This is a genomic window from Streptomyces sp. NPDC088766 (assembly GCF_044750845.1).
Lineage (GTDB): Bacteria > Actinomycetota > Actinomycetes > Streptomycetales > Streptomycetaceae > Streptomyces.
Map to the genome: position 1 here is coordinate 1 of NZ_JBIVKQ010000012.1, position 56,493 is coordinate 56,493.

Annotated in this window: 49 protein-coding genes and 3 pseudogenes (1 of these 52 only partly in view); 20 read left to right on the forward strand and 32 right to left on the reverse strand. The window is 71.7% G+C overall.

The window, feature by feature from the left end; all coding sequences use genetic code 11:
- Positions 1-533 precede the first annotated feature (533 nt).
- From ACIP5W_RS18230 to ACIP5W_RS18265, 8 genes and pseudogenes are all read right to left on the reverse strand, one after another.
- Positions 534-1,988: a hypothetical protein gene (locus tag ACIP5W_RS18230; protein ID WP_401473980.1), complete on the reverse strand. Its 1,455-nt coding sequence runs from the start codon at positions 1,986-1,988 to the stop codon at positions 534-536.
- Positions 1,985-3,499 (reverse strand): DUF4365 domain-containing protein, encoded by a 1,515-nt coding sequence (locus ACIP5W_RS18235; protein WP_401473983.1) that lies wholly within the window; start codon positions 3,497-3,499, stop codon positions 1,985-1,987. Before ACIP5W_RS18235 ends, ACIP5W_RS18230 begins: the two co-directional genes overlap by 4 nt.
- Before the next feature lie 616 nt (positions 3,500-4,115).
- Entirely contained in the window at positions 4,116-4,325 is a 210-nt protein-coding gene (locus ACIP5W_RS18240; RefSeq protein ID WP_093896585.1) for a DUF6243 family protein, read from the reverse strand.
- Positions 4,326-4,592: 267 nt separating this feature from the next.
- Positions 4,593-6,407, reverse strand: coding sequence for a UvrD-helicase domain-containing protein (locus ACIP5W_RS18245; RefSeq protein WP_351195687.1), 1,815 nt, complete (start codon positions 6,405-6,407; stop codon positions 4,593-4,595).
- Complete coding sequence (locus ACIP5W_RS18250) at positions 6,404-8,566, reverse strand: ATP-dependent nuclease (protein WP_401473987.1); 2,163 nt, start codon at positions 8,564-8,566, stop codon at positions 6,404-6,406. The genes ACIP5W_RS18245 and ACIP5W_RS18250 overlap by 4 nt, the downstream gene beginning before the upstream one ends.
- 329 nt (positions 8,567-8,895) lie before the next feature.
- Entirely contained in the window at positions 8,896-10,347 is a 1,452-nt protein-coding gene (locus ACIP5W_RS18255) for a hypothetical protein (RefSeq protein WP_401473989.1), read from the reverse strand.
- Complete coding sequence (locus tag ACIP5W_RS18260) at positions 10,344-10,661, reverse strand: hypothetical protein (RefSeq protein ID WP_401473992.1); 318 nt, start codon at positions 10,659-10,661, stop codon at positions 10,344-10,346. The genes ACIP5W_RS18255 and ACIP5W_RS18260 overlap by 4 nt, the downstream gene beginning before the upstream one ends.
- Before the next feature lie 87 nt (positions 10,662-10,748).
- Positions 10,749-10,869: pseudogene (locus ACIP5W_RS18265) on the reverse strand (IS5/IS1182 family transposase); the annotation flags it as partial.
- Between the two features lie 278 nt (positions 10,870-11,147).
- Between ACIP5W_RS18265 and ACIP5W_RS18270 the strand changes: the two are divergent.
- A complete protein-coding gene (locus ACIP5W_RS18270) occupies positions 11,148-12,299 on the forward strand; it encodes a hypothetical protein (RefSeq protein WP_401473995.1) in 1,152 nt (383 codons plus the stop codon).
- Positions 12,300-12,637: 338 nt separating this feature from the next.
- On the opposite strand, the pseudogene ACIP5W_RS18275 reads toward ACIP5W_RS18270, so the two are convergent.
- The 3 genes and pseudogenes from ACIP5W_RS18275 to ACIP5W_RS18285 all read right to left on the reverse strand — a co-directional run.
- Positions 12,638-13,078, reverse strand: a pseudogene (locus ACIP5W_RS18275) (transposase); the annotation flags it as partial.
- A 127-nt stretch (positions 13,079-13,205) separates the two neighbouring features.
- Positions 13,206-13,547: a hypothetical protein gene (locus tag ACIP5W_RS18280; protein ID WP_052845190.1), complete on the reverse strand. Its 342-nt coding sequence runs from the start codon at positions 13,545-13,547 to the stop codon at positions 13,206-13,208.
- Complete coding sequence (locus ACIP5W_RS18285) at positions 13,544-13,711, reverse strand: hypothetical protein (RefSeq protein WP_176740195.1); 168 nt, start codon at positions 13,709-13,711, stop codon at positions 13,544-13,546. Before ACIP5W_RS18285 ends, ACIP5W_RS18280 begins: the two co-directional genes overlap by 4 nt.
- 1,096 nt (positions 13,712-14,807) lie before the next feature.
- On the opposite strand from ACIP5W_RS18285, the gene ACIP5W_RS18290 reads away from it, so the two are divergent.
- A complete protein-coding gene (locus ACIP5W_RS18290; RefSeq protein ID WP_401474000.1) occupies positions 14,808-16,193 on the forward strand; it encodes an MFS transporter in 1,386 nt (461 codons plus the stop codon).
- A gap of 53 nt (positions 16,194-16,246) precedes the next feature.
- Here ACIP5W_RS18290 and ACIP5W_RS18295 read toward each other — a convergent pair whose 3' ends face one another.
- From ACIP5W_RS18295 to lnt, 4 genes are all read right to left on the reverse strand, one after another.
- On the reverse strand, positions 16,247-18,268 hold the full coding sequence (locus tag ACIP5W_RS18295; protein WP_401474003.1) for a helix-turn-helix domain-containing protein: 2,022 nt from the start codon (positions 18,266-18,268) through the stop codon (positions 16,247-16,249).
- A 76-nt stretch (positions 18,269-18,344) separates the two neighbouring features.
- Positions 18,345-19,145, reverse strand: a complete 801-nt coding sequence (locus ACIP5W_RS18300; protein WP_401474006.1) for a 3-hydroxybutyrate dehydrogenase — start codon at positions 19,143-19,145, stop codon at positions 18,345-18,347.
- A gap of 55 nt (positions 19,146-19,200) precedes the next feature.
- Positions 19,201-19,680: an NUDIX hydrolase gene (locus tag ACIP5W_RS18305; RefSeq protein ID WP_401474009.1), complete on the reverse strand. Its 480-nt coding sequence runs from the start codon at positions 19,678-19,680 to the stop codon at positions 19,201-19,203.
- Between the two features lie 67 nt (positions 19,681-19,747).
- A complete protein-coding gene (lnt, locus tag ACIP5W_RS18310; RefSeq protein WP_401474012.1) occupies positions 19,748-21,355 on the reverse strand; it encodes an apolipoprotein N-acyltransferase in 1,608 nt (535 codons plus the stop codon).
- A 188-nt stretch (positions 21,356-21,543) separates the two neighbouring features.
- On the opposite strand from lnt, the gene ACIP5W_RS18315 reads away from it, so the two are divergent.
- The gene (locus ACIP5W_RS18315; protein ID WP_401474015.1) at positions 21,544-22,629 is read left to right on the forward strand and encodes an O-antigen ligase family protein; all 1,086 of its coding nucleotides are present in this window, start codon (positions 21,544-21,546) and stop codon (positions 22,627-22,629) included.
- 1 nt (position 22,630) lies between these two features.
- Here the strand turns inward: ACIP5W_RS18315 and ACIP5W_RS18320 are convergent, their stop codons facing one another.
- Both ACIP5W_RS18320 and ACIP5W_RS18325 read right to left on the reverse strand, forming a co-directional pair.
- On the reverse strand, positions 22,631-23,179 hold the full coding sequence (locus ACIP5W_RS18320; protein WP_401474018.1) for a hypothetical protein: 549 nt from the start codon (positions 23,177-23,179) through the stop codon (positions 22,631-22,633).
- Between the two features lie 106 nt (positions 23,180-23,285).
- Complete coding sequence (locus ACIP5W_RS18325; protein WP_401474021.1) at positions 23,286-24,071, reverse strand: glutamate racemase; 786 nt, start codon at positions 24,069-24,071, stop codon at positions 23,286-23,288.
- Between the two features lie 39 nt (positions 24,072-24,110).
- Between ACIP5W_RS18325 and ACIP5W_RS18330 the strand changes: the two genes are divergently transcribed.
- Positions 24,111-25,313 carry a glycosyltransferase gene (locus ACIP5W_RS18330; RefSeq protein WP_401474024.1) on the forward strand — a complete coding sequence of 401 codons (1,203 nt, stop codon included), beginning with the start codon at positions 24,111-24,113 and terminating at the stop codon, positions 25,311-25,313.
- A gap of 21 nt (positions 25,314-25,334) precedes the next feature.
- Here the strand turns inward: ACIP5W_RS18330 and ACIP5W_RS18335 are convergent, their stop codons facing one another.
- Positions 25,335-26,654 (reverse strand): TerD family protein, encoded by a 1,320-nt coding sequence (locus ACIP5W_RS18335; protein ID WP_401474440.1) that lies wholly within the window; start codon positions 26,652-26,654, stop codon positions 25,335-25,337.
- Between the two features lie 294 nt (positions 26,655-26,948).
- On the opposite strand from ACIP5W_RS18335, the gene ACIP5W_RS18340 reads away from it, so the two are divergent.
- From ACIP5W_RS18340 to ACIP5W_RS18355, 4 genes are all read left to right on the forward strand, one after another.
- Positions 26,949-27,380 (forward strand): DUF6643 family protein, encoded by a 432-nt coding sequence (locus ACIP5W_RS18340; protein WP_401474027.1) that lies wholly within the window; start codon positions 26,949-26,951, stop codon positions 27,378-27,380.
- A gap of 42 nt (positions 27,381-27,422) precedes the next feature.
- Positions 27,423-28,247, forward strand: coding sequence for an MOSC domain-containing protein (locus tag ACIP5W_RS18345; protein WP_401474030.1), 825 nt, complete (start codon positions 27,423-27,425; stop codon positions 28,245-28,247).
- A 202-nt stretch (positions 28,248-28,449) separates the two neighbouring features.
- The gene (locus ACIP5W_RS18350) at positions 28,450-29,055 is read left to right on the forward strand and encodes a hypothetical protein (protein ID WP_401474442.1); all 606 of its coding nucleotides are present in this window, start codon (positions 28,450-28,452) and stop codon (positions 29,053-29,055) included.
- A 168-nt stretch (positions 29,056-29,223) separates the two neighbouring features.
- Positions 29,224-31,662, forward strand: a complete 2,439-nt coding sequence (locus ACIP5W_RS18355) for a right-handed parallel beta-helix repeat-containing protein (protein ID WP_401474032.1) — start codon at positions 29,224-29,226, stop codon at positions 31,660-31,662.
- 47 nt (positions 31,663-31,709) lie between these two features.
- Here ACIP5W_RS18355 and ACIP5W_RS18360 read toward each other — a convergent pair whose 3' ends face one another.
- Positions 31,710-34,037, reverse strand: a complete 2,328-nt coding sequence (locus ACIP5W_RS18360) for a hypothetical protein (RefSeq protein ID WP_401474035.1) — start codon at positions 34,035-34,037, stop codon at positions 31,710-31,712.
- Between the two features lie 302 nt (positions 34,038-34,339).
- Here ACIP5W_RS18360 and ACIP5W_RS18365 point away from each other — a divergent pair, with 302 nt between their 5' ends.
- Positions 34,340-35,170, forward strand: coding sequence for a DeoR/GlpR family DNA-binding transcription regulator (locus ACIP5W_RS18365; RefSeq protein ID WP_401474038.1), 831 nt, complete (start codon positions 34,340-34,342; stop codon positions 35,168-35,170).
- Between the two features lie 172 nt (positions 35,171-35,342).
- Here the strand turns inward: ACIP5W_RS18365 and ACIP5W_RS18370 are convergent, their stop codons facing one another.
- Complete coding sequence (locus ACIP5W_RS18370; RefSeq protein ID WP_401474041.1) at positions 35,343-36,467, reverse strand: PLP-dependent cysteine synthase family protein; 1,125 nt, start codon at positions 36,465-36,467, stop codon at positions 35,343-35,345.
- Between the two features lie 341 nt (positions 36,468-36,808).
- Between ACIP5W_RS18370 and ACIP5W_RS18375 the strand changes: the two genes are divergently transcribed.
- Positions 36,809-37,132: a hypothetical protein gene (locus ACIP5W_RS18375; RefSeq protein ID WP_401474044.1), complete on the forward strand. Its 324-nt coding sequence runs from the start codon at positions 36,809-36,811 to the stop codon at positions 37,130-37,132.
- 233 nt (positions 37,133-37,365) lie between these two features.
- A complete protein-coding gene (locus ACIP5W_RS18380; protein WP_401474047.1) occupies positions 37,366-37,896 on the forward strand; it encodes an ATP-binding protein in 531 nt (176 codons plus the stop codon).
- 260 nt (positions 37,897-38,156) lie between these two features.
- On the opposite strand, the gene ACIP5W_RS18385 is transcribed toward ACIP5W_RS18380, so the two are convergent.
- From ACIP5W_RS18385 to ACIP5W_RS18410, 6 genes are all read right to left on the reverse strand, one after another.
- Positions 38,157-38,438 carry an SHOCT domain-containing protein gene (locus ACIP5W_RS18385; RefSeq protein ID WP_401474050.1) on the reverse strand — a complete coding sequence of 94 codons (282 nt, stop codon included), beginning with the start codon at positions 38,436-38,438 and terminating at the stop codon, positions 38,157-38,159.
- Between the two features lie 32 nt (positions 38,439-38,470).
- The gene (locus tag ACIP5W_RS18390) at positions 38,471-38,893 is read right to left on the reverse strand and encodes a PPOX class F420-dependent oxidoreductase (RefSeq protein WP_401474053.1); all 423 of its coding nucleotides are present in this window, start codon (positions 38,891-38,893) and stop codon (positions 38,471-38,473) included.
- Positions 38,894-39,129: 236 nt separating this feature from the next.
- Positions 39,130-40,020 carry an NAD(P)-dependent oxidoreductase gene (locus ACIP5W_RS18395; protein WP_401474056.1) on the reverse strand — a complete coding sequence of 297 codons (891 nt, stop codon included), beginning with the start codon at positions 40,018-40,020 and terminating at the stop codon, positions 39,130-39,132.
- A 59-nt stretch (positions 40,021-40,079) separates the two neighbouring features.
- Positions 40,080-40,250, reverse strand: coding sequence for a hypothetical protein (locus tag ACIP5W_RS18400; RefSeq protein ID WP_401474058.1), 171 nt, complete (start codon positions 40,248-40,250; stop codon positions 40,080-40,082).
- Positions 40,251-40,734: 484 nt separating this feature from the next.
- Positions 40,735-41,979, reverse strand: a complete 1,245-nt coding sequence (locus tag ACIP5W_RS18405) for an ROK family protein (protein ID WP_401474061.1) — start codon at positions 41,977-41,979, stop codon at positions 40,735-40,737.
- A 68-nt stretch (positions 41,980-42,047) separates the two neighbouring features.
- Positions 42,048-42,710, reverse strand: a complete 663-nt coding sequence (locus ACIP5W_RS18410; protein WP_401474064.1) for an alpha-ketoglutarate-dependent dioxygenase AlkB family protein — start codon at positions 42,708-42,710, stop codon at positions 42,048-42,050.
- A gap of 67 nt (positions 42,711-42,777) precedes the next feature.
- On the opposite strand from ACIP5W_RS18410, the gene ACIP5W_RS18415 reads away from it, so the two are divergent.
- Positions 42,778-43,914 carry a methyltransferase gene (locus ACIP5W_RS18415; protein ID WP_401474445.1) on the forward strand — a complete coding sequence of 379 codons (1,137 nt, stop codon included), beginning with the start codon at positions 42,778-42,780 and terminating at the stop codon, positions 43,912-43,914.
- Here the strand turns inward: ACIP5W_RS18415 and ACIP5W_RS18420 are convergent.
- Both ACIP5W_RS18420 and ACIP5W_RS18425 read right to left on the reverse strand, forming a co-directional pair.
- A complete protein-coding gene (locus ACIP5W_RS18420; RefSeq protein ID WP_401474066.1) occupies positions 43,901-44,755 on the reverse strand; it encodes a ketose-bisphosphate aldolase in 855 nt (284 codons plus the stop codon). The two genes, ACIP5W_RS18415 and ACIP5W_RS18420, sit on opposite strands and share 14 nt — an antisense overlap.
- Before the next feature lie 49 nt (positions 44,756-44,804).
- Positions 44,805-45,689 carry an SIS domain-containing protein gene (locus ACIP5W_RS18425; RefSeq protein ID WP_401474068.1) on the reverse strand — a complete coding sequence of 295 codons (885 nt, stop codon included), beginning with the start codon at positions 45,687-45,689 and terminating at the stop codon, positions 44,805-44,807.
- Between the two features lie 81 nt (positions 45,690-45,770).
- Here ACIP5W_RS18425 and ACIP5W_RS18430 point away from each other — a divergent pair, with 81 nt between their 5' ends.
- The 4 genes from ACIP5W_RS18430 (at position 45,771) to ACIP5W_RS18445 (ending at position 50,006) form a co-directional block, all read left to right on the forward strand.
- Positions 45,771-46,550: a DeoR/GlpR family DNA-binding transcription regulator gene (locus ACIP5W_RS18430; protein WP_401474071.1), complete on the forward strand. Its 780-nt coding sequence runs from the start codon at positions 45,771-45,773 to the stop codon at positions 46,548-46,550.
- 145 nt (positions 46,551-46,695) lie between these two features.
- Complete coding sequence (locus ACIP5W_RS18435; protein ID WP_401474074.1) at positions 46,696-48,168, forward strand: FAD-binding protein; 1,473 nt, start codon at positions 46,696-46,698, stop codon at positions 48,166-48,168.
- A gap of 301 nt (positions 48,169-48,469) precedes the next feature.
- On the forward strand, positions 48,470-49,687 hold the full coding sequence (locus ACIP5W_RS18440) for an MFS transporter (protein ID WP_401474077.1): 1,218 nt from the start codon (positions 48,470-48,472) through the stop codon (positions 49,685-49,687).
- Positions 49,688-49,691: 4 nt separating this feature from the next.
- Positions 49,692-50,006, forward strand: a complete 315-nt coding sequence (locus tag ACIP5W_RS18445; protein ID WP_401474080.1) for a hypothetical protein — start codon at positions 49,692-49,694, stop codon at positions 50,004-50,006.
- Between the two features lie 44 nt (positions 50,007-50,050).
- Here ACIP5W_RS18445 and ACIP5W_RS18450 read toward each other — a convergent pair whose 3' ends face one another.
- The gene (locus ACIP5W_RS18450) at positions 50,051-50,440 is read right to left on the reverse strand and encodes a MarR family winged helix-turn-helix transcriptional regulator (RefSeq protein WP_401474083.1); all 390 of its coding nucleotides are present in this window, start codon (positions 50,438-50,440) and stop codon (positions 50,051-50,053) included.
- An 85-nt stretch (positions 50,441-50,525) separates the two neighbouring features.
- On the opposite strand from ACIP5W_RS18450, the gene ACIP5W_RS18455 reads away from it, so the two are divergent.
- Together ACIP5W_RS18455 and ACIP5W_RS18460 are read left to right on the forward strand one after the other, a co-directional pair.
- The gene (locus ACIP5W_RS18455; RefSeq protein ID WP_401474086.1) at positions 50,526-52,007 is read left to right on the forward strand and encodes an MFS transporter; all 1,482 of its coding nucleotides are present in this window, start codon (positions 50,526-50,528) and stop codon (positions 52,005-52,007) included.
- Positions 52,008-52,139: 132 nt separating this feature from the next.
- Positions 52,140-52,505, forward strand: a complete 366-nt coding sequence (locus tag ACIP5W_RS18460; protein WP_401474089.1) for a DUF6332 family protein — start codon at positions 52,140-52,142, stop codon at positions 52,503-52,505.
- Here the strand turns inward: ACIP5W_RS18460 and ACIP5W_RS18465 are convergent.
- A pseudogene (locus tag ACIP5W_RS18465) lies at positions 52,469-52,777 on the reverse strand (LuxR C-terminal-related transcriptional regulator); the annotation flags it as partial. The gene ACIP5W_RS18460 and the pseudogene ACIP5W_RS18465 overlap by 37 nt on opposite strands.
- A gap of 94 nt (positions 52,778-52,871) precedes the next feature.
- Positions 52,872-53,561, reverse strand: coding sequence for a TetR/AcrR family transcriptional regulator (locus ACIP5W_RS18470; protein WP_401474092.1), 690 nt, complete (start codon positions 53,559-53,561; stop codon positions 52,872-52,874).
- Between the two features lie 172 nt (positions 53,562-53,733).
- Here ACIP5W_RS18470 and ACIP5W_RS18475 point away from each other — a divergent pair, with 172 nt between their 5' ends.
- Entirely contained in the window at positions 53,734-54,192 is a 459-nt protein-coding gene (locus tag ACIP5W_RS18475) for a nitroreductase family deazaflavin-dependent oxidoreductase (RefSeq protein ID WP_401474095.1), read from the forward strand.
- A 133-nt stretch (positions 54,193-54,325) separates the two neighbouring features.
- On the opposite strand, the gene ACIP5W_RS18480 is transcribed toward ACIP5W_RS18475, so the two are convergent.
- On the reverse strand, positions 54,326-55,576 hold the full coding sequence (locus ACIP5W_RS18480) for a geranylgeranyl reductase family protein (RefSeq protein ID WP_401474098.1): 1,251 nt from the start codon (positions 55,574-55,576) through the stop codon (positions 54,326-54,328).
- A gap of 134 nt (positions 55,577-55,710) precedes the next feature.
- Between ACIP5W_RS18480 and ACIP5W_RS18485 the strand changes: the two genes are divergently transcribed.
- Positions 55,711-56,493, forward strand: the 5' portion of a protein-coding gene (locus ACIP5W_RS18485) for a dipeptidase (protein ID WP_401474101.1). Its footprint extends 573 nt past the window's final position; the window shows 783 of its 1,356 coding nt (coding positions 1-783); the start codon lies at positions 55,711-55,713; its stop codon lies beyond the right edge, outside the window.

Below are 56,493 nucleotides of genomic sequence, written 5' to 3' on the forward strand. Positions count from 1 at the left end.
CCGTCAGGAACAAGATCAGCACGCACCCCGGACACACTGCCGACCAAGATCGCCAAACGCAAGAACCGCAGCTCAACTCATTCTGAAACGATCAGAAAGGCGGTGTTGGCCAGCGAACCGCGGCTTACATCAGCCAGACACCCTCCACCGGCTTCAAGTCCGGTGCGCGGGAGGTTAATTGTGCGATAGCGAACCAGTCGAATTTGCTCGCGTACTCGCGCATCCCGGTAAACCGGTGGGTGTTGGGGTCGTCCCAGATTAGGACGATAGGGGCATTTAGCTGGATATGGGGCGCAGGACCAGGTCGCGGTAGTCGGTCCAAGCGAGGCTGTAGCGTACTGCACCCGGTGCTTGCGGTACTGGCGCGGCCGGCAGATCAACCGGGAAGCGTCGCCCGGCCGGTAGCAGCACATGGCGGCGATCGACCAGCGGCGCCAGGACCGGCCGCGCACCCGCGCCACGGGCGTGCGACGCGCCGGAACGGATCGGCGTGCGGGCCCGGCCAGCGGAAAGCGAATCGCCCGGTCGGCTGACTACATGTAGTGGGCGTAGCGGGTGGCGACAGCCTGGTCGGGCGGGCAGAAGCGCAGGACGGATTTGACCTGGTTGGCCGTGCGCAGGGTGACGGGGAGGCGCCCGTCGAGGCGGGTCTGGTTCCAGTTCATCTTGGTCAGGGCGAGGACTTCGGCTGCCAGTTCACGGGGGTTGCGGGTGGGGGTCACGGGCCTGATGCCGATCGGGCGCGGAATGTACATGCCGGGGTAGGTTCGGTAGAACTCAATGCTGCCGGTGGCGTACAGCGCGAGTTCGCGTTCGCCGAGGGTGACGAGGGTGCCGCGCAGGGGCGGTGCGGCTCCGGGACGGAAGGCTGCGGCTCCTTCGCTGCTGGTGATCCAGCTCATCTCCAGCGTGTCGATGAACCGTTCGTCCGCGGCGTCTTGGAAGCCGCCTGCCTCATCGTCGGTGAAGGCCGAGGTCTTGTGCAGCACGATGCGCGCTGGTGCGGTGTGGTGCTCGCGCCGGTAGGCGTCCAGGGCGTGGACCAGGAGGGCGTGCGCGTCGGCGCGGGCCAGGTGGGGCTGGCGGTCGGTGCGGCTGATCCTCGCCGGCCCTCCGCGCACGATCACGCCGTCCCCGCGTTCGTTGAATACCTGCGCGACGGAGGTGCTCAGAGAGCTCCCGTCGTCGCTGCGGTAGAAGGCGACACCGACGTAGCAGGTCGTGAGGTCAGCGGGACTGCGCAGGAGGCGCCACGGGACTCCACCGGCCTTGTAGTAGAGGGCGACGTGCAGGTTCCAGGCCCGGCTGGCCTCGTCCTGGCGACTGTGACCCTCGGGAGGCCGGGTGGCTTCGTCCCAGGTGCTACGTCGGATGATCTGGATGGGCTGGCGCAGGTGCAGCAGCCGGGCTTTGAGCAGGTCGTGGAAGTTGGCGAACTGGGCCGGGGGCGGCTCGTCGAGCGCGTCCCGGGCTGGAAGCTCGTCGGCCTCCTTCGGGTCGCGGGCTGATCGGCCGGCGGTGTCGATGAGCTGCTCGGGTCTGGCGACCAGAAGGACGTCGACACGGTTCTCGTCAGCCAGGGTCCTGATCTCTTCCGTATAAACGCTCACGGCCTTGGTCAGGGCCGCCGGTTGGCCGACGGTCTCGATGGCGCGCAGGTCGCGGCTGCTGATCGCCCGCGTGTTGCGGTCGCTGAAGACAAGGGTGGTGTGCAGACCGCGGTCGGTGTCGCAGCCGGGGAATTCCGGGAAGAGATGCGGGTACTTCTCGTCCTTGGCCGCGATGGGTTCCCGGCAGCGCTCCAGCCATCGGCGCAGCCCGTCGAGTTGGTCCGCAGGACCGACCAGGCCGACGCGGATCGCCCTGGGCGCGTCGGCCGCGCCGAGATCGGCGGGACCGTAGTTCGTGATCCCGAACCGTGGATCGATGTGCCGGGCCGCTCCGCCGAATTCCAGTTCTGGTTCGTCAAGGATCACTGAGCTGATCATCGGCCTCGCCTCGCACCACTCGCCCGTCCCTGACGGGGCGTCCGCAGCCCTGCAGACCTGGCTTTGCTTCCAGGGCTTCTTCGCCGAGGAGCGCCCTCGTCGCTCTCGCCGTCCTGGAGCAGGCTGAGGAGATCCTGGGTGTCCGCATCCGCGACAGCCAGTACAGCGTCCAGACTTTCCTGGCCTCCGGCGGACGGGTCCTGGTCGTCCTCGAGTGCGGCCCCGGACGGCGCCGGCCCCCACAACAGGTCGTCGATACCGCGCTCGACCGTCATGGTGGCCAGCTCGCCGAACTGGACGGGCCGTGCTTCCGTGAACAAGTCGGCTTCCTGGCGCAGGTAGTTGGCCCACATGCGGGTCCAGCCTCGGACCGCCGGATGCCGGTCGAGACGTTTGATCCCCGCCAGGAGCCGGTCGGCGAAAGGGTATTCGGTGTACCCGTCGGTGGTGAAGCAGTAGTCCGGTTCCAGCTGGCAGTACCAGACACCGTCCAGGCGCCGGAATCTCGTACGCAGTGCGGCGTGGTGGTAGTAGCCGACGCGCTGTGGGTCGGACTTCGAGGCGTGCGGACCGAACACGGTCCGGCCGCGTGATCCGGGTCCCTTGCCCGCCTTGCGGGGCCCCAGATGCGAGGTCGCGCGAAAGTGCATGTGCTTGCGGTTCTTGTGCCACCGCAGTTCCGGATAGGAGCCCTGAACGGTCCGGGAGAGCAGGTCAGCGAAGCGGTGCTGGGTGTCGAGGTCTTCGCTGTCCGCCCACTCTCTGGTCTCGTGCCGCTCGGGATCTCCGTCGCAGAGCACCCTCAGAGGCGAGTTCCGCAGGTCGTGGAACGACAGGACCAGGTTGTCCCGCAGGATCCAGCCGGACTCACGCCGGCCCTGCGTCTTTAGTGCGCCACCGGCCGCGCGGTAGTCAGTGAAGGCCGTCGGGGCCAGATGCACGGTCGGCGGCATCTCGATGACGGGCAGCAGGTTCGTGGTCAGCACTTCGGTGATCGGCGCGGGCCGCAGGTACAGGCCCGTCGTCCGCGGCATCGCCAAGCCCAGCAGTGCATGGGCGGCGTCCCGGTCGAAGCGCTGGGTGTGCTTGTCGATGTCCACGCGGCGGGCAGCACGGCTGACCGCGTCCGGGAACGCCGCCTTGACCTCCACCCACCACGCCTCATGACTCTCGGGGTGGGAAAAGACCAGGATGACCGGCGAGTTGCCGGACAGCCAGTGATCAAGATCGCGCTGGTCGCAGAGGTAGTGGAAGCCGTCGTCCGTCTCGCCAGAGAAGCGTCGGTCCTGCGCTTTGCTCTGGACCAGCAGGGTCAGGTTCAGCACGGCACGGCTGTCGGGGTCGACCAGATCGATGTGTCCGTCGATGCCGTGATCGACGCGCCGGGGATGGAAGAGGTGACCCATCTCTAGGCAGCGTCGTTCGATCAGGGCGATACCCTTCTCACCGATGAACGTCTGGCGCGTCACCGTCTTGCGATCAGCCATCGCCTCATCCTCCTTGCTGGACACGACCCGTCGGCAAGTAGCCGGCCGAGGTGCTCATTCAGGGTATGCGGCACCACTGACAGTCAGGCCCGACCGTATCCAGCGCTCCGCTGACGATCAGGCGTGGCGATGCCTGTGCCAAGACGATTTTCGAGACCGTCACCAACGACGAAAGCGAATCAGCGGCACCGGGCTGCACCAACTCGGCGTATCGGCTACTCGAACTTTGGGATGCGATTTCGCAGGTCAGCGACATGGTGAAATTCATACACTGGACCCGATTTCGACCATCCGCCCTCGGGCCTGCCGCCGGAGGAACTCGAACCTCTCTCCACGGCTTACTGCACCCGACTCAGACTCGAAGAGCCCCCTGGCGCGCGTCGACGCTGGCCAACTCAGCGAGGCGGTGTCGCCCGGGCTGGGCACGGGGAACGCGCTGGTGGTGACACTGCTGGTGCAGTTCGAGGTGGTGGCGGTGACGAGGCTGCTGAATCTGCGGCTGCCCCGGTTGGCCAGCTGAGACGCGTATGCTCGGCCGGGACCTGAGCGGGGCAGGCCGCGCCCGGTACGGCAGCAGGGCCCGGACCACGTGTCGAGGTCCGGGCCCTGCCCCGTGGTGCCGCCCTGCGGTGGCGGTGCGTCAGCTCTGTGCGGTGTTGTCGCCGGTCTGCCCGGCACCCTCGGCTGTGCCTGCCTTTTCGCGCATCTTGCGCACCAGCTCCGCCTTCTGGTCGGCGGCACCCTGGCGGTCGAGGTTGCGGTGCGGACCGTTGTTCTGCCGTTCGGCGCGGGACAGCTTCTTGCGCTGGCCGCCGCCCATGCCCACGGGGTTGTTGATGTTCTTGCTCACGGGTTCTCCCGGATGTTGTGAAGTGATCTACGGATTCATCGGTGGGGAACGGGCACAGCGACGTCGAAGGGCGTCAGCAGGGGCCCATCACGCACTCACTCGTAAATCGGCGTCTGGAAGAACATGAGCAAGACGTTACCTGGTCCCGTCGGCTCCGCATACCAAGTTTTTCGCCGTCCCGGCGAGGCGATCGCATCCGGGCGACCAGAAACCCAGGGCATCCCTTGTTGGGGTTGGCCCGGGGATCCGTCCGGCCTGCCTCGTCCCTCATTCGCCACCCACCACCGTATCCCCGTCGAACCGCAGCGACGTGATCCGCGACTCGCCGACCCACTCCCGGAGGGTATCCAGTGCAGCGGGCTCAAGTTTCGTGGTGAAGAGGATGGCCAGATGCTCTCTGGCCCGTGAGCATGCCACGTAGAAGAGGTTGCGTGCCCTGATAAACGCCTCCAGTTCCTTGTCCATCAGTTCGTCGCGCCGGGAGAAGTTAGCCAGCATCTCGGGGATCTGGAAGCGGGAGTGTCCCTTGCTGACCACGGCGAGGACCCGGTTGAACTCCAGTCCCTTGACTCCGTGTTGTGTCGCGAAGGGCGTGCCGCCGCCGAGGTGCTCGCTCAACGCCAGCAACTCCGCGTACGGCACCTGGCGCAGTTGTTGGTACTCCTTCGACCGCGCCGCCGCCCGGGCTTCGGCCTTGTCGTCACTCACAGCCTGCGGGTCGGCGCCGGATGGTGACACGGCCTTCCGGTGACGCTCGCGCACCTTCCCCAGGCCGTCGAAGAGCTGCTGCTCAAGACAGAGGTCGAGGACGTCGCCGACCGTGCCCGTCTTGCGGGCCTCTCCCAGTTTCGTCAGGAACGCCATCCATTCCTGCTTGTCGGCCGACGAGTTGATGGGTGGGCGGCCACGGGGGTCGAGTGCGTCGAACATCGCGCCGTAGCGCTTGTTCCGGTGGTGGAGCAGGGCCGGTTCCAGCGTGTCCATGAAGAAGGCCATGGCGTGGTCCTCCTTCCTCACGTAGGAATCGTTGCGCCGAAAGGCCCCGTGAAGCTTCTGATATCCCAGTTCGCCGGCGATCGTCTCGTGCGTGAGCATGAGGATCTTCGTGCTGGGCTCCTCCGCCCGCGCCTGGGCATCGTGACCGGATGCCCCGGTGCTCCATAACCGGTCGCGGACGTCGTCCAGTACCCATTTCCGAGCCGCGTGGGCCGCGTCCCAGCCGAGCTGACCCTTCCGGTGGTGGGTGAGCCTCGTCCCGGCCCATTCGTTGGTGTGATAGACGGCGACGGTGCCCTCGCCAACTCCTGACGCCATGGTCTGCGTCAATTCGGGACGCATCGTGTTCAGGAGGTTCACGACGGCGCGCTGCGAGCGCCGATTGCGCCGTCTGAAGACCGGTGTCGGGCGGGCGTCCTCGAGTGCCCCGCACGCGTTGTCGTAAATCTGCTGCCAATGGTCCCCGAAGAAGCCGCAGAGGGGGCCGCGCGCGGTGGCCTCATCGCCCGGCGTGCCCAGCATGGCCTCCGCCAGACCGGCGGGGGTGTCCTGGTACTCGTCCACGAAGACGATCGGGAACCGGTCGGCAGCCAGGGTCCGGAACTTGGGAAGGGCGAAAAACGCCCTCGCGAGGACGGGCAGATCGTTGTGACCCAGCTGCACCCGACGGCTGTCGTGGTCCACTTTCTGGAAGCCGGTGCTGTACTCGACGGTGTAGCCGTCCAGTGAGGTGTGGCCCTCCATCTTCGACAGCATGATGTCCAGCTCGACGATGTGGCGCAACAGGTGCTTGCCGAAAGGGGAGAGCAGCTGCCACAGGAAACCATGAATGGTTTCGGCGAACACGTACGGGCTGCGGTCGGTACGGCTGATGATCTCGTCGCGGGCCACATTGGTGTAGGTGACGCAGGCGATGCGCTGGTGGGGCCGCGGGAGGTAGCGGGGGCGATCAGCCAGGATGCTCTGGAGCGCCTCGATCAGTGAGCTGGTCTTGCCCGCACCGGCACCGGCCTCCACCTTGAAGTGACGGCCCGCCTGGAGAGCCGTCAGGATCGCGTGCGTGACATCTTCCGCCTCCGTCGTCACTGGACGTCCGCCTTCGTCGCCGTCCCGTCCTGTGCCATGAGCCACTCGAGGCCGCGCCTGATGTACTTCGGGACCTGCCAGTCGTGGTCTCCGAGGACATGGTCGAGGGCGAAGTCGACCTTGCTGCGCCTGGTCTCCACGCTGCTACGGGCCTGTTGTTCCAGTTCCTCGGCAGGAGCGGCACCCGTGGAAATACCGAACCGGGCCCGGTTGGCCAGCGCGAAGGCGTCCTCGAAAGTGCGGCCGCACGGACCGCCGGGCTCCTCCGGCACCTGGTAGGCGAGGCACATGCTGCCGCCGGCGATCGGCGGGTCCGTCTCGGCCCGCTGCAGCAGCTCGGCCACCGTGATGTCGGCCATCTCGGGGGACCACGCCCTGATGGACTGGTTGGACGTGCGTCCGGATTCGGACACCAGACATTTGCGGATCTTGGGCTCCCTGTCGTCGACGGGATCAAGATCCGTGATGATCAGGGCTGGAATCCCGAGGACCTTCAGCAGCGGATAGAACCTGTGAGCATGCGCCCCTCCGACCTCCATCAAGGTCACGTACTGGTGCTGGGGCGTCTCTCCGGGCCTCCTCGCCGCCAGCTTCTCCTCCGCAGCCGGGACGAAGATACGCTCGCTGGCGCCCTCGACGAGGATGGCCTTGTCCGCGAAGTAGAGGTCGGCCCGGGTGAGGGTCAGGTACTTGCGGAGAAACCTCTCGTCGCCGGTCACCTGGGACAGGTCCTTGATGACGGTGCGGGCCGGCCCCGGCTCGCTTCCGCTCTCCACGGTGTCCTCCTCCTTCCGGAAGTACCGGATGTCGGAGAAGTGTCCCCGGTTGGCCACGTGTGCCGAGTGGGTGGTCACCACGAACTGAGCGTTCCACCGGGGGCTGCTGTCGATTGCGGTGCTGCTCTCCTCGATCGCTCCCTTTTGCCCGGGCATCGTCGCTCTCATCTGCGCGTCGATCCGGGGGAACAGATTGACGGAGTACGTGAGTCGCTGGATGAACGCCTCCTGCATCTGCGGATGCAGATGGGCCTCCGGTTCCTCCAGGAAGACGAGATGGATCCCCGACTCCGGAGAGGTCGCCGTGTGGTCGCGGTAGCAGGTGAAGAGCCTGAGCAGAATCATCACCAAGTTCCGCGTACCGAGGCCGTTGTACGACTCCGGGAACCGCACACCGGCCACTCCCGGATAGTGAATGCGCGCGAAGTTCCTGAGCAGCCTCTTGGAGTCCAGCCGGGCGGCCGTGACGAACTCCTGGTTGGCCAGACCCGGATAGCCGAATGCCTTCAACGTCGGCGCCACCCGTTCGCGGACCTTCTGGAGGCTGCTGTCGAGACTGCCGGAGGTGTCCACGAGTGTTCTGTCGATGTTCGCGGCGAGCTCCTCCAGCCACGTCGCGTTCTGGCTCTTCTCCGCCGCGGTCAGAAGTTGCTCGAAGATCGCTCCGATTGGTGCGGCATGCCCGTCGCTCTCGTCGTCCAGCCCTCGCTGCGCCTCGACGAAGTCCACCCTCACCAGGGTGCGCACGTCCGCGAGGTCGACCGGTCGGACGTTTGCCTCATCGGTCGGGTCGACCGCCATCACCGACATCTCGAAGTGCTTCGGGATGCCTCTGCCCAGCTGCTCAAGCGTGGCCGTGGCATCCGGCCCCACCGGCACGCCGCCGAAGAACTCCTTCAGGGCACCGTTCCCCAACGCGAAGGCGAACCTGATCACCACCTCGGAGCAGTCGGGGTCGAGGTCCACCACGAAGGGGGCCAGGGGTCCGTACTGGCCGCAGTCCTTGTCGTAAGAGATGTGGAGGGTGAGGGTGATTGCCGGAACCGTGTCGCGCGCCTGCTCCGCCTCACCCGAGGCGAAGAGGCGATGGGCGGCGAGGAACTCCTCGTAGCAGTCGGCGGAGAAGTCCTCGATGCGCAGCGCGGCCTTCTTCCTCGCCACGAAGAATTCGAACAGTTTCGCCAGCGAGGTCTTTCCCGTGTTGTTGCGGCCGACGCACAGTGTCACCTTGTCCGTGAAGGAAAGCTCGGTTCTGCGGAGCAGCCGGAAGTTGCGGATGACCGCCTTGGTGAGCCGGGGCGGCACCGGGACTAAGGTCCCGTGTGGTTCGGCGGAGCCGTCTCGCGGGCCTGGGATGGCACGCGGATCGCTGGGCTGGGTCATCGCGGCTCCTTGCTGCGCTCGTACACACCCTGGGACGCCCGGCGGGAACACACAGCAAAGGGAGCCACAAGCCCCATGAGATGCCGTCGCCCCTCAGGATCTGGGGCCGCATCTTGTCACCATAATTCTCTAAATGCACAGCGGTCGCATTTGATTCAGTTTCGGTCGCCTATCGATCTGAATTCACTCCCGAATGTTCGAGATACGGCACCCGTGCGGCCACCACCTCATAGGCCGACGGACCGGGTGAGGGATGGCCATGTACGAGGTGCACAGCGTGACCGGTGCTCAGCGAAGGCGTTGCGCCAGGAGCGGTGAATGGGTCCGCATCAGGTCCGATGCCAGCCCATGTCCAGTCCCGTCGAGTCCTTGAGGACCTGGTTCAGCGCTCCGACTTGTCCGGCGTCGTCGAAGAGGCTGCGAGGAAGGTGGTCGTCAGCGAGAGGGCCGACGCCGTGCAGGATGTCGTCGTACGCCGATGCCACGGCGGCACCTATTAGTAGGTCCGTCGCCTCATCGAGGCCCACGTGCTCCGCCGGCCACCGGTACTCACCCTGACTCACCTGGAACACCGGGAACAGCCACTGCACGTCCCGGTCGGGCTTGATGAACCGGGTCGCTCTCTCGCCCAGGAAATTGACGCCGTAGTGCGAGATCGAACAGACGTCTCTTTCCCGCAGGGCAAGCAGACGTGAAGCACACATGAGGGACACGGCAGGCGTACGCGCGGACAGGTGCATGGGGGTCGTGGCGGCTTCCCGGAGGGTCGAGAGGTCGGACAGACGGGAAGCCACGCTTCCCATCCGGAGCCCACTGCGCTTGGCCAGCATGTGCTGGAAGTGGACCGTCGCCTCGTGGCTCGGATACTGGAACTCCAGGTCCGTCTCCCAGCCCCTCATCGCCTTGGCTGCCGTCACGAACCGGTAGGGAGGGTAGAGCTCTTTCCAGTCGACGGACGGGTCGTCGGAGTTCAAGCCCGGCACCACAGGGTTCAGTGCGAAGTCGATGAGGGCCAGGACGGTACTTCCGCCGAGGGTGCGCCCTGCGAGAGCACGTGCCAGGCGACACGGCATCCCATACTCGCCGTTCAGCACCTCGAGCAAGAACTCGCGCAGCGCCGGGTCAGCTTTCCGTATGAAGGCGCCCTCGAACTGGAAGAGTTCGTCGAGCACCGCCGCGCACTCGAAGAGGACGCGAGTGGTGAGCGGGCCCTCGGAGGTGTGCACGAGCTTCAGGGGCCCGTCGATGCCGACGCGTACGTCATCGGGACACTCGACCATCTCCATGCCCGCACCCTGGCGCCACATGTCTTCGAGGGAGTGCTCCATTGCCGCCCGCATGTCCCAGGTGGCGGTGTCGAACTCCGTCAGGCCCTCCGGGTCCAAGAGGAGGTAGTAGGCGAAGTAGAGGTTGAGCCAATCCAATTCGCTGTATTTCAGTTCCCCTTGGGCGTGCTTGGGGTAGCGCTCGAAGGAGAAGAAGGGGAGTCCGCTGCTCCGGTCCTCGTGGAGATGCTCCACGTCTTGCCGGGGCAGGTGAGAGATCGTGTACGCGGCCAACTGGTCCCTCGTGCGCCGCAGCAGGCTCAGAAGAATGCCGACAGTGGATCCGTGATATCGCGCCCAGTGGCTGCTCTCGTGGACGTAGGTCTTGTGCCAGGAGCCGACCGCCGTCACAAGATCGCTGGTGCGCGTGCGAGTCTGATCCTGGAAGAGGATCTGGCTGCGCAGATTCAACTCGGCGCCGCTCGAGTTCCGTAGACGTGGAGAGTGGACCGTCACCGGTTCACCCCTTCCGAGCCGTCCGCACCCTGGTCGTCGTCTTCCGGTCGAGGAAGCGCCTCCTCCACGGGCCCCCGGTCACGCGCCCGCTCGACCAATGCCTTCAAGGCGTCATACAGGGTGTTCGTGGCCAGTCCGGCAGCGACGGAGATGGAGATCTCCGCCCAGTGGGCGTGGCGTAAGGAGTCGCGCCTGTTCTGCTGCAGGGGCGTGAGGGCGAGAGAGCACTTTCCGGCGAGGTGCTGATCCGCCTCAATTTCCCGTGCCAGCACCTTCAAGTTCGCGGCTTCGCCCCGGTATTCAAAGATCGGCATGGCGGGAGCCTACAACTGGCCTCCGGTTCCCGGATCGGGACTCGGGCACCGCCGTCTGCGCTGGAGGACCGCGGTAGCGCAACGTCGGGTGAGTTCGCCCCCGGGTGGTCGTTTGAGGCCGGCGGCGACGTGGAGGGCCGGCGCCGGTATAGGCGCGGTCGGCGAGGACAGGGACGCCTTGTCGCTCACAGATCCGGATGATGTGGTGGCCCACGCCGACGCGCACTCTCCAGCAACATACGGCTGTCGTAGGTCGCTTCGGTGACTGACGGACGGCGCGGTCCGACCCGCCCGTCACCATCAGGACGGCACGCGGACACAGGCGCCTGGCGTGGCCGGAGCCATGCGGCGAGCCAGGGTTCCCGGGGGATCGCTTCCGTCTCCGCTGATGCCGGGGCGGACTGCGGACCGGGGTGATAGAGAGATGCCGGTACGACGATCCTCACGGTCTGTGTATGACGGCCCTGAACCCGGAAAGCGGCGACGATGTTCTTCAATGGCCCCGCGCACGTGCAAACCAACGCCACGCTCTTCCCGGCCAGTACCGGAGTCCCCGTCGAGCAGGATCTGCCAGTCCTGCCGCAAGACTTGGCGCGCGCGTTGTTCATCACGGGCAGGGCCCCGTACGACCAAACCAAGCACGGGAGGTCATCGGCGTACGAGTGGTGCCACAGGGTGGCGGTACTGCCCGCCTATCTCAGCTGGAGCGATGATCCGATCCGTCGCATCACACGTACCGACCTCGCCCGCGAACTCGACCCCTCCGAGAAGGGCATGCTGTCCTACACACTGGGGCAGGCCATGTGCCAGATCTTCGCCGAGAGGCAGCTATCCGTCCGGTTCTTCATGCACGTCGCCCGCTACGCCTCCGCCTACAACCTCACCTTCGCCCCCGGCCGGAGCCGGGCGGACTTCTTCGGAGAGCGGACCGTCGGCGGTTATGTCGTCGCGGAAGCCAAGGGCCGCTCAGGCCCGCTGACGAAGAAGCTGCGCGAAGCCATGGAGGAACAGAAGAGGACAGTCAAGACCATCAAGGGCGAAGTGCCGAAGATCGCATACGCGAGCGCGGTGCACTTCTCCTCCCCCCATAGCCCCATGCGTCTGACAGCGATCGACCCGGACACAGCCGACCCTCGCGCCGTAGACCTTCCCGTCGACCCGGACCTACATGTGCTGGCCTACTACACGCCGTTCCTGGACGCCTTCGCCCATCAGGAACCACTCATTCTGGGCGACTACGTCGTGGCTGGCTTCGCGGCGCTCGGCGTGACGCTCGGGGTCTTGGCGCCGGTGCTGCAGCGTGTGGAACGGGCGGCTCGACGCAACGAAATCGCGGGCCTTCGCGACGACATCCTGGGCCTGCTCGCCCGCCACCGGCCTCGCCAGGAGCCCACGCTCTACATCGACGGCACTCTTTTCGCGGCAGACTGGACGGTTCCTGAGGACCGGCGCCGCCTGGGCCGTCGGGACAGCGAGGTGCTCCCCGACTTCCTGCACGAGGCATTCCGTAGCATGAACGAGGAGGACGACTGGCGAGTGGCGTCTGTGGAGGAGGGGGACCTCGACTGGCGGGATCTGTCCCCTGCCAGGGGCTACATGCCGGGAATCCTCCCCCAGGGTGATCTCCTCGAGGGCTGAGGCATGGACGGCCGCCGGGCACCCTACGGCCTGCAGATTCACCGCCGCGGTGTGGACGCCGCCGAGGGCCTGTCAGGCGCTGTCCCGGTCCACGCGCTGTGTAGATCGGCTTGTCCCTGTCAGTCCGGCAACACGAGTTTCGCCAGGCAGCCCAACGTGGCAACTCCACCAGGTCGATGCGAATGTCGACGATGGTGGTGTGGCCTGTCCGGGGCAACGATAGAGCCTCCCCGGTTGCACCGAGGGCGCCGAGAGTGGTGCCGATTTCCCAGAGGATCCCCTACCGACGTCACCGCTCACCAGCGAGGTCGAGATTCCCCTTGCTCGTCTCGGCCGCACAAGGTGCGGGGCTTGCGCCGGGGCCGGCCCCGCTTGCCCCGCACCGGCGGCAGGCCGTCGACCAGCGGCAGGAGCTGCGTGATGTCGTTTCGGTGCCCGGCCGTCAACTACACCCGCAGCGGGGTGCCGTGCGCGTCGGTCAGCACGTGGTGCTCCGAGCCCAGCCGTCCACGGTCAACCAGGTCGGACCGACTCTTGGGGCTGCTTCGCCCCCGCTTGGCCTGCACGTGCAAGGCGTCAACGGGGACGCAGGAGAGGTCCAGGCGGTCCACCGCCCGCAGCTGGTCCAGCAGCACGCCTTGGATTTCTTTGCTGCAGCGTCTTGCGGTCATCGATCCGCTTGCGCCCCGGGTGCCGGAACGGTCGTTCATGCTTCGGCAGCAACGGCTCGATCACCGCCCACAGCTCGTCACTGACTCCCACGGCTTCCGCCGTGCCACTGTCACCCCCAAGCAGCACGGGATCACATACCTCTCCACCGTGCCACATGAAGATCATTCTGCAAGGACCCTAAGAGCCCGCCGCAGCAGGCCGCTCTCCAGCGCACGCAATCGACCTGCGGCCCACTCACTTCGGCGCCTCCGGCAGCGCCGGCACCGTCGAGATGGACTGGATGGTGGACTCCCACTCCCCGGTCCGCGTGTTCTTGAACCGAAGATGCAGCACCTCGAACTCGTCTGGCACCCAGTCGAACTCGCCGACCTCATCCTGATCGAAGACCTGGTGTTCCGCGAACAGCTTGGCCAGCTCGATGTCCGTGGACGCCTGCATGATGAACTTGCCGACCTTAACCACGTGCATCACCGGACGACCCTGCGCCTCCGCCTCCCGGACGCTCTCCCAGAACGGCTCGTACCTCCTGGCCGACTTGGTCATCCCAACCCACTCGTCGCGCCTGATCTCGCTCACTTCGGCCCCTCCAGCCTGCTCGTCGTCACCGGCGTCCGGCTCTGCACATACTTCACCTTCGGCGCCTTCGCGACCGCCAGGCGGTTGGCCTCCTGCACGGACTCCGCTTCCGCCTCGACGCGCAGCGCCGCGTGGCCGTGCAGAGCCACCGTATATCTCGCCATTACCTCAACCCCTCCGCCTCAGGACCATGACCACGCTGTAGAGAACGCACAGCCCCAGACTCATCCTGAACGCCGTTTCGGGGGCCATCCCCGCGGGCGCAAGGAGCAGCCGAGCCTGGCAGTCCGGCGGGCCTTCTGCGCGGGAGCATCCCCGCACCCGCGGGAATGCTCCCATCTCGGCCTGCATGCCAGGCAGGCGCAGCCATCTGCTCCCCACACCCGATGTACAGCAGCCTCGTCCTCGAAGGCGAAGAGCATCGTTCCCTGTACGTCGCCTTTACCCAGGCACGACGCCACACTGCCGTTCTCGGACTCACCCACACTCGCGCGGAACCCGCACGTATCACTGCCCGCGCCCAAGGACGGCGATTGCGATCCCCTCGCCCCCAGGCGACCGCCACGCCGCCAATCCGGGCTCGCCACAACCGCGAGCTGGCCTTCGCTCTCCCATGAGCGCCTGAAGTGCAGCACTTCTCCGCGAGTTAGGCCCGCCCAACCGATCAGACCAAGATCCGGACCATACACGGGCCAAGACCCCAGTCAGAGTGAGTACGATCTTCATTCCCCCTGGTCACAACGCCATGAATGCTGTACCACCAGCAGACGAAGAACCTGCTGGGAGGAACCGACGGGTGGGACCTCGCCATGTGCCGCTACCCGCAGGAGGACACACAGGCCGGTATGCACCCTCGCCGATGAGGCGCCCCAGTTCGGCGATACCTGTCGCCAAGCGGTGCCAGCCACCTACCGAGGCTCGCCCAATATGGCCCACACGCCGGGTTTTGACGCAGCGTAGTCAGCACCAAGTCAGCACGGGAGAGGTGAGAACGGGTGATGACGTGGGCTTTTAGTCAGCACCAAACCAGCACGGGAGTCAGCACTCCACTTCCAAATCATGCCCGAACAGCGCAACTCGGACAGCGGCCTCGCGGGCTCGATCGGGGCTCTCGTAGAGGCTCCGGCGACGCCCTCATGGTGGCCGCACGCATCTCCGCACCCAGAACTATGGTGCCCCACCACATGTGCCACTGACCTGCGGATTCCTACGGTATGGCGACACGAAAACGTCCCCGCCAACCGCTTGGAAGTGGTGCCGATGTCCGCCCCCGCGACCGCTCCCCCACCCCCCGCCAACCTCAAGCGCATCGTCGCCGCCAGCCTCATCGGCACCACCATCGAGTGGTACGACTTCTTCCTGTACGGCTCCGCCGCCGCGCTCGTCTTCAACAAGCTGTTCTTCCCGGGCTCCGATCCCCTCGTCGGCACGCTGTTGTCCTTCCTGACGTACGCCGTGGGATTCGCGGCGCGTCCGCTCGGGGCGCTGGTCTTCGGGCACTACGGGGACCGGCTCGGGCGCAAGAAGCTGCTGGTGCTCAGTCTGCTGATGATGGGCGGGGCGACCTTCGCGATCGGACTGCTGCCCACGCACGCGACCATCGGGACCGCCGCTCCGGTGCTGCTGACCGTGCTGCGTCTGGTGCAGGGCTTCGCGCTCGGCGGCGAGTGGGGCGGGGCCGTCCTGCTGGTGTCCGAGCACGGGGACGCGCGGCGGCGCGGGTTCTGGGCCTCGTGGCCGCAGACCGGGGCGCCGGCGGGGCAACTGCTCGCGACCGGGGTGCTCTCCTTCCTCACCGCCGTGCTGTCGGACGCCGCCTTCGGCAGCTGGGGCTGGCGGATACCGTTCCTGCTCTCCGGTCTGCTGGTGATCGTCGGTTTGTGGATCCGTCTCTCTGTCGATGAATCGCCGGTCTTCAAGGAGGCGTTGGCGCACGCCGAGGCCCGGAAGGCGACGGCGGCGGCCGCCGCCGAGAAGCTTCCGCTCGTCGCCGTGCTGCGGCATCACTGGCGTGACGTGCTCGTCGCGATGGGTGCGCGCATGGCGGAGAACATCTCCTACTACGTCATCACCGCGTTCATCCTCGTGTACGCGACGACCTCGGCCGGTGTCTCCCGGCAGACCGCCCTCAACGCCGTGCTCATCGCCTCCGCCGTGCACTTCGCGGTGATCCCGGCCTGGGGTGCGCTCTCCGACCGGGTGGGGCGGCGTCCCGTCTACCTGCTGGGCGCGGTCGGCATCGGGCTGTGGATGTTCCCCTTCTTCTCGCTCATCGACACGGGCGGCTTCGGCAACCTCATCCTCGCCGTGACCGTCGGACTGGTCCTGCACGGCGCGATGTACGCACCCCAGGCCGCCTTCTTCTCGGAGATGTTCGCGACCCGGATGCGCTACTCCGGTGCTTCCATCGGCGCCCAGTTCGCCTCGGTCGCGGCCGGTGCCCCGGCCCCGCTCATCGCCACCGCGCTGCTGGCCGACTACGACAGCTCCACGCCGATCGCCCTGTACGTGATCGCCGCGTCCCTGCTGACGGTCGTCGCCGTGGGCGTGGCCAAGGAGACCCGCCACCGCGACCTGGGCGCCCTGGACACCGCCCCCGAGGTGCGGGACACGACGGCCCGGCCCGAGGACGCCCGCGTCGTCTGATCCCGGGCCCGTGCCCGACCCGACCCCCGTGCCCCCCTGAGGGAGTACGGGGGTCAGTTCGGTATTCGGGCCGCCAACCGGTGCAGGCGCAGCGCGAGTTGGATCTCCAGGGCACGGGCGGGACTCTGCCAGTCCTCGCCCAGGAGGCGGGCGACGCGCTCCAGGCGCTGGGCCACGGTGTTGACGTGTACGTGAAGGTCGTCCTTGGTGCGGGCCGGGCTCATGCCGCACGCGAAGTACGCGTCGAGGGTGCGCACCAGATCGGTGCCGCGTCGCTCGTCGTAGGCGACGACCTCACCGATGGTCCGCTCCACGAAGCCCGCCACGTCCCGGTCGCCGGCGAGCAGCAGCCCCAGGAAACCGAAGTCGTCGGCGGCCGCCCCGTCACCGCAACGGCCGAGCAGCCGCAGTGCCTCGACACACCGGCGGCCCTCCTCGTAGGCGGCGACCACCGCTTCGGGGTGGGCGGCGGGGCCCTGGACGGGCGCGGAGGCGCCTACGGTGACCGCCTCGTGGACGGCGGTGCCCAGATGGCGGGCGGTGCGGTGGGCCAGCTCCGTGGCGGTGTCGCCCGGTGCCAGTGGGAGCAGCAGGACGGTGCCGCCGTCCCGGGCGGCGGCCAGGCCGTGCCGGGTCGCGGCGAGGTGGGAGGCGGCGGACCACAGCCGCCGCCGCGCGGCCGCCTCCTGGTCGGCGTCGGCCGCGTCCGCCTCCAGCCGCGCGGCGAGGACGACATGGGTGGCGTCGAGGTCGGCACGCAGCCGGGAGGCACGCTCACGCAGTACGCGCGGGTCGCGGTCACGGGCGTCGAGCAGGTCGTCCAGCAGCTCGCCGCGGACGCGTTGTTCGGCCTCGGCGGCGGAGCGCCTGGCGAGCAGCAGCAGGGAGGTGACCATCGCGGCCCGCTCCAGCGTGCGCTGGTCGACGGGGTCGAGGCCGGGGTGGCCGCGCAGGACGAGGGCGCCGAGCAGTTCGCCGCCCGCGGTCACGGCGGCGATCCAGTCGTCCTCGTGCCGCACGGCGTGGCCTTCCGCGCGGGACGTCTCCAGTGCTCCGGCCGGGGCCGCGCCGGCCTCGGTGAAGTCGACCGTGCCGGCCAGGACCTGGGAGACTGCCGCCGCCACGTCGTGGACCCCGCCGCCGCGCAGGACCAGTTCGGCGAGCCGGTCGTGGACGTCGGAGGCACGCTCGATGACGGCGCTGCGGTCCTGGATGATCTCGTGGGCGCGTTCCAGGCCCGCCAGGGCCGAGCGGGTCTCGGTGAGCAGGTTGGCGGTGTCGATGGCGGCCGCGGCCAGGGCGGCGAAGGAACCGAGCAGGGCGATCTGTTCCCGCTCGAAGACCCGGGCGCGCCGGTCGGCGGCGAACAGCACCCCGATGACGCCGGCCCCCAGCATCAGCGGGACGCCGAGGATGGCGACCAGGCCCTCGTCGCTCACTCCCGCGTCGATGGTCGTGGTGTGCCGGAAGCGGTCGTCGCGGAAGTAGTCGTCGGTGACGTACGGGCGGGCCGTCTGGGCGACCAGGCCGCCGAGACCCTCCCCCATGCCGAGGCGCAACTGCTGGAAGCGGGCGGCGACCGAGCCCTCGGTGACCCGCATGTAGGTGTCGCCCCTGACCGGGTCGTTCAGGCTGAGGTAGGCGACGTCGGTGCCGAGGAGGGAGCGGGCCCGCTGCACGATCGCCTGGAGGACGGCGTCCACGTCGCGCAGGCCCGCCAGGTCGTGGGCCGTCTCGAAGAGTGCCGACAGCTCGGCCTCCCGCCTACGGCGGCCCTCCAGCTCGGAGCGCACCCGCAGGGCCAGCAGCTTGGCGTGTTCGAGCGCGGCGATCCGCTCGGCCGGCAGCCCTTCGGCGCGGGCGAGCAGCACCGGCCGGTCGTAGGCCTCGGCGGACGCGCCGCGGGCGAGCAGCTCCAGGAACGGCGCCTCGGCACCGCCGGGACCGCCGGCACCGCCAAGCACACCCGCCGCACCGGGCACGCCGGGCACGCCGTGGTCCGCCTCGGCACCGTGCGCGGCGGCCTCGGCATCGCTGACGGAGCGCTCGACCGGCTCCATGTGATCGCGGGACATGCTCACAGGATTCCTCATGACCGGGCCGGCCCGTCAGGCCTGTGGAAAACTCCGGGCCCGGCGCTCACCGGGCAGGTCAGTGCGCCGTCCAGCCGCCGTCCATGATCAGGGAGGTTCCGGTCACGAAGGACGCCCCGGGGCCGCACAGATAGGCGACGGCATCGGCGACCTCCTCCGGTTCGATGAGCCGCTTGAGCGCGCTGTCCCGCAGGAGCACCTCGGCCAGGACGCGCTCCTGCGGCAGGTCGTGCGCCCGCGCCTGGTCGGCGAGCTGCTTCTCGACCAGCGGGGTGCGCACATAGGCGGGGTTCACGCAGTTGGAGGTGACACCGTGCGGCGCGCCTTCGAGGGCGGCCGTCTTGGACAGTCCCTCGAGCCCGTGCTTGGCGGCCACGTACGCCGACTTGTAGGGCGAGGCACGCAGTCCGTGCACGGAGGAGACGTTGACGATGCGGCCCCAGCCCTGCCCGTACATGTGGGGCAGGGCGCCGCGGATGAGCCGGAACGGTGCTTCCAGCATCACCGTGAGGACCGTGTGGAAGACGTCCGGCGGGAACTCCTCCAGGGGGCGTACCAGTTGCAGGCCGGCGTTGTTGACCAGGACGTCGGTGCCGGCGGCCGCGAGTTCGGCGGCGTCGAGGTCCGTGAGGTCCAGGACGTGCGGCTCGACGACGCCCGGCAGGCCCGCGGCGCTCTCGGTGAGTGTCTCCAGGCCCGTGGCGTCCCGGTCGACCGCGCGCACCTTGGCCCCGGCGGCGGCCAGCCGCAGCACGCATGCGCGGCCGATGCCGCCGGCGGCGCCGGTGACGAGGGCGGTGCGACCGTGGAGGTCGAGGGAGGGGGCGGTGGGACCAGGAGCGGCGTGGGGCGTGGTCATGCCTGTGACCTTAGGCAGCGTCGTCGGCTCACCCCATGTGGTCCACCCCCACACTTCAGCTGGAACTCATGGAGTCGAACCATGTGGGCTCGTCCGACAACGCCTGCTTGATCCGGAACAGTGCGAACTCGTTCAGGTCGGGCAGGGCGTCCACCGCGAACCAGCCCACCTCCAGCGACTCGTCGTCGTTGACACGGGCCTCGCCGCCCACGGCACGGCAGCGGAAGGTGATGTCCATGTACTGGCAGACGTCTCCGTTGTCGTACGTGACCGGCTCCAGCGCCTGGACGAGGACGACCCGTTCGACCACGCACCGCACCGCGGTCTCCTCGAAGACCTCCCGCACGGCGCAGACGGCGGGCTGCTCCCCGGGGTCGGGGATGCCGCCGATCACCGCCCACTTGCGCGTGTCCGAGCGACGGCCGAGCAGCACGCGGCCCGCGTCGTCGAAGACGAGGGCGGTGACTCCGGGCAGCCACAGCAACTGGTGGCCCGCGACGGCCCGGATCTCGTGGATGAAGTCGGGAGTAGGCATGGACCGACCCTAACGAGGTGCTCCGACGACGCCGCACGTGTGGGGGACGCGCTCGCCGGGCGTACGGTTACACGCCACCGGCGCGCCGCCCGCGCACCCCGGCCCCGATCGCCCACCCGAGCCCGCCGGCGGCGACGAGCAGGAGGGCGATCTCGGGCAGGATGCCAAGCTTCGTCGCGGGGGTCTGCGAGGAGCGCAGCGGGACCTTCTGGACCAGGGAGTCCGCGACGAACATGCCGGTCTTCTGGCTGATCCTGCCGTCGGGCATGATGATCGCGCTGACCCCGCTGGTCACCGGCACGGTGACGGTCCGGCTGTGCTCGACGGCACGCACACGTGACATGGCGAGCTGCTGGTAGGTCATCTCGCTGCGGTCGAAGGTGGCGTTGTTGCTGGGCACGGAGATGAGCTGCGCGCCGTGGGTGACGGTGTCGCGCACGGCCCAGTCGAAGGCCGCTTCGTAGCAGGTGGCGAGGCCGACCTCGGCGTCGCCGAAGTCGAACACGCCGGGCTCGGTGCCCCGGTCGAAGTCCTGGTGGACCATCGAGGTCCACTCGTCGTTGACGGCGCCGATGAGGGAGCGCAGCGGGAGGTACTCGCCGAAGGGCTGGACCTGCCGCTTGTCGTAGGTCTGGGTGGCGCCCTTGTCGGGGTCCCACAGGATCTGCTCGTTGTACAGCTTGCCGTCGCGTTCGACGACGCCGCCCACGGAGATGGGCGCGTCGATCGCCTCGGCCGCCCGCTCGATGACGGCGGCGGCGTCCGGGTTGGCGAAGGGGTCGATGTCGGAGGAGTTCTCGGGCCACAGCACGAAGTCGGGCTGGTCCGCCTTGCCGGCCCTGACCTCGGCGGCCAGCCGCTCCGTCTCGCGCGCGTGGTAGTCGAGGACGGCCCGGCGCTGGGAGTTGAAGTCCAGTCCGAGACGGGGCACGTTGCCCTGGATGACCGCCACCGTCGCGGTGCCGTCCTCCGCCCCGTCGCTGACCAGCGGGCGGGCGGCCACGGCGGCCAGGACCGGGACGGCCATGCTGATCAGTGCGACGGCGGCGGCCGACCGCCGCACCTCGCGCGTGCGGCGCCACTCGAGAGCCGTCCGTACGGCCTCACAGAGGCCGAAACCGCACAGGACGACCGCGAAACCGAGGACCGGAGTGCCGCCCAGCGCGGCCACCGGCAGGAAGACGCCGTCCGCCTGGCCGAACGCGATCTTGCCCCAGGGGAAGCCGCGGAAGGGCACGCGCGCGCGTGCCGCCTCTCCGGCGATCCAGATCGCCGCCGCCCACACCGGCCAGGCCGGCAGCTTCGAGACCGCGGCGATGCCCGCGCCCACCAGCGCGACGAAGATCGCCTCGATGAGCACCAGCGCGATCCAGGGGCCGGGGCCCACCTCGACACCCGTCCACACCAGCAGCGGCAGCAGGAAGCCGAGACCGAAGAGGTATCCGAGGCCGAACCCCGCCTTCCAGCCCCGGCCGCGCAGCAGCCGGCCGAGGAGGGCGAAGGCGGGCAGGGCCAGCCACCACAGGGTGCGCGGCGGGAAGCTGACGTACAGGAGCACTCCGGAGAGCGCCGCGGTGGCTGCCGGGACCAGACGCAGGAGCCGTGCGCCGCGCGACGGCGCGGTCGGGGGCTCCAGCTGGTCCGGCCGGTCCACGGAAGTAGCGGTGACGGTCACTCCGGGAGTGTACGGCGGGTCACCTTTCCGCAGACAGCACGGTCCGCCGGTGCCGCCCGCACGACTCGTGCCCAAACCGCCCGGCAGCCGTTACGGTGAGGCGGTGCTCCTGTCGCGCGGGGCGGCCGGGGAGGTTTTCACGGTCCTGGGGCGACCGGGTACGGGGGTGGGGCGTGAGGTCGAGGGGGATGACGGCCGCGGACGACGAGGACGCGGACGGGGAAAGACGCATCGTTTCCGACGCCGTGGGTGTGGTGGTCCTCGGGAGCTGCGCCACCTGGTCCCTGGTGACCGCTGCCGTGCAGGGCGGCCGTCCCGAGGGCGTCCTGCTCTCGGTGCTGGCCGTGGCCGCCGGTTACGCGGCGGGGCGGATCTCCGGCGTGCTGCTGCCCGTCGCGGCGCCCTGCGCCGCGGCCCTGGCCGGGCTCGCCCTGACGGTGGCCCTGCCACGGCTCGTCCCGGGACCCGAGACCGTCACACCGCTGGGTCACGCCGGTGCCACGGCGGCGGTGCTCACCCTGTCGGCGGGAGCCGCCTGCTGCGCGGCCTGGGCGACTCCCGTGCCGGCGCTGCGGCTCGTGCTGCTCCTGCTGGCCGGCGGGACGGCGCCGGCCGGGGCCGTGCTGGGTTCGCGCACCGCGACGGTGACCTGCGCCGCCGTCGTGCTGTGCTCCCTGGCCGCCGGGCGTATGCCCCACCGGGGGCGCGGCCTGGCCGGGCTGGCACTGGCCGCCGCCGCGGTCACGGGCCTGACCTGGGCGGCGGCCGGCGCCGCGCTGCCCGCCGGGCTCGCCGCGTCGTTGGAGGACCGGCTCACGCCCCGTCGGGTCGGCCTGTGGCGCGACGCCCTCGACCTGGCGCGGCACGACGCCGGCCTCGGCGTGGGGCCGGGACGCTTCGGCGAACTGAGCGCGACGGCGGCGCGGACCACTCTGTCGGACGGCAAACCGCACTCGGCGCCGTTCCAGATGGCGGCGGAACAGGGTGTCGTCGGGGTGCTGCTGCTGGCCGCGGCCTTCGGCTGGATGCTGTTCGCCCTGTGGCACGCGGCCCGTCCGACGCCGGTCGTGCTGAGTGCGGGTGCCGCGCTGACGGGTCTGGCGGCCGTGGCCTCGGTCGGCAACGCGCTGAGCTTCACCACGGTCTCGGTGGGCGCGGGTCTGCTGGCGGGTCTGGCCACGGCCCGCCCCCTCGCCGTCGAACCGGCGCCGGGCACGGCCCCGCCCCGTTCGGGACGGGACCTGCGTTCCCGCGACGGCCGTCCGGTCGTCTGAGTCAGTGCGTCGCGTCCGGCGTGCCCTGCCGCAGGCGCGTCCGGATGGCCCGTACGGCGGACTCCGCGTCGTCCACGGTGATCGTGAAGGTGTGCCCGTCCCAGAGCCGCAGGACCACGCCCTCCCCGCGCCGTACGACGACGGCGGTGCCCTTCTCGGGGCGCCAGCGGTAGCCCCAGCCGCCCCAGTGGCGCGGAGTGACATGCGGCTCGAAGTCGACCCCGGCGACGTGGGACAGCGGGATGCGGCGGCGCGGCACGCCGATGTGCCCGCAGCGCACCTCGAGGGAATCCTTGTCGAGCTTCAGGTCGACGTGGACGAAGGCGAGGGTGCCGAAGAGGACCAGCATTCCCGCGGCGATGCAGCCGACCACGGCCATGGCGAGCGGCGCGATGGAGGACGTCCAAGCGGACTCGACGGCAAGTTCGATACCGAGTGCCATGCAGGCCGCGCCGCCGAGCGCGAGCAGCCACTGGAACCGGTTGGTGGCCCGCCCGTGCCACACATCGGGGTGCGGGGCGGTCTCGTCGTGGGGGTGGTGGTCCCTCATATTGACGAGGTTACTCAGGTTCCGCTCCGCCGGTACCGTGTCGCGCAGGGTGACTGGGCCGGCCGGACCACCGGCGGACCGTGCTCGTCCGCCCCGTGAAACGCGGTCACCTGGCGGGGCTGGCCTCCTGGAGGAGTCGGCCTTCCGCGTAGGCGAGTGCGGGCGCCGGCAGCGTGCCCTCGCGGCCGCTGAGGAGAACCGTCACCGCGCCGAGGGCCTGGGCCGCGGGCTCGGGGCGGGAGCCGATGCGGCGCAGTGCCTGGGCGGCCACGGCACCGGCCGATCCGTGCAGGACGAGCGGCGGGCGGCCGGCGCCCTGGACGGCGGCGCGGATGCGCTCGGCGACCAGTTCGTAATGGGTGCAGCCCAAAACGACGGTGGTCACCTCGTCCGGGGTGAGCGCGGCGGCCGCGGCGACCGCCGCGTCGATCGCCGTCTCGTCGGCGTGCTCCACGGCCTCGGCCAGCCCCCAGCAGGGCACCTCGGTCACCGTGACGCCGTCGGCGAAGTCGTCGATGAGGCCGCGCTGGTAGGGGCTGCCGGTGGTGGCGGGGGTGGCCCAGATGGCGACGGGGCCGCCACCGGCCGCGGCGGGCTTGATCGCGGGCACGGTCCCGATCACCGGGATGCCCGGTTCGAGGCGGGCCCGCAGGGTGGGCAGCGCGTGCACGGTCGCCGTGTTGCAGCCGATGATCAGGGCGTCGGGCCGGTGGGCGGCGGCGGCGTGCGCGACCGCGAGGGCGCGCGCGGTGAGGTCCCCGGGCGTGCGCGGTCCCCAGGGCATGCCGTCGGGGTCCAGGGAGAGCACCAGATCCGCGTCGGGTCGCAGGCGCCGTACCGCGGCGGTGGCCGCCAGCAGCCCGATTCCGGAGTCCATGAGCGCGATCTTCACCCGGCCACGATAGACGATGTGCTCCTGGGGCCCGCTCCCGTGGGGCAGACTGCGCGCGTGAGCGCCGTCGTGTGGATCTCCGCCGTTTCTCTCGCCGCCTGGCTGTGGCTGCTGCTCTGCCAGGGCTTCTTCTGGCGCACGGACGTCCGGCTGCCCCCGCGCGCGGAGCACGTGGGGCCCGGGGAGTGGCCGTCGGTCTGCGTGGTCGTCCCCGCACGTGACGAGGCGGCGGTGCTCCCCGCCAGTCTTCCGTCGCTGCTCGCACAGGAGTATCCGGGGCGGGCGGAGGTCTTCCTCGTCGACGACGGCAGCTCCGACGGCACGGGGGAGCTGGCGCGCGAGCTGGCCCGGCGGCACGGCGGGCTGAGGCTGACCGTGGACTCGCCGGGCGAGCCACCGCCCGGCTGGACGGGGAAGCTGTGGGCGGTGCGGTACGGCATCGCACTGGCACGCGCGCGTGGACCCGAGTACCTGCTCCTGACGGACGCCGACATCGCGCACGCGCCCGACAGCCTGCGGGAGTTGGTCGCCGCGGCGCGCACCGGCGGCTTCGACCTCGTCTCCCAGATGGCACGGCTGCGGGTGGAGAGCGTGTGGGAGCGGCTGGTCGTGCCGGCGTTCGTCTACTTCTTCGCGCAGCTCTACCCGTTCCGCCGGATCGGCCGGCCCGGGACGCGGACGGCGGCCGCGGCGGGCGGCTGCGTCCTGCTGCGCGCGGAGGCGGCCGGGCGGGCCCGGATCCCGGAGGCCATCCGGCACGCCGTCATCGACGACGTGGCGCTCGCGCGTGCGGTGAAGGGGTCGGGGGGCCGCGTCTGGCTGGGGCTGGCCGACCGGGTCGACAGTGTGCGCCCGTACCCGAGGCTGCACGACCTGTGGCGGATGGTCTCGCGCAGCGCCTACGCGCAACTGCGGCACAACCCGCTGCTGCTGCTCGGCACGGTGCTGGGCCTCGCCCTGGTCTACCTGGTGCCGCCGCTCGCGCTGCTCGGCGGGCTCGCCCTCGCCGTCCCGGCCGCCGCGGTGCCGGGCGGCCTCGCGTGGCTGGTGATGACGGGGACGTACCTCCCGATGCTCCGCTACTACCGTCAGCCGCTGTGGCTCGCGCCGCTGCTGCCGTTCACCGCTCTCCTGTATCTCCTGATGACGGTGGATTCCGCGGTTCAGCACTACCGGGGGCGGGGAGCGGCCTGGAAGGGCCGTACCTACGCCCGTCCGGACACGGTGGCCGACGAGGGCTGAGGTCGCACCCGCCGCCGCGGCCTATTTGCGGCCGGGTGTCCAGTTCATGCCCCAGCCGTAGGCGTGGTCCACGGTCCGCTGCGGGCTCACCCCGCGCTCGGGCACCAGGTAGCGGGCCTCGCGCCGGACGACGAGGTCGTCGCCGGTGCGGGTGATCAGCGCGAGCGCGCACACGGTCGAGGGGACGGTGCACTCGTCCAGGGAGAAGTCGATCGCGGCACCGAACTGCGGCTGCAACGTCACCGTGGCGTGCAGGTCGGCGAAGGAGCGGGCGCCCTCGTAGACGGTCACGAAGACGAGGACGCGGCGGAAGGCGTTCTTGTGGTCGAGGTTGATCGTGAGGTTCTCCCCGGTGGCCACGGCGCCCGTGCGGTCGTCGCCGTCGAGGAGGATGTAGGGCGGCTGGTGCAGGGCGCCGAAGGCGTTGCCGAGGGCCTGTACCACCCCCTTGCGTCCGTCGGCCAGCTCGAACAGCGCGCACAGGTCGAGGTCGAGGTCGTTGTGGAGCGCGACCGCGCGGCCGCGTTTGCTGCCCCACTTGGCGAACTGCTTGCGCACCTCCCAGTTGAGGTTCACCCGCATGACGCCCGAGGTGCCGCCCTGTTTGGTCAGCGACACCGACGGAGCGGCCTTGGTGAGCGTCACCTTGGTGAGGCGGACCGGGGCCGCGGGCGGAGCGGGGGGCGGGGGCGGGGTGGCGTGGACGGGCGGGGGCACGGTGACCGGGAAGGCCGGCACGGTCGGGGGCGCGGGCGGAGCGGGGGGCGGGGGCGTCGGGACGGTGGCCGGTCGCGGTGCGGTGGGCTGCGGTGCGGTGTGCTGCGGTTCGTCGACGGTGATCCCGTAGTCCGTGGCCAGACCTTCCAGGCCGCTGTCGTAGCCCTGGCCGACGGCGCGGAACTTCCAGGCGCCCTGGCGGCGGTAGAACTCGCCGAGCACGAACGCCGTCTCGACGGTCGCGCCGGTGGCGTCGTACCGGGCCACCACCGTGTTCCGTCCCGCGTCCCGTACCTCGACGGCGAGGTCGGGCACCTGCCCGAAGGTGCCGCCGTCCGCCGAGGCGGCCAGGACGACGGTCTCGATCGCGGGCTCCACGCGCGCGAGGTCGACGAGCAGCGTGTCGGTCACCCTGCCGCCCAGGTCCCGTTTGCCCTCGTGCCGGACCGCGCCGGAGAAGTGGGCCGGCTGGTTGTAGAAGACGAAGTCGGCGTCCGAACGGGCCTTCCCGGCGACCAGCAGCAGGGCCGAGGCGTCCGCGTCGGGGACGCCCGGTCCCGACCTGCGGCCCACCTCGACCCGCAGTGCCGTCGTCGGCACCGGAACATTCGACCCTTTCGGCATGGACATGTCCGTCCCCTCGCCTTCACCGGCCGGACCGCACGTTCCGGCACCCTCGGGTTGTCTACCCGTCAACCTATTCGCCCGGACCGGGAACGCCCATCCGCAGGGCGGCAAGATCCCTGGCCAACCGCCGGTAACCCGCCGGGAACTCGGCCTTTACACGATCCGAACCATGATTGCCGCCCCTTTTTGCCAAGTTCGCTCGCATTGGGTATCCGAAGTCATCGCCGACACGGAAAACAACCCTCTTATCGGTCTCCCCAACCAGCACATCGTGGGCTTAACTTATGTGCCATGACCTCCCCCCGCTCCACCTATGGCGGCGGCTACTACTCCGCCTCCTTCCCGGACACTCCGATCTACGACTCGCTCGTGGCCGAGCGGGGCACCCCGCAGATCGCCCCGATCCGGGTCCCCGCCGCCTACGACACGGGCAGCAGTCTGCCCGCGTTGCCGTCGGCACTGCCCGCCCTCCCGGCGGCCCCGTCCCCGTACGGCTACGGCTACCCGCAGGCGCAGCAGCCCGCTCCGCTGCAGCAGGCGCCGGCCGCCTACATCCCGCCGCAGGCCACCGCGCCGCGTGGCTATCCCGGCCCGCAGATGCAGCAGCCGCCGCGCCCCGCCGGGCCCGGCACGGGGTACGACGCGATGCGCCCCGCGGCTCCCCGGCCCGCCGCGCCCCAGTACCAGGACCCGTACAACAACCAGCAGTACCGCGGTTACTGAGCCGCCCCGGGGACAGTCGCCGCCACCTGGCAGGATGAGGCCATGGGGAATGCCGAGCTGCTGTCGATCCACGTCCATCCGGTCAAGGCGTTCCGGGGCCAGGCGCCCCGGAAGGCAGAAGTGGAGCCCTGGGGGCTGGCCGGAGACCGACGCTGGGCGCTGATCGACCACGGGGGAAAGGTCGTCACCCAGCGTCAGCAGCCGCGCCTCGCACAAGCCGCCGCCGAGCTCCTGCCCGGCGGCGGTGTCCGTCTGTCCGCGCCCGGTCTGGCGCCGCTGTCCGTCTCCGTGCCGCGGCCGATCGGAACGGTCTCGCTGGAGATCTTCCGCGACAAGGTGGAGGGGGTCCTCGCCGACGAGGCCGCGCACGCCTGGTGCAGCGCCCTTCTCGGCGCCGACGTGCGTCTGGTGCACATGGACGACCCCGCGAGGCGCCGGGCCGTCGACCCCGAGTACGGGCTGCCCGGCGAGACGGTCGCGTTCGCCGACGGGTATCCGCTGCTGGTCACCGCCGTCGCCTCGCTCGACGCCCTCAACTCGCTGATCGCGCGGGGTGAGCACGCCGCGGAAGGGCCGCTGCCGATGAACCGCTTCCGGCCGAACGTGGTCGTGACGGGCACGGAACCGTGGGCCGAGGACGGCTGGTCGCGTCTGACCATCGGCGAGGTCGGTTTCCGGGTCGCCAAGCCGTGCGGCCGGTGCGTGGTGACCACGACCGACCAGGCCACCGCGGAGCGCGGCAAGGAACCCCTCCACACGCTGGGACGGCATCGGCGGCTGGGCGGCAAGCTGGTCTTCGGACAGAATCTGGTGCCCCTCTCCCGCGGCACCATCCGGGTGGGCGACCCGGTCACCGTCGTGGGCTGACGAGCGCGGCGCGGGTCGGGGCCTGCCGGTTGGGGCCGGAGCACGGCACCCCTGGGAACCTCCGCCCGCCCTTTGGCCGTTGTGCTTTTCGTGAGACGTTCATGAAAGGTCCCGGCCGCGGGTGATCTGGCTCTCTCTTCGCCCGGACCCGCACGTGAACGGCTACAAGGGGGGTGTCACGGAGCGGGAAGGGGTGCCGGTGGTGCGGGCGATCGGTGGACTCTGGCGCTGGCGGCACAATCCGTTGCGCCGTACGACGGATCTGGTCGAGGCCTGGGTGGCGCTGACGGCCCTGCTCCTGATCCTGCTGGTGGCACCCGTCGTCGGCTCCCTCGTCGGCGCCGTCGCTCAGGACACCTTGCAGCACACCGTCCGCGACCAGCTCCTCTCCCGCCACCGGGTCCCGGCAACCGTGGTGCGCGAGCTGGAGGGTTCACCACCGGAGGCGGATCCCGAGAGCGTCTCCGGGCGGGACAGCCGCACCCGGGTGGTCGCCGACTGGACCGCTCCCGACGGCACCCCGCACCACGGCACGGTCCTCGTCGGCCTCAAGTCCCCCCACCGGGGCGACCACTTCCTCCTGTGGACCGACACGCACGGCCGCCTGGTGGGCCGCCCTCTGGACCCCGCCATCGCGACCGCCCACGCCGTCCTCGCCGGATTCGGCGCGGCCCTGCTCACCGCGGGCGTCGTCGAAGGGCTCCGAAGACTCGCCGTCCGGCACATGGTCCGCCGCCGGTACGCGCGTTGGGACCAGGCATGGGACCGGGCGGGCCCGGACTGGGGCCGCACGGGCGCCGGCAGCTGACAGCCTTCCGTCTCTGGTCAACCCACCGCCCGCGCGCACGCTACGGTGGACCGGCCGAGCATTCGGCATCGACCCGCGCGCGAGGGAACCGCAGGGGTGCGGCACGGCCGGAGCACCCCGTGGACGAACGAGCGATCAGCAAGACCGAGGTGGGGGCACAGCAACGCCATGGCACAGGGCACGGTCCAGGTGACGCACACCGGCACATCGAGGTGGCGGCGCCGCACGGGTGAGTACACGTCGCTCGCCGCCGCTCTGGAGGCTGCGGCCGAGGGCGACGTGCTCACCATCGCTCCCGGCACTTACCGGGAGAACCTCGTCGTGCAGCGTGCGGTGACCCTGCGCGGCCCCGAGGGCTCCCCCGGCTCCGTCCGCATCGCGCCCGTGGACGGCGTGCCGTTGACGGTGCGGGCCTCGGCCGTGGTGCAGGACCTGCACGTGGAGGGCCAGGACGCGGCGGCGCCCGCGGTGCTCGTCGAGGAGGGCACTCCCGAACTGCTGGACCTGCGGATCGTCACGCGGTCCGCGGCCGGCATCGAGGTGCGCGGCGGCGCGCGTCCGACGGTCCGGCGGTGCACCGTCGACAACCCGGCCGGCATCGGCATCGCCGTGGTCGACGGCGGCGGCGGTGTCTTCGAGGAGTGCGAGGTCGTCGCCGCCGGACAGGCCGGCGTCGCCGTGCGCGGGGGCGGCCATCCCCGGCTGGAACGCTGCCGGGTGCACCACACCTCCGGGGCCGGCCTGAGCGCGACCGGCGACAACTCCGCTCTGGAAGCGGTGGGTTGCGAGGTCTACGAGGTCCGGGGCAGTGGTGTGCAGATCACCGCCCGCGCCACCGCGCACCTCACCGACTGCGATGTGCACCGCACCACCGCCGACGGGATCACGCTCGACACGGACGCCGTGCTCACCCTGGCCGACTGCCGGATCCACGACATCCCGGAGAACGCGGTCGACCTGCGCTCGCGCTCCGTACTGACGCTGACGCGGACGACGGTGCGTCAGTTCGGCCGCAACGGCCTGTCGGTGTGGGACCCGGGCACCCGGGTCGACGCCAACCAGTGCGAGATCTTCGACAGCACCGGCGACTACCCGGCCGTCTGGGTCAGTGACGGCGCCACCGTGGTCCTCGACTCCTGCCGGGTGCACGATGTACCGGACGCCCTGTTCGTCCTCGACCGCGGTTCGCGCGCGGACGTCGTCGACAGCGACCTCTTCCAGGTGCGCAACACGGCCGTGTCGGTCAGCGACGGCGCGACCGCCCAGCTCGACGACTGCCGGATCCGGGACGCGGCGACCGGCGCCTGGTTCCGCGACCACGGCAGCGGCGGCACGCTCAACAACTGCACCGTGGACGCCACCCAGACCGGCGTGATCGTCACCAAGGGCGCCGACCCCACGGTGGAGCGCTGCACCGTCGACTCCCCCGCCGAGGCCGGCTTCTACGTGTCGGCAGGCGGCCGCGGCAGCTTCCTGAACTGCCGGGTCACCAACAGCGGCGGCTACGGCTTCCACGTGATAGACGGCTGCCGTACGACGCTGCGCAAGTGCCGGACCGAGCGCTGCGCGCGGCGGGGGTACGAGTTCGCGGACGCCGGCCCGGACGCCGCGGCCGGCTCCGGTCCCGTGGTCGAGGACTGCACGAGCGACGAGAGCGCCGGCGTCCCCACGCCGGGCGCGCGGGAGACCGCCGTGGAAGCGGTGCCCTCCTCGCCGGGGCTGCTCGGCGCGCTCCCCGAGCAGCGTGCCACCGTGCCCGAGGCGCGACCGGTCGCGGCCGAGCCGGAGCGGCAGGTGCGGGCCTCCACGGACGTGATGGGTGAACTCGACGCCCTGGTGGGTCTGGAGAGCGTCAAGCGCGAGGTGCGGGCGCTGACCGACATGATCGAGGTGGGCCGGCGCCGGCAGCAGGCCGGTCTGAAAGCGGCCTCGGTCAAGCGGCATCTGGTCTTCACCGGCTCCCCCGGCACCGGCAAGACGACGGTGGCGCGTCTCTACGGCGAGATCCTCGCCGCGCTGCACGTCCTGGAGAAGGGCCACCTGGTCGAGGTGTCACGCGTCGACCTGGTCGGCGAGCACATCGGCTCGACCGCGATCCGCACCCAGGAGGCCTTCGAGCGGGCGCGCGGCGGTGTGCTGTTCATCGACGAGGCGTACGCGCTCTCCCCGGAGGACGCCGGGCGTGACTTCGGCAAGGAGGCCATCGACACGCTCGTGAAGCTGATGGAGGACCACCGGGACGCCGTGGTGGTGATCGTCGCCGGGTACACGGCCGAGATGGAGCGGTTCCTGTCGGTCAACCCCGGTGTGGCGTCGCGTTTCTCGCGGACCATCACCTTCGGCGACTACGGTCCCGACGAACTGCTGCGGATCGTCGAGCAGCAGGCCGAGGAGCACGAGTACCGGCTGGCGCCGGGCGCCCCGGAGGCACTCCTGAAGTACTTCACGGAGATCCCCAAGGGCGCCGCCTTCGGCAACGGCCGCACCGCCCGCCAGACCTTCGAGGCGATGGTGGAGCGCCACGCGAGCCGCGTCGCCCACGTCCCGGACCCGAGCACGGACGACCTGACCCTGCTGTACGCGGAGGACCTGCCGGAACTGTCCTAGGTGTATTGACCCGAGAGGTTGGGGACGCGGCCGGCGGGTCAATGCACCTAGCCGTCCGCCGACGCCTGTGTGCGCTGGGGCGGGAGGTCCGGCCGCAGGCGGGACAGCAGGCGTTCGCGTTCCTCGGCGAAGGCCGGGTCCGCCTGGTAGTCGGAGTGGCCCAGGATCGGTGAGGGCAGGGGGTGGGCGTCGGTGCGGCCGTAGGCCAGGGGGTCGGCGAGGGCGGCGCGGTCGACCTCGGGGCCGCAGTCGTCGCCGGACAACCGGACCGGGCCGCCGATGGGGTCGGTGGGGCGGTGGAGGTTGCGCCAGCAGTCGATGTCCTCGTGCAGGGCGTTCAGCGCGGCGGGGCCGAAGTGGGCCGGGAACCAGCGGCCGTAGAGGCGCTCGATCGGGGAGCCGTAGGTCAGCAGGGCGACGCGGCCGCGGTCGGCGGGGCTCAGTTGCCAGGCCGCCGCGGCGGCGAGGACGCTGCCCTGGGAGTGGCCGGAGATCACCAGGCGTCCGCCGGTGGCGCGGGTCCAGGTGGCCATGCGCCAGGTCAGGTCGGGAACCGCCCGCTCGGCGTAGCAGGGCGGGGAGAAGGGGTGCGCGGCGCGCGGCCAGAAGGTGCCGACGTCCCAGAGGATGCCGATGGTGCGGCGCGCGGAGGCGTCCTTGTAGGCGCGCCGGCCCCAGGTGACGAAGAGTATGAAGCCGAGCCCTATCAACCAGGAACCGAGCGCCTGACCGGTCTGGGCCGCGCCGTGGACGAGGGGGTGCGCGTGCTCGGCGGCCCGGTCGGGGGTCCGGCCGGTGGCGAGGGCGCCGACGAGCGCGCCGGCGCCGAGCAGCAGGGTCGCGGTGGAGGTGACGGCGACGAGGAGCGGGGCCCGGTCGGTGAGGGTGGCCATGGCGCGGGCGCGGGCGATGCGCTGGGTGCGGGCCGGGTCGCCGGGGTGGACGCCGTACTCGCGGGCCACCGCGACCCGCTCGGCGCGGGCCAGCCGCACGGCCCCCCGGGCGAGCAGGCCGCACAGGGCCAGCAGCACGATCAGCAGTGCCGGGATCACGGACGCCTGCCAGGTCAGCAGCACCGGCGGCCCGGCGAGGAAGGTGCCGGTGCCGTCCAGCCAGTCCGAGACGCGCTGGGACACTCCGCCGGACATCACGCTGCCGAGGGCGCAGGCGAGCGTCGCGACGGCGGGGCCGCCCAGGCCTTTCAGGGCGGCCCGGCCTTGCGGGTCGCTCCCGGCCCCGCGGTACAGGACCGAGGCGACGACCGCGAGGGCGATCACCAGCGCGCCCTGGACGAGGGCGATGCCGCCGAAGGTCACGTCCCCCGGCAGCCGGCCGGCCGACCGCCACGCGGGGCGGTCCCACCCGGCGTACACGCAGGTGAGGGCGAGCAGGACGAGGGCGGCCAGCGGCAGGCGCCGTACGAGGTGGGCGTCGAGGCGGCGGTCCAGGCGGTGCTCGCTGCGGCCCCGGCGGCACACCACCCAGACCGTGGCGAGCGCGCCGGCGGCCAGGGCGGCCTCCAGGAGCCGGCCGAGGGCGTCGAGCAGGGCGGGACCGCCGGGCGCGCGGTCCTGGCGTGCGGCGGCGGTGCCGACGGCGGCGGCCACCGTGAGCAGGCCGGCCGCGGTGTGGGCCGCGCGCAGCCGGGCGACCAGACGGCGCCCGTACCAGAAGCCGGGGCGGCCGAGGGCGGTGTCGCCGAGCGCGTCCTCGGGTTCGGTCCGGGGGTTCGGCGGCTCCTGGGACTCGTACGCCCGCCAGGTGCGGTGGGAGAGGTACCAGAGCAGGGCGGTGAGGACGGTCGGGACGAGGGCCGCGAGGGCCAGGCGGCGGCCGGGCAGGCTCCACCAGCCGCCGTCGGACACGGTCGGGGACAGGAAGCCCAGCCAGGTGTGCCGTTCGGCGCACGCGCGGGTGCCCGCGCACTGCCAGGCCGTCAGGTCGAGTGCGACCTCGCAGGCGGCGGCGACGAGCAGGACCGTCAGGGTGAGACCGGTGAGCCGTACCAGCAGTCCGTACAGGCGCACCGCGCGGGTGCGTCGCCGGGCGGCGGGACGCATCCAGTGGGCGAGGTTGACGACCATGAACGGCAGCAGCAGGAGCCACAGGGCGCGGGTGCCGTTGCCGGAGGTGAGGTTGGACCAGACGTAGGCCTCGGGGACCGGCCGGTCCCCCGGTCCGCCGGTCGCCGCGCTCTCGGCGTCCACGTCGCCCTCGCGCCGGTACACGGCGGCCGTGTCGTCGCCGGTGATCCGCACGGTGCGCGGATCGTTCAGCATCTTCTCGGGCGTGGCTCCGCCCACGCCGTGTACGAGGAGTTCCAGCGCGGCCGAGGCCGCCGGGCCGGTCGAGGCTCGTTCCTGCGCACGTTCCACTGTTCTCGCACTTCCCCCGTGACGCGCTGCCGTTCCGTGTGCGTGCGGCACAAGGATCGCCGCTGCGCGACGAGTGCGCACGCGTTGTCACCGAATATCCCCTTTCCGTGTGGGGATCGGAACCGCCGGGTGTCATGGTTGTGACATGCCCGCGACGGGCGGGGGGTGATACGGCCGGTGGTGGCCCGTGCGAGGATGGGACGCCCGCACGACCGCCGACCGGCAGAATGTCCTTGTCGCGGCAGGTACGCGGGCGTGTCGGACGGAGTGGGTCGGCTTGAGTCGAGAGGACCGGAGCGTACGTGAGTGAGAATCAGAACCTCCTCGCGGAGCAGCGGCGCGCACTGATCCTCGACGAGGTCCGGCGCCGGGGCGGTGTCCGGGTCAACGAGCTGACCCGCAAGCTCGGCGTGTCGGACATGACGGTGCGCCGCGATCTCGACGCGCTGTCCCGTCAGGGTGTCCTGGAGAAGGTGCACGGCGGTGCGGTGCCGATCGTGGAGGCGAGCACCCACGAGCCTGGGTTCGAGGCCAAGTCGGGCCTGGAGCTGAGCGCCAAGGAGGACATCGCGCGGGCCGCGGCCGAACTGGTCGCGCCGGGCAGCGCGATCGCGCTGTCGGGGGGGACGACGACGTACGCGCTGGCCCACCGGCTGGTGGACGTGCCGGACCTGACGGTGGTGACCAACTCGGTGCGCGTGGCGGACGTCTTCCACATGGCGCAGCGCACCTCGGGCCCCCGGCAGGGGGCGGCGACGGTCGTGCTGACCGGCGGCGTGCGCACGCCGTCCGACTCGCTGGTGGGGCCGGTCGCCGATCAGGCCATCGCGGCGCTCCACTTCGACGTGCTGTTCCTGGGCGTGCACGGGATATCGGCCGAGGCCGGTCTGTCCACGCCGAACCTGGCGGAGGCCGAGACCAACCGGCGTCTGGTGCAGTCGGCGCGCCGGGTCGTGGTGGTCGCCGACCACACCAAGTGGGGTGTGGTCGGACTGAGTTCCTTCGCGGCGCTGGAGCAGGTCGACACGCTGGTGACGGACGCCGGGCTGCCGGGCGCGGTGCGCGCGGAGATCTCCGAGCATCTGCGGCGGCTCGTGGTCGCCGGTGAGGCCGCCGAGGGTGCGGACACCTGATCTTCCGGTCCGACGGGACGCCGGTCAGGGCGACGGACCCGTTTCCGCCGTGCCGGGGAGTTGCCCGGCCGGCCCACCGTCTGCGTCCCGAGGACCCGGGCTTCGTCACCACCGCGCCGGTACGGCGCGTCCTCGCCGAGGAGATCTCGGCGGCGCACGGGCCCCGTGCCCCTCAGTCCGGCCACACCCCCGTCGCCAGCAGGGAGTCGATCGCCGCGCTGTACGGGCCGATGTCCAGGCCCTGTCCGGCGAGCCAGGCGTCGGAGTAGTACTTGTCGAGATAGCGGTCGCCCGGGTCGCACAGCAGGGTGACCACACTGCCCTGCCGGCCCTCGGCCACCATCTCGGCGACGATCTTCAGCGCGCTCCACAGGCCCGTGCCCGTCGAGCCGCCCGCCTTGCGGCCGATGGCGCGTTCCAGGGCGCGGACGGCGGCGACGCTGGCGGCGTCCGGGACCTTCATCATCCGGTCGACGGCTCCGGGCAGGAAGCTCGGCTCCATGCGGGGCCGCCCGATGCCCTCGATGCGGGAGCCGCAGTCGCAGGTGACGTCCGGATCGCCGGTGGTCCAGCCCTCGAAGAAGCAGGAGTTCTCGGGGTCGGCGACGCAGATGCGGGTGTCGCGCTGGGTGTAGTGGACGTAGCGGGCGAGGGTCGCGGAGGTGCCGCCGGTACCGGCCGTGGCGACGATCCAGGCGGGCTCCGGGAACCGCTCCAACTCCAGCTGGCGGAAGATGGATTCGGCGATGTTGTTGTTGCCGCGCCAGTCCGTGGCCCGCTCGGCGTAGGTGAACTGGTCCATGTAGTGGCCGCCGGTGTCGGCCGCGAGGCGGGCCGACTCCTCGTACATCTTCCGTGAGTCGTCCACGAAGTGGCACTGTCCGCCGTGGAACTGGATCAGGCGGATCTTCTCGGCGCTCGTCGTGCGGGGCATGACGGCGATGAAGGGCACCCCGATCAGCTTGGCGAAGTAGGCCTCGGAGACGGCGGTCGAACCACTGGACGCCTCGATCACCGGGCGGTCCGGCCTGATCCAGCCATTGCACAGGGCGTAGAGGAAGAGGGAGCGGGCGAGCCGGTGCTTGAGGCTGCCGGTGGGGTGGGTCGACTCGTCCTTCAGGTAGAGGTCGATGCCCCACCGTTCCGGCAGCGGGAAGCGCAGCAGGTGGGTGTCGGCGGAGCGGTTGGCGTCGGCCTGGACCTTGCGGACGGCTTCTTTCAGCCAGCCTCGGAAGGCGGTGTCGCTGCGGTCGACGTCGAGGGTCGCGCCGGTCCGCAGATGCTCGGGGGTGGTCACGGCGGGCTCCTTCGTGCGGGGCGCCGGCAGCGCCGCACGCGGCCGACGCCTCGATCATAGACACCTTCCACACGCTTCTCACCTGCATAAACGCATCTTTGAGCGCCCCAAAGGAGGCCCTGGGGACGGCGGGTCGGCCGGCGGGGGGGCGCATTCCGCGAGTGCTCCGGGTGGCTGCGGACCGTGTGTCGCGCGCACTGGTGCTCGACGGCCCGCGCGGGCAGACTGCACCCGGCGGGGCGGAGGTTCCGCACGGGGGACGCACACTGGATCACGACACGAGCTGGTTTCCGGCCCGCCCAGGAGCACGGGCCGGCACACCCACGCGCAAGGGGGCGGGGATGGCTGAGCCGGAGTTCACGGCGACGGGCGTGCGGATCGGGAAGCGACTGCGCTCGCTCACCCGGGCCGGACAGGTCCGGATCAACGACGGCAGGCTGGAGTTGCTCACCAGCTACGGCAGCGAGATCGACAGCGCGCCGGTGCAGGCGGTACGCGCCTCCCGGCCCTGGTTCGCCCCGGAGGACCGGGCACTGGCCGACCTGAACGGCAACCGGTACCTGCTGACCCTGGGCGACCACGACCCGGCACCCGGTGAGCCGGGTCCGCCCGCGGCGCGCCGGTTCATCGAGGCCGTGCGCAGGGCGGCGGGACGCGGGAACTGAAGAGCCGGGTGCAAAGCGGTGCGGCCGACCCGCAGTGGCCGGACGGGCACCGCGAGTTGCGCTCTCCCGCCTCTTGCGCCACGCTGGTCCCACGTCACTCTGGGTTTACCGGCGATAACGCTGCGAACCAGCCCGCCGGCCACGAAAGCAGGCGGCCGCCCTAGCGCAGACGCACTGCTCCGATCGATCCGAACTCCGTGTTCTTCCGGACCTCACGTCGGGGAGTCGCAGCCGTGATCAGCAACCCAAGCAGGCACTGCACGGTAGAGCTCCAAGCCCTGCCGTCGCGGATAGGCCAGGTCCGCAGAATCGTATCGGCGCAACTGCGCTACTGGCGTCTCGATCCCCTCATAGACCGGGCGGCGCTCGGTGTGACCGAGCTGTTGACCAACGTCCACCTGCACGCCCGGCCCGACAAGACGTGCACCGTGGAGATGGAGCTGCTGCTCGACCGGCTCACGGTCTCCGTGCGCGACCGCGACCCCAGGCTTCCGGTGGTCGACGACCTCGAGGTGGCCGACTCGTTCGCCACGTGCGGGCGCGGTCTCGCCATGGTGGCAGCGGTCAGCGAGGAGTGGGGCGCCCGGCCGGACGGCGATTCCGGCAAGGTCGTCTGGTTCACCCTTCCTGCGCCGGTCCCGGCACCCGAGCGGTCTGCGCGGCCTCCGCGCCGGCTGGTCACCGACCGGCTGTTCCCGGAGGTCGTGACGGTCGACGACCTCAGCCCCGCACACGCTCCCGCCCGGCCGGCCGTCGTCGGCTGACCGGGAGGTGATCCCTTCGCCGTACGCGCGGACCCACCTCCACCCGGTGGTCGATCCGCGCGTACGGCGGGGTCGTGCGCCGGCGATCCGCGGTGTACGGCGGGTTCGCGTGGTGCGGGTCCGCGTACGACGGTGTCGCGCGAGGGCGGTCGTCGTACGTCGGGTACGCGCCGGGCGTACCGCCGCCGGGGTCACCGGATCGCGCCGGCACGGCGTCGGTGACCCCGGCGCGGCGGTGCGCGTGGTGGTGGCCGCGGCCGTCACCGGCCGCCATGGCCGCCGAACTGCTCGTCCAGGACGGACAGCCGGCGCCAGTACTCGTCCTCGTCGATCTCGCCGGAGGCGAAGCGGCGGCCGAGGACCGCGAGCGGTGAGTCGCCGGCGGGGCGGGGGCCGGCGGCCCGGGGACCGCGGCGGCCGGCCCGCACGGTGCGGCCGCCCGGATCGTTCCCACGAGTGCACCTTCCGCGTGCCGTGCACGGAAGCCGAGTGCGGCGTGTGCCCCGAGCGCGGGGCGATTCGGTGGCCCGGCCGCGCCGCACCGTACCGGCGTGAGGGTGCGGCCGGGCCCGCGTCACGCGGACGGCCGGCCGCTGTCCTTCATCGCGCCCCAGCCGTGCCAGCGCTCGACCTCGATCCAGGCGCTGACGCGGGGCCGGACCCGGTCCGGGTAGGGGTTGCCCGTGTAGTGCGAGGAGATGCGGTCGATGTCGGCCAGGCCCTCGTCGTCGTGGAACTCGGCGACCCGGCCGATGAGGGTGACGTGGGTGTACCAGTTCTCGCCGTCCAGGACGGTCAGGGTGACGCGGGGGTCGCGGTGCAGGTGCTTCAGCCGGACCCGGCTCTCGTCGAGGCTGATGAGGACCCGGCCGTCGTCCCACACGTACCAGGTGGGGGTGGACACGGGGGTGCCGTCGGAACGCAGGGTCGCCATCACGCAGGGGTTGGGGCGGCTCAGCAGTTCGACGGCCTCGGGCGGCAGCGGCGGCTTGGACATCGGCTTCTCCTCGGTGGGCTGGGCGGGTGGTGTCGCGCGTGTACCCGGCGTGCCCGGCGCAACCGGGGCGCCGGTGTGGCCACGGGTGCCTGCGGCGTGCTTCGGGAGCAGGCGGGCTCACGTCGTGCGGCGTACCCCGGAGGCGGGTGTCGTCACGCGCGGGTGCGTACGGCGGCGCGCCCCGGGGCGGGCGCGTGGTTCCGCCCGTGCCCGGGGTCGGTGTGCCGGTGTGCCGGTCAGGCGGGCGGCTGGTCCTCGAAGCTGGCGAAGTAGGCGGCGGCCATGTCCTCGTCGGCGTGGCCCTGGGTGACGGCGCGCTCCAGGCGGTCGGCGCTCGCGGAGGCCACGTCCAGACGGACGCCGCGCTTGGCTCCGGCCTCGACGATCAGACGGGCGTCCTTGGCGGCGGTCGCCACGCCGAACTGCGGCGGCGTGAGCCGGTCCTCGACGACCAGCGCGGACTTGGCGCGGAGGTAGCCCATGTCCAGCGGGCCGCCGGCGATCAGCTCGAAGAAGTCGTCCGGGTCGACGTCGAGGGCCTTGGACAGGGCCAGGACCTCGCCGGCCGCGGCGGTGGCCGCGATCACCCAGCTGTTGGCGACGAGCTTCAGGCGGGTGGCACTGCCGGCCGCACCGTCCTCGCCGGTCCACACCGTGCGGACGCCCACGGCGTCCAGAACGGGACGGACGGCGGCGCGGTGGGCCTCCGGTCCGGCCGCCAGCACGGTCAGCTGACCGGCCTCGGCGGGCTGGCGGGTGCCCAGCACGGGCGCGTCGAAGAACACGAGGCCGTGCCCGCGGGCGAAGGCCGCCAGGTCCTCGACGGCGTCGACACCGACGGTGGTCGACTGCACCCAGGCGGCACCGGCGCGCAGTCCGGGGGCCGCCGCGCGCACGGCCTCCAGGGCGGCGGGGCCGTCGTGGACCATGGTCAGGACGACGTCGGCGCCGCGGACGGCGTCGGCGGGGGTGTCGGCGAGGGCGACGCCGTCGGCGGCCAGCGGCTCGGCCTTGGCGCGGGTGCGGTTCCAGGCGCGGACGGTGTGTCCGGCGCGGGCGAGGTTGCGGGCCATCGCGGCACCCATGATGCCGGTGCCCAGCACACCCACGGTCAGCTTGTCGGTCATGACGTCAACTTCCTGATCCTCGAGCGGGGTCACTGCGGACGGTACGGGACCGGACGCGGTCACTTCGACGCGGCGCGCACCAGCCCGTCCAGCCACGTCAGGTGGCCGTTCGGCATCGGATCGGGCCGCTGTCGCGCCAGGGCGGCGGCAGGCGCGCCGATCCGGGTCTCCTGGGTCAGGACGCGGACGCGGCCACCGGGCAGGTCATCCGTCAGCCAGGCGTGCAGCACGTCCAGCCGCTCCTCGGGACCGCCGTCCCGCTTCGCCGTCCAGGACAGGCGGCCGGGGACGCCCTCGGCGGGCGCCTGGAAGCGGACGACGAGGGCGTCCAGGGGCGGGAAGAGGCCGAAGGCGGCGAAGCGGGCGGCCAGGCAGTCCGACGCGGCTGCACACGCCCGGGACGCCGCCGCTCAGCACCCCGTTCCCGGTCCGGCGGCCGAGGGCCGGGGGCCGGCGCCGACCCGGACGCGGCGAGGGTGCGCGACCGGCTGTGGGGGGCGGTGGGGTCCTGGTGATCGAGACCGGTCGTCCCTCCCGCGGCCGCCGCGACGACGCGTTCAGCCGCCGCGGCGACGCGTTCGAAGGACCCGCCGACTCCGTCGGGCGGCAGCCGTCGCGGTCGACCGCGCGAGACCGGAAGGGGCCGCGACCACGTCCGTCGACGCGCGGCTTGCCGGCGCTGGCCGCCCGTGGCGGCTGCCGCCTCCTGCCCGGTCACCTGACGCCCAACGCCGCCAGCGGGTCGTCCAGCACGGGCTGCCAGGCCAGCTCCGCCGCTCCGACCAGACTGTTGTGGTCGAGGGAGCAGGCGAGGATGGGGACGCCACCGCTGCGGCCCCACAGGCTGCGGTCGGCGACGACCGCGCGGAGCCGGTCGGGGTCGGTGTCCAGGAGGGTGCGGTGCAGGCCTCCGAGGATGATGCGATCGGGGTTGAGGATGTTCACCAGGCCGGCCAGGCCCAGGCCGAGGCGGTCGATCAGGGCCTCGGCGGCCGTACGGACGACCGGGTCGGCGTACTCCTCGCGGATCAGTTCGTTGGCCTGCTGGAGCAGGGAGCCCTCGGGGCCGGGCGCGCGGCCGGCGGTGGTGAGCAGGGCCAGTGGGTCGGCCTCGACGTCGAGACAGCCGCGGCTGCCGCAGTGGCAGGGACGGCCCTCGGGATTGACGGTGAGGTGCCCGACCTCGAGGGCGAGGCCCGAACTGCCCGTGTGCAGGCGCCCGTCGAGGACCAGCGCACCACCGACGCCGCGGTGCCCGGTGGCCACGCACAGCAGATCGCGGGCACCGCGTCCGGCGCCGTGCCGGTGTTCGGCGAGGGCGGCGGCGTTGACGTCGTTGACGGCGAACGCCGGGCCGTCGACGCCGGCCGCGCGGACCCGGTCGGCGAAGATCTCCCGCACCGGCGCCCCCACCGGCCAGGCGAGGTGCAGCGGGTTGAGCGCCAGCCCCTCGGGGGCGGTCACCGCGGACGGCACGGCGAGGCCGGCGCCCACACAGCGCCGGCCGGTACGGTCCAGCAGGTCGGCTCCGGCGTCCACGGCGGCGCCGAGCACCTTGGCCGGGTCGGCGTCGACGGCCTCGCAGCTGGGGGTGGTGGCGACGATCCGCCCGCCGAGGCCGACCAGGGCGGCCCGGAAGCCGTCGGCGTGCACCTGGGCGGCCAGGACGACGGGGCCGTCCTCGTCGACTTCGAGCCGGTGGGAGGGCCGGCCCTGGGAACCGGCGGCGGCGCCGGGCCGCGCGTCGACCCGGATCAGCCCGAGCGCCTCCAGTTCCGCGGCGACCGCGCCGGCCGTGGCGCGGGTGACGCCGAGTTCGGCGGTGAGCACCGCACGGGTCGGCGCCCGCCCGGTGTGCACGAGCTCCAACGCGGGCCCGAGCGCACCGCGCCCCCGGTCCAACCGCGCTCTCGAGGTGGTTCCTTCCCCCGCCGGCCGGGGGTCCGCCTTGCCGCTCATGAGGGCGAGTCTCCCATGATCCGCGAGGGCGTTTCCCTCGGCTCGGCCCGGCCCGGAGCCGGGGGGCGTCAGGTGCCGTCCGGGAAGCCGCCGACCCGCAGGGTCAGGTTCAGCCGGCCGGTCAGCCCCAGCCGGGCCGGGGCGGTCCCGGGACGCACCCGGGGCACGCCGTGGTAGGCGAGCCGGGAGGGTCCGCCGAACACGAACAGGTCGCCGCTGACCAGCTCGACGTCGGTGTAGGGGCGGGTACGGGTCTCGGTGTTGCCGAACCGGAACACGCAGGTGTCGCCGAGACTGAGGGACACCACGGGAGCGTCCGACCTCTCGTCGGCGTCGCGGTGCATGCCCATGCGGGCGTCGCCGTCGTAATGGTTGATCAGCGCGATGTCGTACGCCGCCCGCCGGGCCGCCTCCGGACCGAGTGCGTCGGTCACCGCCCGGCGGCCCAGCTCGCCCAGCCAGGCCGGGAAGGGCTTGACCGGGGTGCCGTCGCCGTCGACGACCGTGCGGGCGTAGCCGTACGGATACCAGTGCCGGCCGAGGCAGACCTGGCGGGCGGTCATGGTGCCGCCGCCCGGCGTGCGGACGGTGCGCAGCCCCGCGGGCGGACGGGCCCACTCCCGGCAGGCCTCCAGCAGCTCCCGCTGAGCGGCCGGGTCCAGCCAGTCCGGCAGGTGCACGGCGCCCGGCGCGACCTCCGCGCGTTCCCGGGGAAACAGCTCGGTGTCCATGGCACCATCCTGCCCCACCGGTTCTGAGCTGCGGCTGGGCTAGCCTTGACCCACGATGAACGACCGTATGACGACGCCGTGGGGCGAGGTCGCGCTGGCCCGCCACCCCGAGGACCCGCGTGACAGGCTGCGCGCCTGGGACGCCTCCGACGCGTATCTGCTCCGCCACCTCGCCGAGCGGGGGGTCCCGTTGTCCGGCACGGTGGTGGTGCTCGGTGACCGCTGGGGCGCGCTGGTGACGGCACTGGCCGCGCACCGGCCGACGCAGATCACCGACTCCTGGCTGGGCCAGGAGGCGACCCGGCAGAACCTGGCCCGCAACGGCGTCGAGCCCGGCTCCGTCCGGCTGCTGACCACCCAGGACCCGCCGCCCGAGCGCGTCGACGTGCTGCTGGTGCGGGTACCGAAGAGCCTCGCGCTGCTGGAGGACCAGTTGCTGCGGCTGGCTCCCTCGGTGCACGCGGGGACCGTCGTGGTCGGCACCGGCATGGTCAAGGAGATCCACACCTCGACCCTGCGGCTGTTCGAGCGGATCCTCGGTCCCACCCGCACCTCCCTCGCCGAGCAGAAGGCCCGGCTGATCCTGTGCACCCCCGACCCGGCGCCGGCACGTCCCGCCAACCCGTGGCCGTACCGCTACGACCTCCCCGCAGGCCTCGGGCCGCTGTCCGGGCGTCCGGTCGTCAACCACGCGGGCGTGTTCTGCGCCGACCGGCTCGACATCGGCACCCGGTTCCTCCTCCGGCACCTGCCGCCGACGCGGGGGGCCCGCCGAGTGGTCGACCTGGGGTGCGGCAACGGTGTCGTGGGGACGGCGGTGGCACTGGCCGACCCGCAGGCCGAGGTGCTGTTCACGGACGAGTCGTTCCAGGCGGTGGCCTCGGCGGAGGCGACGTACCGGGCCAACGGGGTTCCGGGCCAGGGGGAGTTCCGGGTCGGGGACGGGCTCGCGGGGGTACCGGACGACAGCGTGGACCTCGTGCTGAACAACCCGCCCTTCCACTCCCACCAGGCCACGACGGACGCCACGGCCTGGCGGATGTTCACCGGAGCGCGGCGGGTGCTGCGGCCGGGCGGCGAACTGTGGGTGGTGGGCAACCGGCACCTCGGTTACCACGTGAAGCTGCGGCGGCTGTTCGGCAACAGCCGACTGGTGGCCGGTGACCCGAAGTTCGTGGTGCTGAAGGCCGTCAAGCGGGGGTGAGGACACCGCTGATCCGCTCGACGGCGTACGCCATCGCCTCCCGTCCCACGGCGAGGTAGCCGCGCGAGTCGACCGCCTCCGGATGCGCGGCCAGGTGATCGCGGATGGCGCCGGTCATCGCCTGGTTGAGGGCGGTGCCGATGTTGACCTTGGTGATGCCGGCCGCGACGGCCGCTCTCAGCTCGTCGTCGGGTACGCCGGAGGAGCCGTGCAGGACGAGCGGCACGTCCACCTCGGCCCTGAGTCGTGCGAGCAGCCGGTGGTCGAGGGTGGCGGTGCGGGTGGTCATCGCGTGGACGCTGCCGACGGCGACGGCCAGGGCGTCCACCTGTGAGTCGGCCACGAAGGCGCGGGCCTCGGCCGGGTCGGTGCGGGCGCCGGGCGCGTGGGCGTCGCGCGCGGCCTTGCCGTCCTTGCCGCCGATCTCCCCCAACTCCGCCTCGATCCACAGGCCTCGGGCGTGTGCCAGGGCGGCCGCGGCGCGGGTGGCGGCGAGGTTGTCGTCGTACGGGAGCTGCGAGGCGTCGTACATCACGGAGCTGAATCCGGTGTCCGCCGCCTCCCGGAGCAGGGTTTCGGTCCTGATGTGGTCGAGGTGCAACGCGACGGGTACACAAGCCCGTTCGGCGGTGGCGACGGCCGCGCGGGCGAGCGGGAGGAGGCGTCCGTGGCGGAACCTGACGGCGTTCTCGCTGACTTGGAGGACGACCGGTGTGCCGGCCCGCTCGGCGCCGGTGATGACGGCCTCGATGTGTTCGAGGGTGATGATGTTGAAGGCGGCGACGGCGGTGCGGGCCGCGCGGGCCCGGGTGACCAGGTCGGCGGTGGTGGTGAGGGGCACGGGTCTCCTCGTCGGCGGACTCCAGGGGGCTTCAGGGGCTTCAGGGGCTTCAGGGGGCGAGGATCACCGACCGGGTGAGGTGGCGCGGCCGGTCCGGGTCGAGGCCGCGGGCCGCGGCGACGGCCACGGCGAGGCGTTGGGCGCGCACGAGTTCGGCGAGCGGGTCCAGCGTGCCCTGGACCCACGACGCGCCGGTGCCGCGGACCTGTTCGGCCAGACCGTCGGGCGCCTCGCCGAACATCCAGGTCGCGGTGGATTCGTCGCTGACGCTGATGGGGCCGTGGCGGTACTCCGTCGCGGGGTACGCCTCGCTCCAGGCGAGGGCCGCCTCACGCATCTTCAGGGCGGCCTCGTCGGCCAGCCCGACGGTCCATCCGCGGCCCAGGAAGGTGAACCGGTTGCACCCCGGGAACCCTTCGGGCAGCGGCTCGGCCAGCGCGGTGCGGGCGTCGGCGACGACGGCGTCGGTGTGCAGGCCGAGGTGGGCGCGGAGCAGGGTGAGGGCGGTGGTGGCGAACCGGGTCTGCACGACGGAGCGTTCGTCGGCGTAGTCGAGGGCGACGGTGTGGTCGGCCGCGGTGCCGGCGGGTGTCCCGGGGTCGGCGGTGACGACGGTGGTGGTGGGGGTGCGTCCGCGCAGTCGGGCGAGCAGGCCGACGACCTCGGTGGTGGTGCCGGAGCGGGTGAGGGCGACGACCCGGTCGTAGGTCCGGTGGTACGGGAACTCGGAGGCGGCGTGGGCGTCGCTCTCGCCGTGCCCCGCGCCCTCGCGCAGGGCGGCGGCGGACCGGGCCATGAAGAAGGAGGTGCCGCACCCGACGAACGCGACGCGCTCGCCCTGGACCGGCAACTCTCGGTGGAATCGGGTGACTTCGGTGGCGGCGCGGGTCCAGCAGGCGGGCTGGTCGGTCAGCTCGTCCTCGACATGGGTCATGTCCCACCCCTCGCGTCGGTGATGGTTCATGCAAGATAGAGCCATCTTTCGAACAACTTCAAGCACGCGAACGGAGTCTCCATGTCCCGCGACGCCCGGTGGAAGACGCTGCTGGACCTCCTCGTGGAGCGCGGCCGGCTGGACGTCGAGGAGACGGCGGCCGAGCTGGGAGTGTCGGCGGCCACGGTCCGCCGGGATCTCGACCAGCTCGCCGAGCAGCAGCTGCTGGTGCGCACGCGCGGTGGCGCGGTCGTGCACGGGGTGTCGTACGAACTGCCGTTGCGGTACAAGACGGCGCGCCGGGCTCCGCAGAAGCAGCGCATCGCGCGGGCGGTGGCGGAACTGGTCGTCCCCGGTGAGGCGGTGGGGCTGACCGGGGGCACGACGACCACGGAGGTGGCCCGCGCCCTGGCCGTGCGCGGCGATCTGGCCGCCGGTTCGCCGGCCCTCACCGTGGTCACGAACGCGCTGAACATCGCGGGCGAGTTGGCGGTGCGGCCCCAGTTCAAGATCGTGGTGACGGGCGGGGTGGCACGGGCGCAGTCGTACGAGCTGGTGGGGCCGCTCGCGGACGGGGTGCTGGGACAGATCACACTGGACGTGGCGGTGCTGGGGGTGGTCGCCTTCGATGTGACGCACGGCGCCGCCGCGCACGACGAGGCGGAGGCGGCGGTCAACCGGATGCTGTGCGAGCGTGCCGTGCGGGTCGTCGTCGCGGCCGATTCCGGCAAGTTGGGGCGGCGCGCGTTCGCCCGAATCTGCGCGGCCGACGCGGTGGACACGCTGGTCACGGACGCGGCGGCGGACCCGCGGGCGGTACGGCGGTTCGAGGAGGCGGGGATCCGGGTCCTCGCGGTGTGACGGCTCCGGACCCCCGTGCGGCACAGCGGATCACGGCGACAGCGGATCACCGGCGAAACACCGTACGTGACGGATCGAACTGCCCTACCCTGTCGAGGATTTCAGGATTTGAAGATTTCGTAGAGATGGAGAGGTGGAAGTGCGCATGCCCCGCACACCTTCCAGACGTACCGTGCTGCGCGGACTCACCGTCACCGGAGCGGCGGTGGCCGGCTTCGACCCCGCCGCCCGCGGCTGGGCCGCGGACGCCACGGGGACCGATGGGCGACTCGCCGGGATCCCCCGCCTGGACGGGACGCTGACCAGGGACGACGCCTCGCTCGGCGCCGCGTCGGACGACTACGGGCACATCGTGCACCACCGCCCGGCGGCCGTCCTGCGGCCGGGCTCGGTACGCGACGTCGTCGCCATGGTCCGGTTCTGCAACGAGCAGCGCGTGCCGGTCGCGCCGCGCGGCCAGGGGCACGCGCCGTTCGGCCAGGCGCAGGTGTCGGGCGGCCTGGTCATCGAGACCGCGACGCTCGCGGGCATCGGCCCCGTGGGGCCGGACAGCACCACCGTGACGGTGGGCGCGGGCGCCCGGTGGAGCGAGGTGGCCAGGGCCACCCTCGCGCACGGGCTCACTCCGCCCGTCTTCACCGACTACATCGAGCTCTCCGTCGGCGGCACCCTGTCCGTGGGCGGCCTCGGCGGCCAGGCCCACCGGCACGGCGCCCAGGTCGACAACGTCACCGGACTGCGGGTCGTCACCGGAGCGGGCGAGCTGGTCCGCTGCTCCCCGACCCGCCGCCCCGACCTCTTCCACGCCGTCCTGGCCGGCCTCGGCCAGTGCGGGATCATCGTCGAGGCCACGCTCCGCCTGGTACCCGCGCCCGCGACCGTGCGCCACTACCACCTCGCCTACGACGACCTGGAGACCTTCCTCGACGACCAGCGCCTCCTCGTCCAGGAGGGCCGCTTCGACTACGTCGAGGGCCAGGTCGCCGCGGACGCCGACGGCGCCTTCCGGGCCTACACCCTGGAGGCGGTGGCCTACGGACCGCCGGTCGGCCCCGCTCCGGACGACGCGAGGCTGCTGCGCGGTCTGCGCCACACGCCCTCCGGCGTTCAGTACGAGGACCGCTCCTACTACGACTTCCTCGACCGGCTGGCACCCCTCGTCGCCATGCTGAAGGAGGCCGGCTTCTGGACGTACGCGCACCCGTGGCTGAACCTCATGGTGCCCGGCACGTCCGCCGCCGCCGTCAGCGCTCCGCTGCTGGACGCGCTCACCCCGGCCGACCTGGGCCCCGGCGTCATCCTGTTCTACCCCTTGCTGCGCGAGCGGCTCACCACCCCGCTGCTGCGCAGCTCGGACGAGCCGGTGTCGTACCTCTTCGACATCCTGGGCGCGACCCCGCCCGACGACACCGCCGCAGTCGAACGCCGGCTGGCGGCGAATCGTTCCGCCTACGAGGCCGCGCTCGCGGCCGGCGGCACCCAGTACCCCGTCGGCAGCATCCCGTTCACCCGCGCGGACTGGCGGACCCACTTCGGGACGGCCTGGCCGGCGCTCGAGGCGGCGAAGCACAGGTACGACCCGCGGCGGATCCTGGTCCCGGGCCAGGGCGTCTTCTGAGGCACCACCGCACCGGACCAGTGTGCCGGGCAGGCCGGTTCGGCGCCGCACCCGTCGATGTCGCCGCCAAGGAGGCGGAGGTGATCAGCACGTTCGCCGCCTCCGCCGGCTCCTCGGCCGGGCCGGCGGCAGGACGGCCTGCTCGGCGCTCCTGGCGGTGACCGGCTCCACGGCGGCCCGCCGCGAACGCGGCACGACGGCTGTGCACGCCGCGACCCCTCGACGGGGGTGCGGCCCACCCCGACCGGTGTACGGCTCAACCACCTTGCCGGGGTCGCGAGGTTCCACTTAGCCTCATTTTGTGCCGTTAATAAACAAAGCCCGTTCGCACACCGCCGTGCGGGGCCACTCCCTCAGCCGGCTCCGCCTCGTCCTCACCGTCTTCTTCGCCCTCGACGGCTTCGTCTTCGCCGGCTGGGTGGTGCGCATCCCCGCCGTCAAGGAACAGACCGGCGCTTCCGCCAGCGGTCTCGGCCTCGCCCTCCTCGGCGTCTCCGCAGGCGCGGTGGTGACGATGCTGATCACCGGTCGCCTCTGCCGGCGGTACGGCAGCCATCCGGTCACCGTGGTCTGCGCGGTGCTGCTCTCCCTGAGCGTCACCCTGCCGCCGCTGACCCACTCCGCGCCCGCACTCGGCGCCGTCCTGCTCCTCTTCGGCGCGGCCTACGGCGGTATCAACGTCGCCTTCAACAGCGCGGCCGTCGACCTGGTCGCGGCCCTGCGCAGGCCGATAATGCCCACCTTCCACGCGGCCTTCAGCATGGGCGGCATGATCGGCGCCGGGCTCGGCGGGCTGGTCGCGGGTTCCCTCTCCCCCGCACGCCACCTCCTGGGCCTCGGCCTCATCGGTCTGCTGGTGACGGCACTGGCCGGACCCGCGCTGCTTCGCCAGGCACCCGCCGGCGCCGCCCCGCACACCGGCGAGGACGCGCGACCGGTGCAACCGGCCGACAGGGCCGCCCGCACCCGCCGCCCGGTCGTCGTCTTCGGCCTGATCGCCCTGTGCACGGCCTACGGCGAAGGGGCCCTGGCCGACTGGGGCGCCCTGCACCTCCAGGAGGACCTCGGCACCTCACCGGCACTCGCCGCCGCCGGTTACTCCTGTTTCGCCCTCGCGATGACCGTCGGCCGGCTCACGGGCACGACCCTCCTGGAACGGCTGGGCCACACCCGCACGGTGGTCGTCGGCGGCACCGTGGCGGCCGTCGGCATGCTGATCGGCTCCCTCGCCCCGGCCCCCTGGGCGGCGCTCCTCGGCTACACCGTCGCCGGGCTCGGGCTGGCCAACCTCTTCCCGGTGGCCGTCGAACGCGCGGGCACCCTCGCCGGCCCCACCGGCGTGGCCGTCGCCTCCACCCTCGGCTACGGCGGCATGCTCCTCGGCCCACCCGCCATCGGCTTCATGGCCGACTGGTTCTCCCTCCCCACGGCCCTCACCAGCGTGGCGGCACTCGCGGCGGTCGCGGCGCTGATCGGCCTCACCATGCGGCGCACGGCGAGCGACGCCACCCATCCATGAGGCCGTGCCCCCGGCCTTCGCGGCGGACGGCAACGAACTGCCGCGCGCCCTCCACGCACGCCCCGGGAGCAAGGTGCCCACCGGGGAGCCCCGGGTGCTGCGGGGACGGGCGACGGACGCGGACGACGCGGTGGGGACCGTACGCCTGTCCGCGCAGCCGCCGCAGACGGAACGCGGCGGCGAGGCGGACGCGGACCGCGAGGTGACCGGACCCGCGGCGCCGCTCAGTCTGTCGCTGTGGAACCGGCTGCCGTACCCCGCCGCCGGCGGGGACACCGCGCCGGCCCGCTCGTGGCGGGAGAGGCCGGCCGGGACCTGAAGCCGACGGCCGCCGGTCCGTCAGTCCGTCAGTCCGTCAGTCCGTCAGTCCGTCAGCATGCGGGTGAGGACCGAGCGTTGCACGGGAAGCACCTCACCGTGCAGCGAGCGCCCCTTCTCGGTGAGCGCCACCTGGACGCCCCGGCGGTCCTCGGAACACATGGCGCGCTCGACGAGACCGTCCCTCTCCAGCCGGGCGATCAGCCGCGACAGCGCGCTCTGGCTCAGATGGACCCGCTCGGCGATCTCCTGGACGCGGAAGCTGCGCGCGCCGGCCGGGGCGGTTCCCGCGAGCACGTCGAGCACCTCGAAGTCGCTGCCGCACAGGCCGTGTCCGTGCAGCGCGCGGTCGAGTTCGCACTGCGTGCGGGCGTGCAGCGAGAGCATCTCCCGCCACTGTTCCACGAGCGCCTGTTCGGCCTTGTCCGCCGCCATGGCGGCACCGTAGCAGAGAACCGGATTCATTGCGCCGGAATTAAATTCTCTTGCATCCAATGCATACGCATGTATTGTCTGCGGCATGACCTCTCCGCTCCCCTCCCCGGTGTCCGAGGGACGCTGGACCCCACGGCTGTGGGGCACCCTGCTGGTGCTCTGCGCCGCGATGTTCCTGGACGCGCTGGACGTGTCGATGGTCGGCGTCGCCCTGCCGTCCATCGGTTCCGACCTGGGACTGACCACCTCGACCCTGCAATGGATCGTCAGCGGCTACATCCTGGGCTACGGCGGCCTGCTCCTCCTCGGCGGCCGCACGGCGGACCTGCTCGGCCGCCGCCAGGTCTTCCTCGTCGCCCTCGGCGTCTTCGCGCTCGCCTCCCTGCTCGGCGGCCTCGTCGACTCGGGTCCGCTGCTGATCGCCAGCCGGTTCATCAAGGGCCTGAGCGCCGCCTTCACCGCCCCGGCGGGCCTGTCGATCATCACCACGACCTTCCCGGAGGGCCCGCTGCGCAACCGCGCGCTCTCCATCTACACCACCTGCGCCGCCACCGGCTTCTCCATGGGCCTGGTCCTCTCCGGCCTGCTCACCGAGGCCAGTTGGCGCCTCACCATGCTGCTGCCCGCGCCGATCGCCCTGGTCGCCCTGGTCATCGGCGTGAAGCTGCTGCCGCGCAGCGCGCGCGAACCGGGGCACAACGGCTACGACGTCCCCGGCGCCGTCCTCGGCACCGCGTCGATGCTGCTGCTGGTCTTCACCGTCGTCCAGGCCCCCGAGGTGGGCTGGACCTCCGTCCGCACCCTGCTCTCCTTCCTGGCCGTCGCCGTGCTGCTGACCGTCTTCGTCCTGGTCGAGCGGCGCTCGCCCGGCCCGCTGATCCGGCTCGGCGTGCTGCGCTCGGGCAGCCAGGTCCGCGCCCAGCTCGGGGCGATGGCCTTCTTCGGCTCCTACGTGGGCTTCCAGTTCCTGGCGACGCTGTACATGCAGACCCTGCTGGGCTGGTCGGCGCTGCACACCGCGCTGGCCTTCCTGCCGGCCGGTGCGCTGGTGGCGCTGTCCTCGACGAAGGTCGGCTCGGTCGTGGACCGGTTCGGCACCCCACGGCTGATCGTGACGGGCTTCGCCCTGATGGCCGCCGGTTACGCCCTGTTCCTGCGCGTCGACCTCACCCCGGTCTACGCCGCCGTCATCCTGCCCAGCATGCTGCTGATCGGCGCGGCCTGCGCGCTGGTCTTCCCCTCGCTCAACATCCAGGCGACCAATGGCGTGGCGGACCACGAACAGGGCATGGTCTCCGGCCTGCTGAACACATCGGTGCAGGTGGGCGGCGCGCTCTTCCTCGCCGTGGTCACGGCCGTGGTGACCGCGGGCGCCCCGGCGGACCCCACCCCGCAGGCCGTGCTGGACAGTTACCGCCCCGGCCTGATGGTGGTTACGGGCGTCGCCGCCCTCGGCCTCCTGATCACCCTGCCCGGCCTGCGCACCCGCCGTTCCCGCGGGTCGGTCGTGGTCACCGGGTCCACCGCGGAGAAGGCGGTCGCGGAGCGGGTTCCGGTCCGCGACTAGGGCCCTGTCGTCACCTTCCCGTCGATGCCCGCGGGGCGCGCGGCGACGTGACGAGAGGGCACAGGGGGACGCCTCCGCGTGCGCCCGGCGGGCCGGTTGCCCCGCCGGGCGCGCACCTGTGAGACTGCCGGTATGACCGGCCACGGGGGACGTCGCACGCAGGCGGAACGCGATGCGATCACCGTCGAGATCGGGTACGCGCTGTTCAGCGCGGCCTTCGCGGCGGCCGTGCTGTTCGGGGCGGTCGCCGGGCCGGCGCTGCTGTTCGACCTCCCGGACCCCTTGGAGAAGGTGCTCCTCCGGACGGGACTCGCGGTCTCCCCCGTGATGTTCCTGGTCCGGGTGGTGAGTGTGCTCATCCGGTTCCGCGCGGAAGCCGTGGCCGCCCGCACCGACGCAACGTCCGGCGACGGCAACGGCGACGGCAACGGCAACGGCGAGATCGAACGCCGTGGCGGTCGGCCCAGCCAGCCCGGTCCGACCAGCCCCGACTCGTAGGCCGGCACCACCGGTTGGGCCCGGTCCCGGGCTCCCGGTTTCACCATGGTGCGGCTGACGTGGGTCTTCGCGGTGAGCGGGCTGACCACCAGGCAGTGGGCGATCTGCTCGTCGGCCAGACCGATCCCCACGAGCGCCATCACCTCCCGTTCCCGCCCGGTGAAACGTGCCGGCCCGGAGGCGGCCGCGGGCTCCTTGGAGCGGGCGGCGAACTCCGCGATGAGCCGCCGCGTCACCCCGGGCGGCAACAGGGCGTCCCCCGCCACCGCCGCCCAGCGTCGCCGACCCGCTCCCGCATGCCCGCCGGGCCGTTGCCGCTGCGGGCGGCGTCCGTGCCGGCCGCCGGCCGCAGCGCCCCCGCGGGCGCTACCCGAGTCCCACCCCCTTGGCCAGCCCCGTCGCGGCATGACGGAAGAACGGCTCACGGTCCTCGACGATACGGTTGAACTGGCCGAACACCTCGAAGCCGACCAGCCCGTACAGCTGGGCCCAGGCCGCCACCAGTGCCGTGGCCGTCTCAGGGGAGAGTTCGGGCGCGACGTCGGCCGTCAGCCGCTCCGCCTCGGCACGCAACTCGGCCGGAAGGGGCGGCGCGGCGGGCGGGGCGGCCAGGCCCGCGTCCCGGGCGATACCGATCAGCAGGTGCCCGACCCGGGCGGCGGCGGGCACCGTCGTCTGCGGTGCGCTGTAGCCGGGCACCGGCGAGCCGTAGATCAGTGCGTACTCGTGCGGATGCGCCAGCGCCCAGGCTCGCACCGCCTCGCAGACCGCGACCCAACGCCGGACGGGGTCTGCGTCGGCGACGGCTGAGTGGGCGGCCTCCGCGCTCTCGCCGAGGGAGTCGTAGGCGTCGATGATGAGCGCGGTGAGCAGGTCGTCGCGGCTGGGGAAGTAGCGGTACAACGCGGAGGAGACCATGCCCAGTTCGCGGGCGACGGCCCGCAGGGACAGCTTGGCGGCTCCCTCGGCGGCGAGCCGGCGACGGGCCTCCTCCTTGATGGTGGCGGTGATCTCGATGCGGGCGCGGGCGCGGGCCCCTCGGGTGGCGCTGCTCATGGACACCAGTGTTCCACGAGTCGGGAGCAGTGCACACAATCAAGAGCAGTGAACCGAAAAAAGAACACCGAACCAAAAAGAGAGCGGTGCTCTTGCCGGAGAGGGACGATCCGGTGCAGACTTCCACCACAGAGCGAGAGCAGTGCTCACACTTACCGTCCAGGAGGCATCCATGTCCGCCGCCCACGTCAAGAAGCCCGGCTGGTTCACCGTCAACGTCCTCAACCGGGCCGTCGCCTGGCTGACCCGACGCGGGCTGAGCGTGTGGGGGTCCAGGGTCCTGGCGGTGCGCGGCCGCAAGAGCGGTCAGTGGCGGACCACGCCGGTGAACCTGCTGACGCTGGACGGGCGCCAGTACCTCGTCGCCCCGCGCGGTCACGTCCAGTGGACGCACAACATGCGCGCGGCCGGCGGCGGTGAACTGCACCTGGGCAGAAAGGTGGACGAGTTCACCGCGGCCGAGGTCGGCGACGACGAGAAGGTGCCGCTGCTGCGCGCCTACCTCAAACGCTGGAAGGCGGAGGTGGGTGTCTTCTTCGACGGTGTCGGGCCCGACTCCCCCGACGCCGACCTGCGCCGCATCGCCCCCGACCACCCGGTGTTCCGGATCACGGTCATCGGGAGCCGGTGACCCGCACCGTCCGGCACCGGCCCCGGGAGCGGACATGCACAAAACCGGCGCCCCGAACCACTCGGACGGACGAAGGACGAAGAACGACGGACGAAGGACGACGGACGAAGGACGAAGGACGAAGGACGACGCCTCAGGAACCGGCCTCCTCGGCCGCGTCCGGGCCCGCAGCCGCCTGCCGCCGGTCCATCACGTTCAGGGCGCGCTGGGCCAGCGGGTGCGAGCGCACGAGCTCGCCGAGGGTCGTCCGGCCGCGGGTGATGTCCGTGAACGCCCGCCAGGCCGGACGCACACCGGTCAGGGCCGCGTGGAAGAGACCCGGACGCCGCTCGAAGAGGGCCAGCATCCGCTTGCCCACGCTCATCTCCACACCGAGCCCCGCCTTGATCGCGAAGGCGTAGTTGAGAGCCTGGCGACGGGCGTCCACCGCGTCGTGCGCCTCCGCGATGCGCACCGCCCACTCGCCGGCGATCCGGCCCGAGCGCAGCGCGAAGGAGATTCCCTCGCGCGTCCACGGCTCCAGCAGCCCCGCCGCGTCGCCGCACACCAGCACCCGGCCGCGTGAGAGCGGCGAGTCGTCGGCGCGGCAGCGGGTCAGATGACCGGAGGAGATGCTCGGTTCGAAGCCGGCGAGGCCGAGCCGCCCGATGAAGTCCTCCAGGTACCGCTTGGTGGCGGCGCCCTCGCCGCGCGCGGAGATCACCCCGACCGTCAGCGTGTCCCCCTTGGGGAACACCCAGCCGTAACTGCCGGGCATCGGGCCCCAGTCGATGAGGACCCGGCCCTTCCAGTCCTCGGCGACCGTCTCGGGCACCGGGATCTCCGCCTCCAGGCCGAGGTCCACCTGGTCGAGCTTCACGCCGACGTGTGCCCCTATGCGGCTCGCGCTGCCGTCGGCGCCGACGACCGCCCGGGCCAGCACCGCCTCTCCGCCCTGCAGGACGACCGCGACCGTGCGCCGGTCGGGCACGGCCGAGCCGTGCTGCTCGACGCGCGTGACCGTGACGCCGGTGCGCAGTTCGGCGCCGGCCTTCTGCGCGTGCTCGACGAGCTGCTGGTCGAACTCGGGCCGGTTGATCAGCCCGAACAGCATCTGCCGGGAACGGCGGGTACGGGTGAAGCGTCCGTTGTTCGAGAACGTCACCGCGTGCACCCGGTCCTGGAAGGGCAGTTCGAAGCCCGGTGGGAGGGCGTCGCGGGAGGGACCGATGATGCCGCCGCCGCACGTCTTGTAGCGGGGCAGCTCCGCCTTCTCCAGCAACAGCACGCGCCGCCCCGCGACCGCCGCCGCATAGGCGGCCGAAGCCCCCGCGGGTCCCGCGCCCACCACGACGACGTCCCACACCTGCTGCACGTCGTCCGCCGAAGAGTTCTCGCTGCTCACGATGGTCTACTGCTCCCGATCAAGCCGCCTGCCGCACCTGTCCCCCGCATCCTACGACCGAGATCGCCGCGGTCGGTTGTGGGAGGATCGGCAACACTCATCGGTACAACGTCGCACCCACAAGGAGCGTGCCCATGTCGTCGAATCCGGTCGCCGAGACCGTCGCCTCGCTGATGCCCAGGGCGAAGGCGGAGCTCACCGAACTGGTGGCCTTCAAGTCGGTGGCGGACTTCGACCAGTTCCCGCGCTCCGAGAGCGAGGCCGCGGCGAACTGGATCGTCGCCGCCCTGCGCGCCGAGGGCTTCCAGGACGTGGCCCTCCTCGACACTCCCGACGGCACGCAGTCGGTGTACGGCTTCCTGCCGGGCCCTGAGGGCGCGAAAACGGTTCTGCTGTACGCGCACTACGATGTGCAGCCGCCGCTGGACGAGGCCGGCTGGGCCACCCCGCCCTTCGAGCTGACCGAGCGCGACGGCCGCTGGTTCGGACGGGGCACCGCCGACTGCAAGGGCGGCTTCATCATGCACCTGCTGGCCCTGCGCGCCCTCAAGGCGAACGGCGGGGTGCCCGTCCATGTGAAGGTGATCGTCGAAGGCTCCGAGGAGCAGGGCACGGGTGGCCTGGAGCGGTACGCCGAGCAGCACCCCGAGCTGCTCGCGGCCGACACCATCGTGATCGGCGACGCGGGCAACTTCCGGGTCGGTCTGCCCACCGTGACCTCCACGCTGCGCGGCATGACGATGATGCGGGTGAGCGTCGACACCCTCGCGGGCAACCTGCACTCCGGCCAGTTCGGCGGCGCCGCGCCCGACGCGCTGGGTGCGCTGATCCGCGTACTGGACTCGCTGCGCGCGAAGGACGGCTCGACGACCGTCGACGGCCTGACCGACGGCCCGGCGTGGGAGGGACTCCAGTAC

Coding starts and splice junctions, on each gene's coding strand:
- ACIP5W_RS18340 (WP_401474027.1), top strand. CDS start 26,949: ATGACCTCCCCCCGCTCCACCTATGGCGGCGGCTACTACTCCGCCTCC.
- ACIP5W_RS18410 (WP_401474064.1), bottom strand. CDS start 42,710: ATGGACACCGAGCTGTTTCCCCGGGAACGCGCGGAGGTCGCGCCGGGC.
- ACIP5W_RS18460 (WP_401474089.1), top strand. CDS start 52,140: ATGACCGGCCACGGGGGACGTCGCACGCAGGCGGAACGCGATGCGATC.
- ACIP5W_RS18335 (WP_401474440.1), bottom strand. CDS start 26,654: ATGCCGAAAGGGTCGAATGTTCCGGTGCCGACGACGGCACTGCGGGTC.
- ACIP5W_RS18390 (WP_401474053.1), bottom strand. CDS start 38,893: ATGTCCAAGCCGCCGCTGCCGCCCGAGGCCGTCGAACTGCTGAGCCGC.
- ACIP5W_RS18320 (WP_401474018.1), bottom strand. CDS start 23,179: ATGAGGGACCACCACCCCCACGACGAGACCGCCCCGCACCCCGATGTG.
- ACIP5W_RS18250 (WP_401473987.1), bottom strand. CDS start 8,566: ATGACCCAGCCCAGCGATCCGCGTGCCATCCCAGGCCCGCGAGACGGC.
- ACIP5W_RS18305 (WP_401474009.1), bottom strand. CDS start 19,680: ATGCCTACTCCCGACTTCATCCACGAGATCCGGGCCGTCGCGGGCCAC.
- ACIP5W_RS18415 (WP_401474445.1), top strand. CDS start 42,778: ATGACGACGCCGTGGGGCGAGGTCGCGCTGGCCCGCCACCCCGAGGAC.
- ACIP5W_RS18430 (WP_401474071.1), top strand. CDS start 45,771: ATGTCCCGCGACGCCCGGTGGAAGACGCTGCTGGACCTCCTCGTGGAG.
- ACIP5W_RS18405 (WP_401474061.1), bottom strand. CDS start 41,979: ATGAGCGGCAAGGCGGACCCCCGGCCGGCGGGGGAAGGAACCACCTCG.
- ACIP5W_RS18295 (WP_401474003.1), bottom strand. CDS start 18,268: ATGTCCCGCGATCACATGGAGCCGGTCGAGCGCTCCGTCAGCGATGCC.
- ACIP5W_RS18290 (WP_401474000.1), top strand. CDS start 14,808: ATGTCCGCCCCCGCGACCGCTCCCCCACCCCCCGCCAACCTCAAGCGC.
- ACIP5W_RS18345 (WP_401474030.1), top strand. CDS start 27,423: ATGGGGAATGCCGAGCTGCTGTCGATCCACGTCCATCCGGTCAAGGCG.
- ACIP5W_RS18475 (WP_401474095.1), top strand. CDS start 53,734: ATGTCCGCCGCCCACGTCAAGAAGCCCGGCTGGTTCACCGTCAACGTC.
- ACIP5W_RS18355 (WP_401474032.1), top strand. CDS start 29,224: ATGGCACAGGGCACGGTCCAGGTGACGCACACCGGCACATCGAGGTGG.
- ACIP5W_RS18450 (WP_401474083.1), bottom strand. CDS start 50,440: ATGGCGGCGGACAAGGCCGAACAGGCGCTCGTGGAACAGTGGCGGGAG.
- ACIP5W_RS18270 (WP_401473995.1), top strand. CDS start 11,148: ATGTTCTTCAATGGCCCCGCGCACGTGCAAACCAACGCCACGCTCTTC.
- ACIP5W_RS18425 (WP_401474068.1), bottom strand. CDS start 45,689: ATGACCCATGTCGAGGACGAGCTGACCGACCAGCCCGCCTGCTGGACC.
- ACIP5W_RS18455 (WP_401474086.1), top strand. CDS start 50,526: ATGACCTCTCCGCTCCCCTCCCCGGTGTCCGAGGGACGCTGGACCCCA.
- ACIP5W_RS18375 (WP_401474044.1), top strand. CDS start 36,809: ATGGCTGAGCCGGAGTTCACGGCGACGGGCGTGCGGATCGGGAAGCGA.
- ACIP5W_RS18260 (WP_401473992.1), bottom strand. CDS start 10,661: ATGCCGATCTTTGAATACCGGGGCGAAGCCGCGAACTTGAAGGTGCTG.
- ACIP5W_RS18470 (WP_401474092.1), bottom strand. CDS start 53,561: ATGAGCAGCGCCACCCGAGGGGCCCGCGCCCGCGCCCGCATCGAGATC.
- ACIP5W_RS18285 (WP_176740195.1), bottom strand. CDS start 13,711: ATGGCGAGATATACGGTGGCTCTGCACGGCCACGCGGCGCTGCGCGTC.
- ACIP5W_RS18435 (WP_401474074.1), top strand. CDS start 46,696: ATGCCCCGCACACCTTCCAGACGTACCGTGCTGCGCGGACTCACCGTC.
- ACIP5W_RS18315 (WP_401474015.1), top strand. CDS start 21,544: ATGACGGCCGCGGACGACGAGGACGCGGACGGGGAAAGACGCATCGTT.
- ACIP5W_RS18230 (WP_401473980.1), bottom strand. CDS start 1,988: ATGATCAGCTCAGTGATCCTTGACGAACCAGAACTGGAATTCGGCGGA.
- ACIP5W_RS18395 (WP_401474056.1), bottom strand. CDS start 40,020: ATGACCGACAAGCTGACCGTGGGTGTGCTGGGCACCGGCATCATGGGT.
- ACIP5W_RS18300 (WP_401474006.1), bottom strand. CDS start 19,145: ATGACCACGCCCCACGCCGCTCCTGGTCCCACCGCCCCCTCCCTCGAC.